The 57,671-nt window shown below is 66.1% G+C and carries 43 protein-coding genes and 8 pseudogenes (1 of these 51 running past the window's edge); 29 read left to right on the forward strand and 22 right to left on the reverse strand.

Going from position 1 to position 57,671, the window contains the following annotated elements; genetic code table 11:
* Positions 1-1,634 precede the first annotated feature (1,634 nt).
* From NS4_RS32695 to NS4_RS21720, 3 genes and pseudogenes are all read right to left on the reverse strand, one after another.
* Positions 1,635-2,179, reverse strand: a pseudogene (locus tag NS4_RS32695) (transposase family protein); the annotation flags it as partial.
* A 725-nt stretch (positions 2,180-2,904) separates the two neighbouring features.
* Complete coding sequence (locus NS4_RS21715) at positions 2,905-3,372, reverse strand: hypothetical protein (RefSeq protein ID WP_245665614.1); 468 nt, start codon at positions 3,370-3,372, stop codon at positions 2,905-2,907.
* A gap of 28 nt (positions 3,373-3,400) precedes the next feature.
* Positions 3,401-3,595 (reverse strand): hypothetical protein, encoded by a 195-nt coding sequence (locus NS4_RS21720; protein ID WP_039827914.1) that lies wholly within the window; start codon positions 3,593-3,595, stop codon positions 3,401-3,403.
* A 50-nt stretch (positions 3,596-3,645) separates the two neighbouring features.
* Between NS4_RS21720 and NS4_RS21725 the strand changes: the two are divergent.
* A pseudogene (locus NS4_RS21725) lies at positions 3,646-4,076 on the forward strand (Tn3 family transposase); the annotation flags it as partial.
* A gap of 235 nt (positions 4,077-4,311) precedes the next feature.
* Here NS4_RS21725 and NS4_RS21730 read toward each other — a convergent pair.
* Positions 4,312-4,779, reverse strand: a complete 468-nt coding sequence (locus NS4_RS21730) for a MarR family winged helix-turn-helix transcriptional regulator (RefSeq protein ID WP_039827931.1) — start codon at positions 4,777-4,779, stop codon at positions 4,312-4,314.
* A gap of 99 nt (positions 4,780-4,878) precedes the next feature.
* Between NS4_RS21730 and NS4_RS31615 the strand changes: the two genes are divergently transcribed.
* The 5 genes from NS4_RS31615 to NS4_RS21755 all read left to right on the forward strand — a co-directional run bounded on the left by NS4_RS31615 (position 4,879) and on the right by NS4_RS21755 (position 8,480).
* Positions 4,879-5,562 carry an SgcJ/EcaC family oxidoreductase gene (locus tag NS4_RS31615; RefSeq protein ID WP_083873138.1) on the forward strand — a complete coding sequence of 228 codons (684 nt, stop codon included), beginning with the start codon at positions 4,879-4,881 and terminating at the stop codon, positions 5,560-5,562.
* Positions 5,559-6,278, forward strand: a complete 720-nt coding sequence (locus NS4_RS21740) for an SDR family NAD(P)-dependent oxidoreductase (RefSeq protein WP_039827911.1) — start codon at positions 5,559-5,561, stop codon at positions 6,276-6,278. Before NS4_RS31615 ends, NS4_RS21740 begins: the two co-directional genes overlap by 4 nt.
* A gap of 14 nt (positions 6,279-6,292) precedes the next feature.
* A complete protein-coding gene (locus tag NS4_RS21745) occupies positions 6,293-6,739 on the forward strand; it encodes an SgcJ/EcaC family oxidoreductase (RefSeq protein WP_039827910.1) in 447 nt (148 codons plus the stop codon).
* A complete protein-coding gene (locus NS4_RS21750) occupies positions 6,736-7,359 on the forward strand; it encodes an NAD(P)-dependent oxidoreductase (protein WP_039827909.1) in 624 nt (207 codons plus the stop codon). The genes NS4_RS21745 and NS4_RS21750 overlap by 4 nt, the downstream gene beginning before the upstream one ends.
* A gap of 182 nt (positions 7,360-7,541) precedes the next feature.
* Positions 7,542-8,480, forward strand: a complete 939-nt coding sequence (locus NS4_RS21755) for a tyrosine-type recombinase/integrase (protein WP_039827907.1) — start codon at positions 7,542-7,544, stop codon at positions 8,478-8,480.
* A 23-nt stretch (positions 8,481-8,503) separates the two neighbouring features.
* Here NS4_RS21755 and NS4_RS21760 read toward each other — a convergent pair whose 3' ends face one another.
* The 5 genes from NS4_RS21760 to NS4_RS31620 form a co-directional block, all read right to left on the reverse strand.
* Positions 8,504-11,560, reverse strand: a complete 3,057-nt coding sequence (locus NS4_RS21760) for a Tn3 family transposase (RefSeq protein ID WP_039827906.1) — start codon at positions 11,558-11,560, stop codon at positions 8,504-8,506.
* A 107-nt stretch (positions 11,561-11,667) separates the two neighbouring features.
* Entirely contained in the window at positions 11,668-12,672 is a 1,005-nt protein-coding gene (locus NS4_RS21765; protein ID WP_245665615.1) for a hypothetical protein, read from the reverse strand.
* A complete protein-coding gene (locus NS4_RS21770) occupies positions 12,665-13,657 on the reverse strand; it encodes a hypothetical protein (RefSeq protein ID WP_063061435.1) in 993 nt (330 codons plus the stop codon). Before NS4_RS21770 ends, NS4_RS21765 begins: the two co-directional genes overlap by 8 nt.
* A gap of 195 nt (positions 13,658-13,852) precedes the next feature.
* Positions 13,853-14,272, reverse strand: a complete 420-nt coding sequence (locus NS4_RS21775) for a TerD family protein (RefSeq protein WP_169811797.1) — start codon at positions 14,270-14,272, stop codon at positions 13,853-13,855.
* Positions 14,182-15,681 (reverse strand): exonuclease domain-containing protein, encoded by a 1,500-nt coding sequence (locus NS4_RS31620; RefSeq protein WP_084487578.1) that lies wholly within the window; start codon positions 15,679-15,681, stop codon positions 14,182-14,184. Before NS4_RS31620 ends, NS4_RS21775 begins: the two co-directional genes overlap by 91 nt.
* A 132-nt stretch (positions 15,682-15,813) precedes the next feature.
* On the opposite strand from NS4_RS31620, the gene NS4_RS21790 reads away from it, so the two are divergent.
* The 9 genes and pseudogenes from NS4_RS21790 to NS4_RS21820 all read left to right on the forward strand — a co-directional run bounded on the left by NS4_RS21790 (position 15,814) and on the right by NS4_RS21820 (position 22,028).
* A complete protein-coding gene (locus NS4_RS21790; RefSeq protein ID WP_157106170.1) occupies positions 15,814-16,632 on the forward strand; it encodes a hypothetical protein in 819 nt (272 codons plus the stop codon).
* A gap of 33 nt (positions 16,633-16,665) precedes the next feature.
* A complete protein-coding gene (locus tag NS4_RS21795; protein WP_157106171.1) occupies positions 16,666-17,193 on the forward strand; it encodes a hypothetical protein in 528 nt (175 codons plus the stop codon).
* A gap of 339 nt (positions 17,194-17,532) precedes the next feature.
* Positions 17,533-17,733, forward strand: a pseudogene (locus NS4_RS21800) (IS481 family transposase); the annotation flags it as partial.
* Positions 17,734-17,798: 65 nt separating this feature from the next.
* Entirely contained in the window at positions 17,799-18,035 is a 237-nt protein-coding gene (locus tag NS4_RS21805; RefSeq protein WP_063061377.1) for a hypothetical protein, read from the forward strand.
* Between the two features lie 92 nt (positions 18,036-18,127).
* Positions 18,128-18,586 carry a Pycsar system effector family protein gene (locus NS4_RS21810; RefSeq protein ID WP_063061378.1) on the forward strand — a complete coding sequence of 153 codons (459 nt, stop codon included), beginning with the start codon at positions 18,128-18,130 and terminating at the stop codon, positions 18,584-18,586.
* A 541-nt stretch (positions 18,587-19,127) separates the two neighbouring features.
* Positions 19,128-19,309, forward strand: a pseudogene (locus NS4_RS33500) (IS5/IS1182 family transposase); the annotation flags it as partial.
* A gap of 773 nt (positions 19,310-20,082) precedes the next feature.
* Positions 20,083-20,811, forward strand: a complete 729-nt coding sequence (locus NS4_RS21815; RefSeq protein ID WP_063061379.1) for a helix-turn-helix domain-containing protein — start codon at positions 20,083-20,085, stop codon at positions 20,809-20,811.
* A 290-nt stretch (positions 20,812-21,101) separates the two neighbouring features.
* The gene (locus NS4_RS31625; RefSeq protein WP_084487589.1) at positions 21,102-21,536 is read left to right on the forward strand and encodes a pentapeptide repeat-containing protein; all 435 of its coding nucleotides are present in this window, start codon (positions 21,102-21,104) and stop codon (positions 21,534-21,536) included.
* Between the two features lie 60 nt (positions 21,537-21,596).
* The gene (locus NS4_RS21820; protein ID WP_063061380.1) at positions 21,597-22,028 is read left to right on the forward strand and encodes a hypothetical protein; all 432 of its coding nucleotides are present in this window, start codon (positions 21,597-21,599) and stop codon (positions 22,026-22,028) included.
* A 42-nt stretch (positions 22,029-22,070) separates the two neighbouring features.
* On the opposite strand, the gene NS4_RS21825 is transcribed toward NS4_RS21820, so the two are convergent.
* Both NS4_RS21825 and NS4_RS21830 read right to left on the reverse strand, forming a co-directional pair.
* Positions 22,071-22,322 carry a hypothetical protein gene (locus NS4_RS21825; RefSeq protein WP_063061381.1) on the reverse strand — a complete coding sequence of 84 codons (252 nt, stop codon included), beginning with the start codon at positions 22,320-22,322 and terminating at the stop codon, positions 22,071-22,073.
* Positions 22,323-22,377: 55 nt separating this feature from the next.
* Positions 22,378-22,748 (reverse strand): annotated as a pseudogene (locus NS4_RS21830) (ATP-binding protein); the annotation flags it as partial.
* Here NS4_RS21830 and NS4_RS21835 point away from each other — a divergent pair.
* Positions 22,743-23,564 (forward strand): NADP-dependent oxidoreductase, encoded by an 822-nt coding sequence (locus tag NS4_RS21835; RefSeq protein WP_439955801.1) that lies wholly within the window; start codon positions 22,743-22,745, stop codon positions 23,562-23,564. The pseudogene NS4_RS21830 and the gene NS4_RS21835 overlap by 6 nt on opposite strands.
* A 222-nt stretch (positions 23,565-23,786) precedes the next feature.
* Here NS4_RS21835 and NS4_RS21840 read toward each other — a convergent pair whose 3' ends face one another.
* Entirely contained in the window at positions 23,787-24,635 is an 849-nt protein-coding gene (locus NS4_RS21840) for a helix-turn-helix transcriptional regulator (protein WP_063061383.1), read from the reverse strand.
* Between the two features lie 138 nt (positions 24,636-24,773).
* Here NS4_RS21840 and NS4_RS21845 point away from each other — a divergent pair.
* A pseudogene (locus NS4_RS21845) lies at positions 24,774-25,552 on the forward strand (NAD(P)H-dependent oxidoreductase).
* Between the two features lie 1,126 nt (positions 25,553-26,678).
* Here NS4_RS21845 and NS4_RS21850 read toward each other — a convergent pair.
* Positions 26,679-27,089 (reverse strand): hypothetical protein, encoded by a 411-nt coding sequence (locus tag NS4_RS21850; protein WP_063061384.1) that lies wholly within the window; start codon positions 27,087-27,089, stop codon positions 26,679-26,681.
* 298 nt (positions 27,090-27,387) lie between these two features.
* Positions 27,388-28,425 (reverse strand): helix-turn-helix transcriptional regulator, encoded by a 1,038-nt coding sequence (locus NS4_RS21855; protein ID WP_063061385.1) that lies wholly within the window; start codon positions 28,423-28,425, stop codon positions 27,388-27,390.
* Between the two features lie 178 nt (positions 28,426-28,603).
* On the opposite strand from NS4_RS21855, the gene NS4_RS21860 reads away from it, so the two are divergent.
* The gene (locus NS4_RS21860) at positions 28,604-29,305 is read left to right on the forward strand and encodes a nuclear transport factor 2 family protein (RefSeq protein WP_245665616.1); all 702 of its coding nucleotides are present in this window, start codon (positions 28,604-28,606) and stop codon (positions 29,303-29,305) included.
* 587 nt (positions 29,306-29,892) lie between these two features.
* On the opposite strand, the pseudogene NS4_RS21865 reads toward NS4_RS21860, so the two are convergent.
* The 7 genes and pseudogenes from NS4_RS21865 to NS4_RS21885 form a co-directional block, all read right to left on the reverse strand.
* A pseudogene (locus tag NS4_RS21865) lies at positions 29,893-30,279 on the reverse strand (CorA family divalent cation transporter); the annotation flags it as partial.
* Between the two features lie 229 nt (positions 30,280-30,508).
* A complete protein-coding gene (locus NS4_RS33695; RefSeq protein ID WP_281219862.1) occupies positions 30,509-30,640 on the reverse strand; it encodes a hypothetical protein in 132 nt (43 codons plus the stop codon).
* 466 nt (positions 30,641-31,106) lie between these two features.
* Positions 31,107-31,268 carry a hypothetical protein gene (locus NS4_RS32350; RefSeq protein WP_157106173.1) on the reverse strand — a complete coding sequence of 54 codons (162 nt, stop codon included), beginning with the start codon at positions 31,266-31,268 and terminating at the stop codon, positions 31,107-31,109.
* 345 nt (positions 31,269-31,613) lie between these two features.
* The gene (locus NS4_RS21870) at positions 31,614-31,814 is read right to left on the reverse strand and encodes a hypothetical protein (RefSeq protein WP_063061386.1); all 201 of its coding nucleotides are present in this window, start codon (positions 31,812-31,814) and stop codon (positions 31,614-31,616) included.
* 100 nt (positions 31,815-31,914) lie between these two features.
* Complete coding sequence (locus tag NS4_RS21875; RefSeq protein WP_084487580.1) at positions 31,915-32,382, reverse strand: Fur family transcriptional regulator; 468 nt, start codon at positions 32,380-32,382, stop codon at positions 31,915-31,917.
* Positions 32,383-32,450: 68 nt separating this feature from the next.
* Positions 32,451-33,065, reverse strand: coding sequence for a class I SAM-dependent methyltransferase (locus NS4_RS21880; protein ID WP_157106174.1), 615 nt, complete (start codon positions 33,063-33,065; stop codon positions 32,451-32,453).
* Positions 33,066-33,098: 33 nt separating this feature from the next.
* Positions 33,099-34,190: an aldo/keto reductase gene (locus NS4_RS21885; RefSeq protein ID WP_063061389.1), complete on the reverse strand. Its 1,092-nt coding sequence runs from the start codon at positions 34,188-34,190 to the stop codon at positions 33,099-33,101.
* Positions 34,191-34,236: 46 nt separating this feature from the next.
* Here NS4_RS21885 and NS4_RS21890 point away from each other — a divergent pair, with 46 nt between their 5' ends.
* The 11 genes and pseudogenes from NS4_RS21890 to NS4_RS33700 all read left to right on the forward strand — a co-directional run bounded on the left by NS4_RS21890 (position 34,237) and on the right by NS4_RS33700 (position 56,124).
* Positions 34,237-38,163: a non-ribosomal peptide synthetase gene (locus tag NS4_RS21890; protein ID WP_084487581.1), complete on the forward strand. Its 3,927-nt coding sequence runs from the start codon at positions 34,237-34,239 to the stop codon at positions 38,161-38,163.
* Entirely contained in the window at positions 38,150-38,644 is a 495-nt protein-coding gene (locus NS4_RS21895) for an OsmC family protein (RefSeq protein ID WP_063061391.1), read from the forward strand. Before NS4_RS21890 ends, NS4_RS21895 begins: the two co-directional genes overlap by 14 nt.
* On the forward strand, positions 38,641-45,891 hold the full coding sequence (locus tag NS4_RS21900) for a type I polyketide synthase (protein ID WP_063061392.1): 7,251 nt from the start codon (positions 38,641-38,643) through the stop codon (positions 45,889-45,891). Before NS4_RS21895 ends, NS4_RS21900 begins: the two co-directional genes overlap by 4 nt.
* Complete coding sequence (locus NS4_RS21905; RefSeq protein WP_063061393.1) at positions 45,888-46,610, forward strand: class I SAM-dependent methyltransferase; 723 nt, start codon at positions 45,888-45,890, stop codon at positions 46,608-46,610. The genes NS4_RS21900 and NS4_RS21905 overlap by 4 nt, the downstream gene beginning before the upstream one ends.
* A 69-nt stretch (positions 46,611-46,679) precedes the next feature.
* On the forward strand, positions 46,680-47,885 hold the full coding sequence (gene hsaA, locus NS4_RS21910) for a 3-hydroxy-9,10-secoandrosta-1,3,5(10)-triene-9,17-dione monooxygenase oxygenase subunit (RefSeq protein WP_063061394.1): 1,206 nt from the start codon (positions 46,680-46,682) through the stop codon (positions 47,883-47,885).
* Positions 47,882-49,228 carry a class I SAM-dependent methyltransferase gene (locus tag NS4_RS21915; protein ID WP_063061395.1) on the forward strand — a complete coding sequence of 449 codons (1,347 nt, stop codon included), beginning with the start codon at positions 47,882-47,884 and terminating at the stop codon, positions 49,226-49,228. Before hsaA ends, NS4_RS21915 begins: the two co-directional genes overlap by 4 nt.
* Positions 49,225-50,613: an FAD-binding oxidoreductase gene (locus NS4_RS21920; RefSeq protein WP_063061396.1), complete on the forward strand. Its 1,389-nt coding sequence runs from the start codon at positions 49,225-49,227 to the stop codon at positions 50,611-50,613. The genes NS4_RS21915 and NS4_RS21920 overlap by 4 nt, the downstream gene beginning before the upstream one ends.
* Positions 50,610-51,731 carry a class I SAM-dependent methyltransferase gene (locus tag NS4_RS21925; protein ID WP_063061397.1) on the forward strand — a complete coding sequence of 374 codons (1,122 nt, stop codon included), beginning with the start codon at positions 50,610-50,612 and terminating at the stop codon, positions 51,729-51,731. Before NS4_RS21920 ends, NS4_RS21925 begins: the two co-directional genes overlap by 4 nt.
* 17 nt (positions 51,732-51,748) lie before the next feature.
* Complete coding sequence (locus NS4_RS21930) at positions 51,749-52,723, forward strand: fused (3R)-hydroxyacyl-ACP dehydratase subunits HadA/HadB (RefSeq protein WP_169811798.1); 975 nt, start codon at positions 51,749-51,751, stop codon at positions 52,721-52,723.
* A 489-nt stretch (positions 52,724-53,212) separates the two neighbouring features.
* Positions 53,213-53,884, forward strand: a pseudogene (locus tag NS4_RS21935) (zinc-binding dehydrogenase); the annotation flags it as partial.
* A gap of 230 nt (positions 53,885-54,114) precedes the next feature.
* Positions 54,115-56,124, forward strand: coding sequence for a polyprenyl synthetase family protein (locus tag NS4_RS33700; protein ID WP_063061437.1), 2,010 nt, complete (start codon positions 54,115-54,117; stop codon positions 56,122-56,124).
* 437 nt (positions 56,125-56,561) lie between these two features.
* On the opposite strand, the gene NS4_RS21950 is transcribed toward NS4_RS33700, so the two are convergent.
* Positions 56,562-57,671, reverse strand: partial view of an acyl-CoA dehydrogenase family protein gene (locus NS4_RS21950; RefSeq protein WP_063061438.1) — the 3' portion only. 60 nt of this gene lie beyond the right edge of the window; the window shows 1,110 of its 1,170 coding nt (coding positions 61-1,170); the start codon falls outside the window, past its right edge; its stop codon occupies positions 56,562-56,564.

Below are 57,671 nucleotides of genomic sequence, written 5' to 3' on the forward strand. Positions count from 1 at the left end.
GCCCCGTGCGCCAAGAAAGAACCGTGTCATGTTGTCATTCGTTTGGGTAGCAAGATGCTAGAGATAGCAGGGCGATCGAGTATCAGTTTCCCACTATCGCCAGCACTAGGTTAATCGCGATGGTGCGAAGCCTGTTCCAGCGCGGAATGGCCTACGCGTACACTTCTTGCTGAGTCGGGCCAGTTTGGGCCATCCTCTAGGTCGCTGTGATGGTGCGCTTCCGCTTGTAGCGGACACGTCGTCGTTGCTCGGTCGGCGGGTACGTTCCGGCACGCCCGGTCGCACGTATATGCTCCAGAACGGTGTTCGTTGCGTGTTCCAGGCGGCCCAGCCGCAGCTTATGGTAGGCATGGATGGCTGCGTGGCACTGTCGGCATACCGGCTCGAGGTCGGTATCGAGTTCGCTTCCTTTGCCGGATCGCTCGTACGTTTTGTGGTGCAACGAGATACTCTGCGCAGTACCGCATCCAGCACACTTGCGTTCATGAGTGGCAAAGTATTCGTTCCTCCGCTGCGCCCAGGTATCTGACGCCATGTAGACGTCGTACTGCTGCGCACGCTTGCTGCGCCGAGGCTCGCCCTTCTGCGGCGCCTGCTTGGGGCGAATTTAACGTTGCGCCGAAGTTTGTAGCGGGTGCGAGCCAGGCTTCCCTGTGCTCCTTACATGTTCAAGGACGATGTCTGTATTCGCGGCAAGACTCCCCGACTTCTTCGCCTTGTGATACACATCGATCGCGGTATGGCACGGCTGGCAGACCGGCACCAAGTCGGCATCCAGCTCTGCTCCCTTTCGTACATAGGTCTTGTGGTGGAGCGCGATCCCTTGTGTCGCGCCACATCCCGCACATTCTCTGCGATGAGTGGCAAAGTACTCTCGTCGCCTGTTCCGCCACCGCGCCGAGGAGATATAGGTGTCGTATTGGTTGCACGGCTTAGCTGCAGGCATCCCTCGCGCGACACGCTCAGCTTTCACCTTCAGTAGGCGTTCACGCCGCCTGGCGCCCTTGCTCATCGTCTCAAGCGGAGGCAGCCCCTCGGCTACGCGCTGCTCGGCGCGGCGCGCACGCCGCTCGGCCAGCATCTCGGCTCTACCCGGTTCCTTGTTGCGTTTGCTCAAATACAACCCCTTACTCGGCTTTCGAATATATCGCGCTACTCGGACACCCCCGAGGCGACGATCCACGCTCCCACCGAAAGAGCAGGTAACCACGAACCCGTCGGCCGCCGGGCCGGGTCGGCACGGCATCGCGACATTGTTACCCGCCATATACGACAGGATTTGTTGTGGCGCGACTGGCGCCGTAAGTACGGCGGTATGGACACCGATTCGCCAAAGAAATCGAGGATCCGCGGGAACAGAACGACCGATTGAAGCAGCTGCTCGCCGACGCCGAACTGGAGAATGACGCCCTGCGGGAGATCAGCAAGAGAAGATCCTGGGCCAGGCGGCCAGGCGATGCACCGTAGACATGCTCCCGGATCGGATGGGCATGCCCGAAGGTTCGCGTGCAAGATTACGGGGCTCGCCCGCTCCGCTTATCCGCGATTGCTGGCCACGCAGACACCAGCTGATCCCGATGCCGGGCGCCGGCTTGGTCATGCGGCCGAACAACCATGTCACGGTTCCACGGGGCTTAGGTGTATGAGGCCGTGACGTTGGTGACGCCGGAGCGCAATCGGCTTACCGGGGGTCGATTGTCGGCTGCAGTATGGGGCCGATGGTAGCTGTAGTGGATGTTCCAGATCTGCAGCGCCCGTTGACGCTGCAGATCCATTCCCGGGGCATAGGGGAAGTCCCCGGCCAGGATCCGGTTGTAACGTGCGACTTTCCCGTTACCCGGGGCATGTATCCGCTGGTTACGGGCCCCCGGGAGGACCTTCGCGAAGTCACGGCCTTGCAGCACGCGCCGTTGTCGGTGACGATCCGGTTCAGGCAAGTGATGCTGTGGGCGACGAAGAACACTCGTGGCCGGTGCACGAACCCGACAGCAGTAGAGGCTTTCTCATCACCGAGTGGCTCGGCGTGTACCAGTCGAGAGAACCCGTCGACTGCCGAATGCAGGAACACGTAGCCGGCTCGGGCAGCGCGGGTCTTGGCGCGGGCAGCGGCCTTGGCCTGCTCCGAGCCCTCACCGTGGACACGCCATCCGCCACCGTCGGGGATCCGACCGACCTTTTTCTGACGACTAGGTCGACCTCTTGGCCAGCGACGTAGGCGGCTCGCAAGCCCACGGATTCGCAGTCAGGCATCGACTCACCCGATCCCGACGATGCCGCGGTTGATTCGTCGACCCTCCCCCACGGGTCACGCTCTACATGCCGGCACTCACCCAGCCTCCCGACGAAATAGCCCACAGCCAGCGAGGACACCCGCACCTCATCAAGCGGGGCGCAAATCCAGGTTTCCGGCAACGGCAGCGCCGCGATGTGGGTTGGCCGGCGCGAAAGGAACACATACATGAGTTGGTTCTCAGGACTGTCTCAGCTGAACCCGACTTGAGCCCCCATGTCGCTGACCTGCGCATATGGCTCGCTTAATTGATACCTACACCACATAACAGCAGGTAGAAAGAGTGGCATATGTGTCCGGAGGGGGAATCAACCACTACGCCCACGCGCTCACCAGGCAACATCTCCTGCATATCGAGTAGTAGACGCCAGATAGGCACGCGACCCCGGAACGGGACTCGCATCCTCCCGTTTACCTCTTCCCGCGGCCGCGTCGGCTTGGCCGACTATGACTCCGCCAAGGGCGACTCCGTGGGACCTTGGGACGCCTACGACCAATAAGCTCGGTGAGTGTTTTACGAGGAGGATCCAGAAGGGGTGGCGAGTTGTCGTAACCGGCCGATCGACCAAGATCCAACTGAATAGGTTGCCGCGCCGGCTGGGGCCTTCCTCTCGCTAATCGAGGAAGTAGGCGTCGACTTTCTCGTCGGAATCCAAGAGTTCGTCCGAAGCCACGCCGAGTTCCGCCGCTAGCTCTACCGATCCGACGAGTGCGACCTGCACATCAGGTGAGAAGGCGCGTTCGAGCAGCCCGAGATAGTCCGACATGCTCTGGTACACCTTTTCCAGTGTGGCCTGGTACTCCGCGGCGAGTTGCTCGTCGAGGTAACGCTCGATCAGCGCCGCCTCTCGCTTTGTCAACGACGATGCGACGGCCTTGTACATCACAGCGCCGACCGTGGTGCCGATGACGGCGCCGAGGACCGGTATGGGGATAGTCGCCTGGCCGACGAACGAGGACAGCGCGCGTACTGCGGCCTCCAAGGCGATGCTCTCGGAGTTCTCGATGAACTCGAGTTCGTCGATCTGGTCCCGGCGCAACTTGTTCGCTTGCTCTGCGATGCTCAAGGATGTGGTAGGCACGGGGGGTCCAGTCGAGCGGAAATTGGCGTTAGCGGTGGCGCGTGGGCCGGTATCCGAGTAGGGCGGTGCTGATGGCGTGGGCGATCCACGCCAGTCCGGCTGTCCCATCGAGGGTCGGCGGCCGGGTATCCAGTACGGGCACGAATTCGTAGGTGTGGCCGGTTCCGGCGGCTGGGTCGTTGCCGTGATCGGCGGTGATGATGATCCGGTCCGCGCTGTCCATCCTGGCCAGGGCTTCGCCGATGGTGGCGTCGATCCGGGGCTCCGGACTGGGGTCGGCGGAACGCGCCGGCGGCAGCGTTGAACGAGTACGGCGCGATGCGCCGCACCATCTACGCCTGCCGGTACCTGACCGATCCGGACTAAAGGGCGAATCCATCCACGCCCTCAAACGCGGCCTCATCTACGCCCACGAGGGCGCCTTCCGCGCACGCCACCTGGAAGCCCAGACCGAACAAGCCTGGTGCCTGACCGTGGCCACTAACGCAGTAATCGCTTGGACCACAGAGTATTACGCGCTCGCGGTGGACCAGATGCGCCGTCAGGGCCGCCGTATCGACGCCAATGTTCTGGCCCACGTCAGCCCGGCGCACAGCGAGAACATCATTTTCTTCGGCGCGGTCGAGGTCGATATCGACGCCGAACTCGCCCAGCTCGGTCCCACCGGCTACCGGCCGCTGCGGGTCCGCGACACCCTGTTCTGATCAGCACTCATCGCAGCGCCGTTCCCTAGTTCTCGGGCGAGCGCCGCGATGGAGCCGGCGGGGAAGCTGAAGGTGATCGGCCGGGCCGAGCAGGGCGGTGTCGAGGTGCTGTTCACAGACGAGCCCGGGATCCGCAGCACTCCAGATCGGCGAGTACTCCTTTGAGTGGCTGTCCGGCGTAGGCGTCGGTGCCACACACGCGTTTTGCAGCCCCCAGCGCAGGAATGCACGTGCCCTAGTCTGCGGCGGGGCGTGCGGCGCTGATTTCTGTCGCCGCCTGCTGGAAGGCGTCGGCGGCCCGTGCGAAGTAGTCGAAGAGGAATTCCCGCTGTTCGGGTGTGTAGCCGCCGATGATGTCGCCGATCTTGCGGCGGGCGGGGGCGAGTACGTCGTCGAGATCGGCGGGCTGGGCGACCGGCTCGACCATCACCTTGCGGCGGTCGATGGGGTCAGCGCCGCGACGCACATACCCGGCCTTTTCCAGGCGGTCGATGAGCCGGGTGGTGGGCCCGGTGGTCAGACCGGTGCGGGCGCCGAGTTCGCCGGGTGTCATGGCCCCGCTCAGTTCCAGGATGTTGAGCGCGTACAGGTCGGTGGCGCCCAGCCCGACGGCTCTGGCGCCCGCTTGGGCATGCAGCACAACAGAACTCAGGTACCGCCGGAAGACCTGACTGGGGTCGTCTTTCTGCCTATCCGTTGACAAGGGGTCCACCTTCCTCATATTCTCTTCCTAAACGAAGAGACATCTCCTAAGAAGAGAAATCTTCTAGGCAGGGAGAATAGCACGAGGAAGGTCCCCGCGATGACCGCGACCACCACCAATACCGAATCCACCACGGCGTCCACCCACTCCGCCGATTCCGTCGGCCTACCGTCCCCCAGGGCCACGAAGTCCCGTCGCCGCACCGTCGTGAAGGTGCTGGGCGCGAGCGCACTCACTCTCGGCATTGCCGCCGCCGGCGGGTATGTGTGGCTGGACCAGACCTCGGACGTGCGCAACCAGGGCATTGCCGAGTGCACGAGCGTCACACCGGACGGCGGCACCGCCGCGGACCTGCAGGGGGTCTGCGCGACGCTGGCCGAGATGACCGCGGCCTGGGGGCAGGGCGACGCCGACGCCTTCGGCGCCACCTTCACCGAGAACGGCACCTACACCACTTTCGTGGGCACCTACTACGACGGCCGTCGCGATCTCACCGAGTCCCACCGCGCGCTGTTCAACGGATTCCTGAAGGGCAGCAAGCTCGCCGACTCCTACCTCGGCATCCGCTTCTTCGGCGCGGACACCGCGATCGTCACCACCCGCGGCGACCGGTACGACGACGAACGCCCGAGCGAGCTGTCCAAGACCCAGACCTACACCCTGGTGCGCGAACAGGACGGAAAGTGGCGCATCGCCGCCTTCCAGAACACCAAGCGCCAGACCGTCATGGAACGCATCTCATTCCTGTTCGATGCGGACACCAAGCCCGAGGCCGAGCGATGAGAGCACTCGTGACCGGCGCCAGTGCGGGTATCGGTCGAGCGTTCGCGGTAGCGCTCGCGACGCAGGGATATTCGGTGACAGGGGTGGCGCGGGGCGCCGAGGGACTGGAAACGCTCATGACCGAGCTCGGGAACGGGCACGACTATCTCGCCGCGGATCTCGCCACCACCGAAGGGCTGGCGGCGACCGCCGCACTACTCCGGCACGGTGGATACACGCTGCTGGTGAACAATGCCGGTACCGCCACCCACGGCGACTTCGCCGAGCTGCCGCTCGAATCCGCGCTCACCACGATCGAGGTGAATTGCCGCGCGGTCGTCGTCCTGGCGCACGCCTTCCTCGGTGCGGCCGCACCCGGCAGCGCGCTGGTGAACGTGTCCTCCACGCTGGGGGAAATCCCGAAGCCGGGAATCGGTGTCTACAGCGCCTCCAAAGCCTTCGTCACCGCCTTCTCCGAAACGCTGTGGCACGAACAGAAGTCGCGCGCAGTGCACGTCCTGGCCCTGTGCCCGGGTGTCACGCGAACCGCCTCACAAACCGCGGACGACGTCCCGCCCTGGCTGGTCCAGTCACCTCGTGAAGTGGTGGATCGCGCCCGAAAAGCGCTGTCCGGCAAGGCCGGTCCCGTCGTCGCGACCAGCCGGACCAATCAACTGTTCACCGCCGCACTGCGGCTCATTCCCCGCAGGGCCGCCCTGGCCCTGCTCGCGCACTGAAGGAGCTCACCACCATGAACGCCACCACCGACACCGCCGCCATTCGCGCCCTCATCGAGCGCAGCGCACAGGCGTGGACCCGGGGCGACGGCACTGCCTACGGCGAATGCTTCACCGCCGACGCCACCGACGTCACCTACATGGGCACCGTCTACCACGGCGGTCCGGAGATCGGCCGCGGGCACCAGGTGCTGTTCGACAGCTTCCTGAAGGGAACCCGCCTCACCGTCGAGATTATTGAAATCCGCACCTACGGAAGCGACACTGCCATCGTGGTGGCGCGCGGCGAGTCCTCGAAGGGGGCGCCGAAGCAGCTGGGCAAGCTCGCGACCTACACGGTGATCCGCGATGCAGACGGCCAGTGGCGGATCGCGGCGGTACAGAAGACCCAGCGCAAGCGGCTCATGGAGGCCCTCACCTTCACATTCCAGCCCGCCTCCCGCCCGGCCGCCCGCTCATGAGCACCATTGCCGTCCTCGGGGCCACCGGCCGCACCGGGCGGATGATTGTGAACGAGGCACTGGCTCGTGGGCACCGTGTCACCGCCGTCGTCCGCCGGGCCGGAAGCCTCGGTCCAGCAGCGGGATTGACGGTGGTCACCGCCGATCCGACCCGACCGGGGGCCTTGAACGGACTTCTCGATGAACACGATGTGGTGATCTCCGCGCTGGGTGCCGCCGGACGCGGTCCCACCACGCTCTACTCCGACAGCGCCGCCACGATCATGACGGCCCTGCGGCCCAGAGGTCGACTGCTCGTCCTTTCCTCCGCAGGGGTGGGCATTCCATCCGATGCGGACCTGGTCAGCAGGCTCTTCGCCCGGCTGCTGCACCGGATCATGCGCGAGGTCTACACCGATATGGAAAGAATGGAACGCCAACTCGCGCACAGCGAGCTGACCTGGACCGCCGTGCGGCCGACACGTCTGACCCATGACCCCGCAGCCAGGCATCCGCGAATCTCCGTAGGCGCGAAAGCGAAGGTCGGCCCGCGAACCTCACGAGCCGACCTTGCCAGATATCTACTCGACGCCATCGACGACCCACGCACCTACCGCACACCCGTCGCCATCTCTTCGTGAATGCAACTCTGCTGACAAGACCACTTCGAACATCGACCACATCTGCGAAATCTGGCGCTAAGCAGTTACCGCAGATAGTGACATACTATGTGCGGTAACTGCCGAGTCGTCCTGGTGCGATACACCCCGAACCCGGGGGCGACTCGGGAAACTATCTGCGGTAGCGACGGGAGGGTGGTGCGATGGGGCAGGTTCGGAGACTCCCGAGCGCGGTCGGCGGGGTCCGGCTCAGTGATGCCGTGGCGATCTATCTGGCGGCGATCACGGTCGAGAACACGAAGGCGACCTACGCTACGGCGCTGAACCGGCTCGTGGCCGACTTCGGCCGCGATACCGATGTGGCGCTGCTGGGGTCGCAGCCGGATCGGGTGGCCGGCTGGTTCACCTTCATGTGGGGCGACAAAGCAGCCAAGACGTTCAACATCCGGTTGACCGCCCTGCAATCGGCGTGCACGTACTGGGCCGAACAGGACTGGCTGGCCGCCGATCCGCTGGTGCGGTTGAAGGCGCGTCCCGCACCGCCGGATACCAGCAAGGCACTCTCGCGTGATCGCGTCGCCGAGATCCTGACATCGGATGCGCCACTGCGCGAGCGGGTGCTGTGGCACCTGCTGTATGAATCCTCCGCCCGCGCCGAGGAAGTGCTGATGCTCGACGTGCCCGATCTGGACACGGTGAACCGGTGCGCGGTGGTGACCCGCAAGGGCGGGGCGCGTGAGCGGATCGCCTGGCAGACCGGCACCGCGCGGCTGCTGCCACGCATGCTCGCCGGTCGGCGCCGGGGCCCATTGTTCCTCACCGACCGCAAGGCCCGCCCCTCGGTGGCCAGCAACGATGTGGATCCGGTGACCGGGCGAGCCCGCTTGTCCTACCGTCGCGCGGCAGAACTATTCGAGACCTACACCGCACACTTCGGCGACGGCCCCTACACATTGCATCAATGGCGGCATTCCCGACTCACCCACGCCGCCGAGGACGGCGCGTCCACGCCAGTGTTGATGAAGCTGAGCGGGCACACCTCGGTCCGCAGCCTCGCCAAATACGCTCGGGTGTCCGACGAGGGGCTGCGCCGGTTCCAGGCCGACACCGACCCAGCCGCCCGCCGTCGGCCGAACCGCTGATCTGTTTTCCTCACCCGAAACCGTCAGTCGTCTTCGTCTCCGGCATCTGGATCGCGCAGCGGCCGGTGGCGTCCGCCCAGGTCGGGCAGGTGGAAGCTGTAATGGCCCTCCATGCGGATGTGGCGACGGATGAACGGTGACAGCCTCGCGGCATCTTCGTCACGGACCGGATAGCCCTGGGTGCGCAGCTCGTCGAGGGCACGGCTCAGGTACACCGAGTTCCACAACACGATGATGTTCAATACGAGCCCGAGCGCGTCGAGCTGGTCTTCCATGCCGTCGAGGTAGGCGCGGTGCAGTTCGCCCTTGCGGCCGTGGAAGACGGTGCGGCCCAGATCGTGGCGGCCTTCCTGGAGGTTGGCCTGGGCCTTGGCTTCCCGCCGGTAGGGTTCGTCATCGGCCAACCGAAGAATATGGAGAGTCTTGAAAATCCGGCCGTAGTGGGCGATGGCCTGCCCGAGGTGGGTGGGGTTGCCGTCGCGGGAGATCATGCGCGTGACCTCGTGCGCGGAGACTTCACCACGGTTCATCGACACCGCCACCCGGCACATGTCTTCCCAGTGGGAGCAGATCTTCTCCACGTCGATGCGTCCGCGTGCGGCCTTGTCCAGGGGGCCGTAGTCGGCGGAGGTATCGATGCGCCACAGCCGCCGGTCGGGCAGGCTTTTCAGCTGCGGGCGATACTTGCGGCCCAGCAGATGCAGCAGCCCGAAAACGATATCCGAATACGACCCGTTGTCGGAAATGATGTCGTCGGGCACCTTGCTGCCCTCCGGCTGCCGCAGGATCACGTCGATGGCGTTCAACGAATCACGGGGCGTGCCCGACACCACCATCGCGTTCAGCCCGGCCGCCTGGTCCGACAGCATATTGAGCCAGGTAGCGCCCCGTTTCGGCCCGAAGTATTTCCGGTTGGGTCGCGCATGAATAGTCCGGACCGGGACGACGAACCGCATCCCGTCCACCGAGGCCACGGCCCCGCCACCCCACAACCCGACCAGCGGCACATCGGCTTGGGCGTTGACCAGCACAGTGTTCGCCGCGGACAGGGTCTCCGCTCGCAGATAGTGCTGATCGACATGGCGCAGCCGGTCGCGGGTCAGCGCGTCGGCGCCGGGCGTCGTCACCGGGACCAGGCCGACGTTCATGGCCTGGCTGCACAGCACCGCGGCCACCGACACCCCCAGGTCGGCGACGCGGGCGCTGGTCCCGGCGACATGGGTGAACGACTCGCCGAACTCCGGGCACCAGTCCATCACTTCCAAGACCATTTCCGGCAGGTCAACCCTCGGCATCATCGCTGCGGTGCGGCGCCGCAGATCGACCAGACTCGGCTCCTCCGGCGTCGCCGACAACGCGGCCACGTGCAGTTTCCCGTCCTCGTCCACCGACGCGGAAGTGTCGTCGCCCAGGTGTTCGGCGAGTTCCCGATAGGCGCCGTCGAGGCTTTGGGCCAGCTCACCCAAGATCTCATGCGGGTTGCCCGGCAGGCCGAGTGCGTTCATGCCCCGGTCGCGGGCCTCTTCCCACGCCATGCCGGACAGCAGATGCGCGCGGGGGTCACGCCACTTCGAGGAGTGCTCAGCGAAAATGTTGCGGTGCTTGAGATGCCGATGGAACTGCTCGAGCAGGCACAGGGTGTAGGCCGCCCGATCGACGGTGTCGGCCGGCCGCTCCGGCGGGTACACCAAGCGCTGCCAGCCGCCGGCGATCAGGTCATGGTTCACCCGGCGGGCATCGAGCCACCGTGCTGGTAGCCCGCTGCGGCCGGTGCGCTGTGGGGAGATCATCTCCGCCAGTGCGACCACCGCCTTGAGTACCGGCGCCGCGTCGGCGGTGGCACCGAAGTCGATGTGGCGCATCATCGCGGGCAAGAACCCGCGCACCGTGGCGAACCGTCCCGCCAGCTCCTCGAGCTTGTGCGAGTCGCACTCCGGATCGGCTGGCGGCACCAGCTCATCGATCGCGTCCAAGGCGGCCCGCAGCTCCGCCTTGGACACTGTGCTCTCGATGAGATCCCACACCAGATCCAGGGACAGCTCCGGTTCGTTCTCACTCATCTCCAGCAGTACCCGCACCGCGGCGGCGAGCTTGCCGGCGTTGCGGCTCACCCGCGGGTAACGCTTGATCTTCTCCTCGCGGGACTGGCGTTCGGCCTTGGCCATCAAGTTGGTGACCATCAGCAGGTCGAACAGTTCCAGAACGTCATCGATGGCCTTGCCGCGCAAAGTGAACACCGTCGCGGCAAGCAGCGCCAGCAGCCGCTTCCGCTGGGATTTCATCCGCCGCAGGTGCGCGGTCTTACCGGTCAACCCGTGCGTGGCCAGCGCGATCACCCGCCGCGCCGGCACCGCCGCGAAATCCACCGACCCCGGAACGACCGCGTTCACATCCCGTACCCGCGCCAACGCGTTCCTCATGCCCGTCGGTGTCGGCGTGAACGCGCCCTTACGCAACCGCTCCAGCTCCACGAACCGGCGGCGGTTCTCCTGCCGAGTGTCCAGTAATCCGAGCAGCACCCCGGCCTCCCCGCTGGTCAGCTGGGCGGCCAGCTGCGCCCAGAGTCGCCGGTCGGCGTCGGCCTTGCCGTCGGCTACGAGGCGTTCCAGGGTGGTGATGCCCGGCAGCAGGGCATTGCGTTCCCGCAGCCAGCCCACCGCACCGGCGATCAGGGCCTTCGGTCCGTCTCCGGTCATCCACGCCTGATCGGTGACCCACGCAATCAGCTCGGCCTCGACCTGCGCGAACGAGATCAGACCCTCGATGCGTTGGATATCCCACGCGTGCTCGAACCGGGTCTTCTCCCGGTCGGTGTAGGACTTCACGCACGACGGATCGGCGATGTCGAGCTGTTCGGCCAGGTACTCCACCAGTTCGACCGGTACATCGAGCGGATCGGTGAGGAACATCCCCAGATAGCGGACCGTGACCAGCTGCAACGCGAAACCGAGCCGGTTCGAGTCCCGGCGCCGGGCCGCGATCAGCTCCCGATCGGTGTCATCGAGATGGAAGAACCGCTCCAGCTCGACCCGCGACAGCGCACCGAACTGGCCATACCCGGCCCCGACCTCATCACCCACAACCCGACATGCAACCACCACATGCCCGCCCGCCGCCGCCGATCCAGCGAATTGACCTCCAGGGCACAGGACCTCGGAAGTCAGCGCCCTCTAGCGCCAGTTTCCGCTCAACTGGACCCCACATGCCTGGTAACGATCGAGCCGGCGACGGCTGCCGAGGTCGCGGTGAAATTCGTAAGCGCGTAGATGCTCAGTCCTCGGACGCCGCCCGTGCCGAAACCTGAGCCGGTCTCGCCTGCGAGGTCGATCCAGTCGCGCCCGCTGAACTCATTGAGCCGCTTTCCTTCCCGGCGTTTGGCGACCACGGCCAGTACGAACGCCGTCCCGCCCGCGGTCGCGGCGGCGGTGAGTGCGGCCGTGCCTCCTCCTCGCAGCGTCGGCCGACTGCGCTGGTAGGCATCGTCGCGCAGAGACCGGTCCGTGGCGCGAAGCAGGTCCTTTTCGGCCGCCATGGTCGAGGTGTAGGCGTCGCGCTGCACTTCGTTGTATTCGAGCGTCGAGGGTTCGAGCGATTCGAAGCCGACCGATCTGTCTTGGAAGAACGCCTGGACCCGCTGCCAGTCTCTGAGGGAAGGTCCGTCGCCGCTGCGTGACAGTAGCTTGCTCGCTTCCTCGGGCGACAGGGCATGTAGCCGTTGGATCATCTCGAAGTGATCACGGGGGATCTGGTATTTACCGCCGTTGCGCACGTATTCGGGATACTTCTGGAGGTGCCCGGTGATCGCGCTCAGTGAGAAGCGGCCACCCGCTGCGGCGAACTTCTGCTGGATCTCGACACTTCCGCGCATCAGGTCGACGGGTCCGTTGTCGTTGACCCACTGGTAGTCGGCCTCGTGGCCGAGGATCTGCTTGCGGGCGTTGCCGATCCCGACCTCGGCGATCTCGGCGATGAAGCCGTGCATGCCACGCTGTCCGCCGCGGTTGGCGGCGACCACCTCGAGGTCGATCTTCCTGACGGCTTCATCGACACTAGTGAGCGCGTCCCGAAGGTGTTCGTCCTGCTGGCTGAGCGCGCTCAGAAGGTTGTCTATGCGGAGCTGGTTGAGATAGCTCACCCAGGAAGCAACTGCCTGCTCCTGGGCGCTCGTGACGAGCTCGGCAGCGTCACTCACCAGCGACATCCTGTTCGACGCGCATGCCCAGCATGGTCGCGCACGACTTCGTGTTGTTCACCAACGTAGCGAGTGCCGACCGCTCGGCAGGGGCGAGCGCGTGGAAATCGGCGCGGAAGTACACCAAGGCTTCGCCGTAACTCTTCACCAGCCCTTCGCGGAGCAAGGTCGTCCGCTGGAGAAGGTCGTCGATCTGAGCATCCATGCCTTCGACGAGGGCGGTGTTGTGCTTTATCGCAGTCAGCGTTTCGTGCTTCGCCTCTCGATTCTCGAACTTCTTCTTCGCGAACAGGGCGATCGACGCGAGTAGGGTTGCGCCCGCGATTGTCCAGCCGATCGGGCCGGCAAGCGCAAGCAGTGTGGTGCCTGCCGCAGTGCCGCCGCCACCGGCAGCCAGCGCACCGCCACCGAGCCACGCCAGTGCTGCCTGGCTGGCTGCCGCCCCGGAAAGAGTCGAGATCGCGCTGCCGGTCGACGCTGTCCCGAAGGTGGTGGCGACCCACATCGCCGCCGACGGTGCCAGGCCCGTTACCGCGGTACCCGCCGCGAACCCGGCACCGGCGCCGGCAGCCGACAACCGTGCTGCTTCCAGCTCTTTCCGAGCGAAATTCTCCGCATTCAAAAACCGTTTCCGATGTGCCTCGATCTCGTCGAAGTCGGTATCGAATGATTTCGGGGTCTTCGCGATGCTGTTCACCAACTGCTCGACCAGCTCGATCAGGTCCGTCGAACGTTCGCGCTGACGCAACAGAGACTGGCCCCTGTCGGCCATCGCCGTGAAGACGCTGTTGTATTCCGCTACGGCCACTTCGTAGGGGTCCGGCCCTTTCACAGTCAGCTTCTCGACCCTGCCTCTCGCAGCGTCCTTGACGTTGCCGACCCGCCCGGCGAACTGCGATGAAGCGGCTCGCGCCGCCTTGCCGATACCGTCGACGGTCCTGCCGATGCCCTCCTCGGCATTGTCTACGTCGAGCTGTTCTACCATCCCACCCTCCAACACCATTGCGCCTCAACTACATAACGGAGGACATCGACGACATGTATGGCGCCGCAGTGTCCAAACAGACGATTTTCACTATCAACAACAAGATGATCGACGAAATGGCCGAGTGGCAGAACGACCGCTGGACTCGGTGTATCCGGTGATCTCCTGGATGCCATCCACGCGGGCCGTCGACGATTACTCCCCACACACATCGACTCCATACAACCGGGCGAGCTCGGCGAGTCCGGACGGGTAACCTTGGCCGAGCACCCGCAGTCGCCAGGCTTCGCCGCGCCGATACACCTCCACGAGTATCAGAGCGCGTTCCTCAGTCGCGGCGTCCAGCGTGGCACGTGCGAAAACGCCTGATTCGCTGCCCGCGGTGACCTCGATCTCGATCGCACCCACCGTCCCGAAAGTGATACTGTCGCCGTCGATCGCTGCAGCGACTACGACCCGTGCGCACTGTTGCGGAAGCTGTTCGACAGAGAGTTCGACGGTTTGTTCGCTGGGTCCGTCGGCGGTCAGCCAGGCGCCGTCACCTGTCGGCTGGTTGTAGAAGACAAAATCGGGGTCGTGGCGTACTTTTTCGCCGCTGTCGAGAAGAAACCCCACGACGTCGACTTCATACGATTCATCCTGCGTCCACGACACATGATGTGTGGTTCCACGATCTCCCGGGCATCCGCTCCACGCGGGGAGGCTCGGCCGGCACTGTCCAACAGTTCAGTTCCGTGGACCGGAAGGCCCCGGGCTACCGCTCGGCCCAGTCGCGGGTCGTTCTGCGCACCCGCCAGAGCGAGAACATTGGACACACTCGCCGACATATTGACCGCCACGGAGCCATCGAGACCGGTGATCCTGTTCCGTGCGCCGACAGCCGCATCATGCGGACCGCCGAGTACCAGAACCCGTCGCCCGGCCAACAGCTCGGCAGTCTCCGTGCGTGTACGTGACCTGCTTCCCATCTCTCCGGCCGGCGAGGACACATTCTTGGGAGTCCCCGGCCGGATTCGTTCGAGAAGCATCAGAAATGATTGTTCGGTCATGATCGGTGTCTCGTGAGCACGCGCGGCGCGAGCTTTACCGGTGAGCGATTCTTGCGAGTTGGTCACCAGGGCGCTCGTGCGTCCGCTGACGGCCCGGGTCACATCCAGCCCCGCCGCTACGGCTCGGGGTATCAGCTGCGCACGATCGACGCGCGTGTCGCCGGTGAAGGCAACCTTCATACCCTGAACCAGCACACCACCGTCGGTGAAGCGACCGGGGTACTCGAACTCGCAGATGGTCTTCGGCGGGGTGCTCGGCCACGCCGAGCGCCTCCTTGCACCAGGACGGTCGGGCGGGCAGGCCAGCATCGGTAGCGCGATACCGAGATGAGCAGCATCCGTGACCAAGGACCGTAGTACCGCCGCGAGAACCCGCGCGTCGTCGATTGCGTCATGCGCGCGCTGCTGCCGGATGCCGTAGTAGGTCGCGAGCGTGGCCAATCGACAATCCGGTACCGGAGGCGCGACGCGACGTGCGAGCGCCAGGGTGCACAACCGGTTACGGACGGGCAGGCTCGCTCCGATCCTGCCGAACTCGCCCGCGAGGAAGCCATAGTCGAAACCCGCATTGTGCGCGACCATGACCCGACCCGCCCACAACTGGGTCAGGTCGGCCTCGATGTTCTCGAACCGTGGGGCCCCACTCAGAAGTTCACGAGTCAGACCGTGGATGCGGACCGGACCGGGATCACACCCCGGATCGACAAGCGTATGAAACTCCCTGACAACGACGCCGTCACCGTCCAAGGCAAGCGCAGGCACGAACCTGGCTGACGCGCTGACGAACTTTGGGTATGTGCTGTACGCGATCGGATACAAACACGGGATCGCGAACAAGAGCAACCCGCCTCGTCCGCCGACAGCGGAAGTGATGATCCATTCTGTGCAGCTTCCGACCTCTGTCGCTGATAACGGCGTCACAACGGTGGGGTTCAAGAGTTCTTCGACGACCTGTCGAGCAAGAGTGTCGCGCAATTCGGCAAGCTGCCCAACGGTGACGTCGACAAGCTCGCAACTGCCGAGACGGTCTGGTCAACATTCGCCAGTCACAACGCCGTCACCGGAGCAGCATCACGTATCACCGGGATCGCCGACATGCTGGCCGGTATGGATGAGCCGCGTACCGCGCAACTCATTACGAACCATTTCGGCACTATGAAATCGGCGGCGGACCAACTCGCCGGTGCGACACAGTCGATGGCTGCACCGGTGGCGAACTACCGCACCGCCACCATTGATATCAGCAACGAGATCACCAGCGAAATCAACACCCTGCTGGTCGAGATCGGTGTGATCGCCGCCGCCGCAATCGCAGCATCCTGGCTCAGTTTCGGCGGCAGCCTCGCCGCTGGCGCCACAGGTATCGCCGGTACGGCCACCGCAACCGTCAGCACCATCCGCGGTATCTATCAGGCCAGCCGCCTCTACCGACTCTTGGGCGTCACCGCCGTCGCCGCAACCGCCGTGGGTATCGTCAAAGAATTCGATGCCCTCCCCGACCTCAACCCCATCTCCGCCGCCCTCACTGGGATTATCGCGCTGCGTGTCAACCTCGACGACGCAAGCCCTGACGACGGTTCGAGCACGGAATCGACCTCGGTGGCCAAAACCACCGAAGAGAAGTCCAAGGCGGTCAAGGATGTCGTCACCGACGAATCCGGAAAGTTGATCGGTACCGAGGATGCGACCGGCGTGCAGATGGTCTCCCAGAAAGAAGTCGACGCGGCACGCACTGAACTGACCGAAAAGCTCGGCCCACCGCAAGTGAAGTCCACTCCCAAGGGCAACATCGAGGTCTGGGAAGTATCGGGCGACCCCAAGTCCACGGTGACATATCGTCCGTTCAGCAAGTCTGGCGGACCGACACTGGACTTCAACGACGTACCTGGTATGACGATCAAACGATGGCACATACCGGGGCAGTGACCTGTAACCACACCATCAGACAAGGACGAGCGCGTGCAGCCATCGGCGAACTTGGAATACGAGGGTTCTACCTTCATCAATTTCCGGGACTTGGACTTCCCCGAGGGCGGTAACCCCTCGAGACAATGGATCGATGTCAAGAAGTTCACGATCGCCAGTCCCCCGCCAGCCGATCACGACCTGCTCACCGCGCTGATCAGTAACGAATACTTCCGCGACGACTACATCGGCGGCGGGGTGGACCCGACAGGCACTCGCCACGGACCGTACTGGATCGACCGACTCTCCCCGAACTCGTACACGCCTGCATCAGCCGATTCCATAGTCACACTCGTGACGCACTGGGTCGATCAGTGTGGTGTAGTTCCAGATTCGCTTCGCGAGGTGATCGACCGGGAAGTCTTCGGACCGGCTCGCGCCGCCACGAGCATCGTCACACTTCCGCGGCTGGAGTCCTCGGCGGTCAACGATTACGGGTTCATACACACCGAGTTCCATGAAATCGTCACGATCGACCCGACCAGGCGAAGGCTCCACCTCATAGTCGCCGCAGACGATTAGACCCGAGCGAGTGCAAGTTGCCCGCTGCGCGATCGACCACGCTGACAGTCCGGAGCTGGACACCCGAGCAGGATCCTCAGGCGGCGGAACCTTAGGAGGCAGTCAAGAGGAACGGGAAGACCCGTCGACCAACGGGTACCCCATCCAAATATCGAACTCCTCAAACGTGTACCGCGCCACAGTTCCCAACGGATTCCCATACGCCGAGACCGTGACTGCGCATACAACATTGAGGGGCACGTGACCAATACGCACTATCCATCGCAGCCTGCGCAGCCCTCCAGCGCTTGCCCGCCACCTCAGCCGCCGAAGAAGAAAACTGTGTGGCCGTGGCTGCTCATCCCCGCCGTTGAGCGGATCGTCACCGACAACGGCGCCTGCTACACGGCCCGCGACTTCGCGAAGGTACTTCTCGGGGCCCGCCACCAGCGGATCACTCTCTACACGCCCCGGCACAACGGGAAAGTGGAACGCTACAACCGGATCTTGGCCGAGGAGTTTCTCTACGCCCGTGAATGGGCCTCGGATCTGCAGCGCCGCCAAAAGGGGGCTGCTGCACGATCAGGTGACAGTGGTTATGCAGCCTGACCGCTGCTGCTGGGGTCATGATCGCTTCGTACAGCATGCAAGTGCTTGGACAGCGTCTGAATGTACTCACCAAGCTGATTGAGAACGGCCAATTCGACAGTATCGAAGTCGATTCGGAGAAGATGGACCTTCTCTTCACGCACTTCGTCGAGGAAGTTGCGGCGCTTGCTTCAGTGCCGGTCACCGAACTGCCCCCGGTCGGCGCGTTCGATCACCCAAATCAGGTGCTCGAAGACACTGGTGACAACACATGAATGTACCGTGGCGCCCCAGAAATAGCGGATGTCCGGAAGTGCTCCCACCTGACCGTGAGGCGGATCCCTCCGGAGTCGAAGACGTGTGGCGGATGCTGGACCATGTGCTGGGCCTGGTTCGCCACGCCGAGCTCAAGGCAGTCACGATACTGGCGACGTCCGGGGTGCTCGGGCAGATCCTCATGGTGGTGTTACAGGAGCCGCACTCGGCGGTCGTCACCGTGTGCGGTGGCCTCGCCGGCGGCTTGGCCGTGGCTGCTGCACTGTGTTCGGTGGGGGTTCTATGGCCGCGGACGAGCGCTGGTGGTGAGCGGCCAAATCTCTTGCATTTCGCCACCGTGGCACGGATTCGGGGTTCCGTGCTGGCGATCTATCAGCAGCAACTGGCTGAACTCGTTCGTGATCGCGACGAGCTGCTGGCGCAAGTAGCGGAGCAGATCTGGGCGAATTCGATCATTGCTCGCCGTAACTTCCGACTCGCCAACCTCGCCATGATCAGCATAATTGCCGCGGCTGTCGCCCTGGGGTCCGTATTCGTGATGAAGATCTGACAAGCGTTAGCCTCCACCACGTCGATGCGGATGCCTCGGGTGTAGGGGCACCCGTGTGGGGTCCTCATAGTTTCCCGCTTCCCTGGAGGGCTCTGAGCATATTCCGCCAGGTCCAGGATCGAGCACGGTGCGGCAGCACCGAAGAAGTACCCGGAGTTGAAGGCCCGAGCGCTGCTCCTTGGCCATCCGGACCAGTTCCGCTGCTGCCTGCTGTTCGGCCGACTCTTCGGCCTTCTTCTTCGCTACGGCGTCAAGTGTCGTCATAACGGCACCTTCCCGCTGACCATCCGGTCAGCGAATCAGGCCGGAAACTCCGTTAAATCCACAGTCCCCGATCCTGTGCCCGTGCGGCGGCTCGAAGGAGCTCGTCGCGAAAGGCACCGCGTCTGACAACTCAATTTCCATGATTGACCCATCGCTGCGATGGCCTACATCGCTACAGGGTGGCAATGGGCAACGCAACCGGTGGCCAAGGTGGTCAAACGGTCAGTCGCAGAGGCTGGCTACAAGGCGCCCTCCACGTCCGTGTCGACACGATCAGGTACTGGTCGAACTGCGCTCGGCGGGGAAGCTGGACCTGTCCACCGCGTTGGTCGAGGCCTCGCATCTGCGGGCTCTGAAAGGAGGGACCATGTCGGTCCCAGCCCGGTCGACAGGGCGAAACCCGGCTCCAAGCACCACCTGATCACCGACGCCACCGGAACACCCCTCGCGGTGAGGCTGAATGTTGATGCAGGTCGAGTGGGAGGTTTCGTGTCGGGTTGGCGGGTGCTTTGGGTGCCGCGGGACGTGGTGTGGTGCGGGGTTCGTCGGACTCGCCGGGGCGATTCACCTCGATCGTGCCCGGGATCTTAAGGACGTCGGCCGATGCGGCCATTCCCTCGCTCGGGCGATCGGCGTTGCCCCTCCAGTCTTGCGTGTCGAGGATGGTCGGCTCAGGTTCGCGGGAATGCCAGCCGGCCCATCCCGCTGCTGCGGCCCGCTCCGCGACGAACTTACTCCACTGCCACACGATGCATCTTCCCCCTGCGCTCGGTTGTCGAGACGCACGGTCCCGACCGCTAATAATGTTTCGTAACAGAAGTTTTCCGACCGGCAGACGGCCGAGAGGCTCTTTCATCACACGCGTGTGCGGATGCGGGTGGGTTCAGGAACCACCCCGCTGCTGATGACTTCGGCACGTATCGAGTTCCGTCCGTGCCGTCCCCTCCAGATCCGTTTCCCGCCGAACACATGACGTTCGAACAGAATGTTCCGTATCCGTTCATCCGGCAGCGGGGCCCGCCCGGGCGCGCCGAGCGACCGACGCTGTCTCGCCGAAACGCACCCGCGACCCCTCCTCGATCGGCGCGTCGTCGGTGGCGGCAACATCGACTCTCCGGTGGTCGTGCCTCGTCGAACGACCGAATCCGAGTCTTGCGGAACGGATCGCGCATGGTCAAACATGTGCGATGTCCCATTTTGTCCCACTTCGACCGTGAGGAAGGAGCGTTCGCGTGACCGACGCCCATCGCACGATCGCACGCTATCTCCGAGAACGCCGCGAGGCCGCAGGGATGACGCGTGCCGCGCTTGCGAAAGCGGCCGCCCTGTCCCCCGGATTGATCCAGAAGATCGAACAAGGGTCTCGCACACCCACTCTCGACGCACTCTCCGCTCTCTTCGAGGCCCTGTCCGTGCCACCGACCCTGTGCGATCACATCATCAGCCTCACACTTCCAACCCGCCTCAATGCCTCGCTCAGCGGTGAGTCCCAGACCGTGCTCTGCTCGGATCTCGCTGTCCTGAAGAGCATTCCGCACCCTGCCTGCTTCCAATCGCAACCGACATTTGACGTCCTCGCCGCCAACGACGCATGGGCCCAATGGTTCCCGGGCTGCGATCCGGGCACCAACATCCTCGAATGGATGATGCTGCACCCGGCGGCACGAGCCCTGCTTCCCCAATGGCGTCGTCAGACCCACCTGATGGTCTACGCGTTTCGCATCATGGGTCCCGGCCTGGTCCCACCCGAACGAATAGCCGAGATCGTGCGCACGTGCGCGCAGGCGCCGGAATGGCATGAGCTGTGGGCCACCGAAGTGGCACCCGAAGACATTCCCCGGCCCACCGTTCTGGTGAACGATCCCGACACCGGGGAAACTCGCGAGATGTACGCGGGAAATCTCAAGTTCGACTTCCCACGCCGACACTGGTGGATGTATTCGCTGATACCCGTCACCTGAGACAAATCAGCGCGGTAATTGCTGACCCTTGCCGCTGAGACGTGTCGTCGGAGGTTCTGCTGTGTCCGTTCCGAGTACAACTATCATCGACCCCATTCGGCCGCCGGGAACCGGCCACCAGCCAGCTGCCTCCCCGCCGGCGTCACCAACCTCACGGCCTCATACACCTGCTTGGCCAGGGCCTTGTAGGCGCGATCGAAGTCCGGCTTCAGCTCCTCGAGGGGCACCTCGACTCAGCCTGTTCGGTGCGGGTCCTCAAAGGCGTAACCCTCAACGGCAAGAACCTGCGCATGGCCAACCTCTCCGGCGCGGACCTCTCGGGAGCGAGCCTGTTCGGCGCCGATCTGTCCCGCGCCGACCTCACCGGAGCGACACTTCTCGACCTGCGCGACCTCGAGGAGGTGACCTGCTCAGAAGCCAAGCCACCATCTGGGGCCGATACCGCGAAGACGTCATCAAACTTTCGATCCTGCTCGGTCGCGGCTGCCACCGCCTCAACCCCTCCGAGGGAACATCACCCCGGCCCACCATCCCGATCCCCGCATACCAGCCTGACCTGCCCGGCCACCGCCCCCTACCGACGCGATGGTTCAGGGGTAGTGGTGTATCCCAGCCGGATCCGGCGCGCTGGTCATCGCGGCCACCCACAGGTGCAGGGTGGAAGGCCGCGGCGAGGGACGCCCGGAATGCGCCGGCACCGCCGCGCACCGTTCACGCCGGTGTGATCGAATCCTTCGATACCATCGGCGATCGTAGTGTTGTGGCCGGGAAACGGGAGTGCTCGCATGGCGGTGATGCGCGGGGAAGAGCCGGCGAGCGCGGAGGGCCTCGAAGCCAGTAGGTGGCCAGTTGTGCTCGTGGGGGTATATACCGCGGCCTCGATCGTCCTCGGGCCGGCCATCTTCCTGGGCGGCTATGCACTCTTCACCCGAGGGGGCGGGGACTACTGCGACGCGTCTTATGGGGGCGTCTTTGACGACGCACCTAGTGCCGGTAAAGCCGTACGCGATGCGGAGTTCAGGACTGCTCAGATCTTTCAGGTGGCAGGCGCCGGAATCATGCTGGCTGTCGGACTTGTTCTGCTGATGTACCTGTGGGCGTATCGCCATCGGATCGGCCGGCCCTGGCGAATCGTGAGCAGCGTAGGGATCATCCCGATGATGATCGGGTATGGCCTGGTCATTGCCTTATCAGGTGGTGGAGGGCAGGTCTGCTAGACGGGTGGCTGAGTTCCTCGCCGCAACCCACCGAAACTCGAGTTAGACATACAGGATGTGTTGCCTGGTGAGCGCGTGGGCGTAGTGGTTGATTCCCCCTCCGGACACAACCAGTACGCCCACGGGTGGTTGTGGGATGGCTTCGGCCGCGACCGTTCGTGTGGTGTGGTCGAAGGTGAGTATCAGGCCGAGTTGCCGATGCACCTTTAATTTGTCCGCAGGGTCCGCCTTGCGGCGTATGGCCATCATGCCGTCCAGCGATCTGGTGAGTTGCTCGATTCCGGTTCGGGTCATTTTCGTATGTGCGCGTCGTTGAGCTTCTGATGCTGCGATCTGCGCGGTGATGCATTCACGTTCGGTTTGGATTTCTTTGGTCCATTCCGCGACCGGCGCGGGGTCGATTCTCGCCCTCGACGACGAGTTCGTAGGCCGCCGATTGCAGCCGGTCCATCGCGGATTGGGCCAGGAGCGGGTCGGCCATCATGGTCAGGATCTCGGGGGTTCCCGCTTGCTGGTGATGATCGTCGAGGCTTTGCGGTGGCGTTCGACGATCAGCTCGCAGAAATCGTTGATCTCGACCGCTTCGAGCCGGTGCAGAGCCAGCTCATCGAGGATCAGCAGGTCGACGCGGTGCAGTTTGCGCATCGCGTCTTCGTAGCTGCCGTCCAACCGCGCGCCGCGCAACCGTTTGAACAGTTTGTCGGCGCGCTCGGTGTGAACGCGGTCCGTACCATCGCCACCAGCATCAACCCGGTTGACGACAAGACACGCGAAGGGGGCATCGGCGAAGGAACGCCGCCGTTTCCTACGACGCTCGGGTGGGACATCGCGGGTATCGTGATCGAGCCCGGCGCGAGTGGGTTGCACCCCGGTGAGCGAGTGTTCGGGATGTCACAACAGCTGGATACCGGCCGGGGAACGTGGGCCGATGTGGTGGTCATGCCGGCCGATTCGGTGGCGCCTGCCCCTGCCTCAGTCAGCCTTGTCGAGGCTGCCGCCGTACCGTTGATCGGTTTGACAGCCCTACAAACATTGGATTGGCTGGCGGTATCGGCCGGCGAGCGCCTGCTGATCGCAGGAGCGGCGGGTGCAGTTGGGAATGTAGCCCTTCAGGTGGCTAGTGCGCGGGGTATCCACGTCGACGCGCTGGTCTCGCGCGATGCGGATGTTGACCTCGCTGTCGCGTATGGCGCGAAGTTCGCGACCACCGACCCGGCCGCACTGCCGCACCACAGCTACGACGCTGTGTTCGACACTTTTGGTGCCTTTGTCATCGACTCTGTGGCCGACGCCGGTCGATACGCCTCGATCGCGACGCAGGCCGGTCCGGTGCCGGATCTGTCGGAGCGCTCGGTGCGGACCACGGTCAATCAGGTGCGTGAGGACGGCGCTCGACTGCGCGAATTGGCTGGATACATCGATCAGGGAGCCCTCCGCGTCCAGGCGGATTCCACCTTCGGGATTCACGAGATCCGACAGGCCCATGAGCGTTTCGCCGCGCGGGGTCGACGCGGCAAGGTCGTCGTCACCTTCTGAACACGGGGAGCGCCGCCGGAACGACGAGTAAACGGCGGCCTGGCAGTTGAAGGTCGATCCTGCTGACTTCGCTGCGACGGAACATCTTCGACATGGGCTGATGCGCGTGGGGGCGGGTGTTCCGGTAGGCGATCGGCTTGCGGAACACCTGACGGGCCTTCGCCGCGGGCCGGGAAACCGTCAGTGTTGAGGCGCTCCCGTCGGTGGGGTGGCGTCGGTGAGTTATTCGCGGACCTGAGCCTTGATTGTGGGATGCGCGTAGCCATTGTCCGCGCCGAGGCGCGCGAGCAGGCGTAGCCCGTCTTCGGCGGGGCTGCCGGGGGTCGCGGACAGCACGATCAGCTCCATACCTGTTCCGTCCGGGAGTGCGAAGTTCTCTTGGTGCAGTTCCAGCAGTCCGACCAGGGGGTGCCGGTACGCCTTGCGTCCATGTGTGCGGGCGCGCACGTCCGCGCGGGCCCAGAGGCGGCGGAAGCGCTCGCTGCCCATCGCCAACTCGCCGATGAGCGAGGCCAGGCGGGGGTCCTCGGGGTATTTGCCGGCAGCCAGGCGCAGATGCCCGACCACGTCGAGTGTGCATTTCTCCCAGTCCGCGTATAGGCCGCGCTCGGCCTCTTCGAGGAAGATGTGCCGGGCAATGTTCAGGCCCGGCATCGACCGGCCATAGAGGAGTCCGGCGAGGTGGTTCCCGGCGAGCGCGTCCAGGCGGTGGTCCATGATCAGTGCAGGTGCGTCGGCGACTAGATCGAGGACGCGCAGCAGCTCCGGCCGGACCCGCCCGCCCGGTGCCTTCGCGCGCCGACGGCGCTGCCGGGCGAGCCGGTAGAGGTGCTCGCGTTCGGTCTCGTCGAGGCCGAGGACGCGGGCGAGTGCGTCGAGGACCTGCTCGGAGGGCTGGGTCGCGCGGCCCTGTTCCAGGCGTACGTAGTAGTCGACGCTGACTCCGGAAAGGTGCGCGATCTCTTCGCGGCGCAGACCTTCGACCCGGCGGTGCCTGTCGGTGGGTATGCCGAGGGCCGCCGGGTCGACCCGGGAACGCCGGGTCCGAAGAAAGCCCGCGAGGTCATCCATGCCCTCAGTATGGCCGCGGTGGTGCCCGTGAAGGTGGTCCTGCCGTTACCAGGAAGTCCAGTCCGATGGAAAAGGCGTCCCTGAACGCCGGGGGCTGCGCCGCCCAGGATCGAAAGCACCTGATTCGAAGGAGTTCTGATGAAGACGCTGATCGTTTATGCCCACCCGGAGCCGAAGTCGCTGAACAGCTCGCTGAAGGACCTCGCTGTGTCCACGCTGGAGGCCGCCGGGCATGAGGTACGGGTGAGTGATCTGTACGCGATGAACTGGAAGGCGGTCGTGGACGCCGCGGACTACGGCCCCGACGCTTCGAGTCCGCTGAAGGTCGCCCTGGACTCGGGCCGGGCCTTCGACGCCGGGACGCTCACCCCGGACGTCCGCGCCGAGCAACAGAAGCTGCTGTGGGCCGACACGATCATCTTCCAGTTCCCACTGTGGTGGTATGCGATGCCCGCGATCCTCAAAGGCTGGGTAGACCGGGTGTTCACCCACCACTTCGCGTACGGGGTCGGCGAGCACAGCGACACCAAGTATGGCGAGCGCTTCGGCGAAGGCACCCTCGCGGGCAGGAAGGCGCTGCTGTCGGTGACGTCGGTGGCCCGGAATCGCATTACGCGGCCCGCGGTATCAACGGCCCCATCGATGATCTGCTGTTCCCGATCCAGCACGGCATCCTCTACTACCCGGGTATCGAGGTGCTGCCGCCGTTCGTGCTGTACGGCACCGATCGGATGACCGACGATGCCTACCCGGATGTCGCCAAGGCATGGGAGCAGCGTCTGCTCACCCTGGAATCGACCGAACCGATCGCGTTCCGGCAGCAGAATTTCGGTGACTACGAGATCCCCTCGCTGCACCTGAAGGAAGGACTGGAGCCCGCGGGTCGTACGGGTTTCGGACTGCACGTGCGCGGCTGACCGCAGGAAGCCGGTTCACAGACCTCCGAGGTCGAGCCGGGTGTTCATGTTGAGTTCGACCTGGGCTGATCGACCAGTGGACGCTGCTGGGCAAGGAACCGGACCTGGTCGCCACGAAGCGGGCCGCCGGCCAAGCTCGGATTCGGGCTGATGCTGCGCTTTCTATACCCGGACTGGGATGGTGTACTCACCGCTGAGGACGAGCGCGGCCTGACCCCGCTGTTCTGGTCGCACGTGCTCCATACGGCGATCCGGTAGCACTCGATCGGCCTTCCAGGCGGCCGAGAGTCGCGCCGACCCCGGGCGCTATCGCACATAGTTTCGTGAGTCGACCGTGGCACCGGGGCAGTTACGGCAGCTCGGAGACCGAGTTACCGCACATAGTGCGCGGCTATCTGCGGTAACTCGCTAAGCGTGCCTTTTGTCGTCCATGTTCCCGGACCCCATGGCTAAGCCCTGACCAGGCCATATGCCGAACATCGTGAGATTTTCGGCGATTACTACCGGAACCCTTGTCTGGGGTACACCGCAGATAGACAGCCCTCTCCCCGGCGCGGTCTCGCCTGCTGGTCGCCGATAAGTGACCCAGATCGGCGGTGTTGAGCGTCCGGCCAAGACGGTTGCTGCTCGCGGACGGTGTCCAATGTGTGGCCGTTGAACATTGGACTGACGGCACGACCACCCCCTCCGAGGGAGGGCGTGCGGGGCAGACGCCGCCTCGCGGCGAAGACGGCGGCGGCGACTACGGCGGCGGAGGCGACGCCGAGGGCGATGAAGGTGTGTATGAGTAGGCCGAGTCGTTGAGCAGTCCACGCGCAATGTCGTGCCTCGGCCGAGTGCGGCGATGATGCGAGGAGCGGCGGCGACACCGAGCTGTTCCCGCGGCAAAACCTCGCTGCCACGGGCGTTGACGGCACCGGGCGGCTATGGCGGTACTGTCTCGCCGCACGGTCACGCTCACCGCAGGACTGTCCAACACCGCCCTCGAATACGCAGTGGCGCTCGGCAGACCGGGTGTCTCGCCGTCCTTCTGCGGCTCTGCGAGATCTGAGGACCGATCTGCTTCACAGCAGGCCGCTGCCAGAATGTGTCGTGTGAGCCGGTTCCGATCTTTGAGCTGAGCCGGTCAGTCCTGCTCGAACAAGTGGTCGTAGCCGATTGCGAAGGCGTAGTCGGAGGGATCGACTACCACCTGGAGCCGGTCACCGACCCGCGGAAGCGGGCGAACGGCCGGCACCTCGCAGTCCGCCTCGAACGCATCGAAACCCGGCCCACTGATACGGACCCGAAGTTCGGCAACATCCGGATTCTCGCCCCCTTTATGTATCCGGACCGCGATGATCTCCGCCGTCGAAATAACCCCGACGGCCCGGAACCGCTTCGCGTCCCATCTCTGCCCGTAGGTGGTCACCGCGATGGCGAGGCCGATCGGGAAAGTGATGATCGCCGGGCACAACCAATCCCACAACGAATCGCCTGCCAACGCCAGAGCAGGCCCGAACAGCATCAGACCGGCCGCGATCGAATACGTGAACACTTGAGCAACAGGGCCGATGAGTTCGACTTGCCTTGGCCCTCTGTCGCTTCCGGACACTTCGACATCATAGTGGCGAAACCGCGCCCGAACGCAGGGCTTCTACCCCGCACGGTCATGCCGCCCGAGCCAGCGCCTCCGGCCGGCTGTCGCCGTGGTAGCCGCCTGGTGTTTATCGATCGATGCATTTCTGGACACTAATCAAAGAATCATCGCTGTTCGGCGACGGTTGTGGTTGTTCGATTATTCAGTATGCACCCATTAATGAACACGCTGTGGGTTTGGCGCATCGGGGTGGGTATCATGCGTGGAACTGTCCTGCGGCGGGCCATCGTTCAGAGTCGGCAACGGCCGCGTACTGTCGGTTCGACCGTTGGTAGATGCGGGTCATGGCGTCGAGTGTTCCGGTGAGGTGGGCGCGGAGTGCTGGTGGGTCGAGGATCTCGGCGTCGGCGCCCAGTTTGAGCAGTTCTGGCAGTGCCTGTTCGGCGGACTCGATCGGGACCGTCACCCTGGTCCAGCCATCTGCATCGGGCGCTGCACTCCGGTGCGCGGCTTCGATGGTGGCCGGTTCCCACAGATAGGGCAGTCGGTGGAAGGCGTTCGGGGACAGGCGCAGCGTCGCCTCGTCTCGGTGACGGCGCGCGTCGAAGTTCTTCAGATAGTCCTGCCAATAGTCGGCCAGGTCGAACTCGTCGGGGAGGTCGATTCGCTCGTCGAGGACATCGAGGTCGATGATCCGCGAGATGCGGTAGGTACGGAGTTCCTCGGCGGTGGCGGCCACGAGATACCAGTGACCGGCCTTGAGCACCAGCCCGTAGGGGTGCACGGTCCGGGTGATCTCGTGAGGTTCGGTCCAGCGCAGGTAACGCATCCGCACGGTGCGGCTGTCCCACACCGCGTCTGCGACCGCCCCGAGATGTGGAGTGCGGTCGGCTTCGTGGTACCACCGCGGGGCGTCGAGGTGGAACCGCTGGGCGATCCGGCCGGCGCGGTCGCGGAGCTCGGCCGGGAGCGAGGCCATCAGCTTGAGTTGCACGGCGGTGGCGACCGCGCCCATACCCAGGTCGGCAGCCGCCGTCGGTATCCCGGTCAGGAACAGTGAGTCGGCCTCATCGACGGTCAATCCCGTCAGCCGGGTCCGGAATCCTCCGAGGATCCGGTATCCGCCGTCATGACCGGGTTCGCCGTACAGCGGGACGCCCGCCGCGCTCAGAGACTCCATGTCACGGTAGACAGTGCGCACGGACACCTCCAGCACGTCGGCCAGTTCCTGTGCCGTCATCCGTTCCCGGTTCTGTAGCAGCAGCAGGATGGACACGAGTCGGCTCGCACGCATGCAATCGAGTCTGCCGTGCTTCACTGACACAAGATGTCAGTGAAGCAGCAATAACGTCCGATGCATGGACTTCGACATCGATATCGAGCAGTTCGTCGACCGCTACGTCGCGGTGTGGAACGAACCGGACCCGGTGGCGCGCCGTCGCCTCATCACCGACCTGTGGGATGTGGACGGTGTGGAGACCACCGAGTCCGCGCGGTATCACGGTCACGATGCGCTCGAAGCGCGGATCACCGAGGCGCACAACACGCTGGTGCGCGATGCGGGCAACATCTTCTGGACCGCGGGCGACGCGACCGGTCACCACGACATGGTTACCTTCACCACTCACATGGGCCCCGAAGCAGGAGGGGGCATTGCCTGGACCGGCCGCACCTTCGTCACTCTCGTAGAGAGCGGGCTCATCCGCTCAGACCACCAGTTCACCGTGAACACCCCAGCCGAGACGAACACGGGCACTCGCGCCACCGTGCAGGAGTTTCTCCACCGACTGGGGGAGGGCGACCCGGACCGAATCGCCGAGCTGTTCGCCGAACACGTCGAATGGGTATTGAACTGGCCGGTCGACGGCCACCCGGCGGTGCCGTGGATCCGGCCTCGCTCCACTCGCGCCGACGTCGCAGACCACTTCCGGGCACTCGCCGCCTTTCACATCCCTGAGAAAGCGGCCGGAAAAACATCACAAGTCCTGGTCGACGGCCGAAACGCGGTCGTGCTCGGCGATATCGGCCAGACGGTCAAAACCACAGGCCGGCCGTACACGGCTCTGTGCGCGCTCCACCTCACAGTCACAAACGGACTGATCACCCGATACGCCGTGTACGAGGACAGCCTCACCGTTACCGAAGCCCTTGCCGACCAACCGATACACCGCTGAACAACCGACTGACGCGAGGGTATCGACAATCCGGGCCGGGGTCCGATCGTCGAGCCTGCGGCTTCCTCGGCCGCGCTCGATGATCGAACTCCAGCTTCCGATAGCCGGGGGTGTCCATGAATTGATGCATTGTTGGACATACTCGACCATCATTATCACTGGTCAGCGATGATTGACAAGGACTCACTGTTCGGAAATGGCCGATTCGTGAACAACGGTAAGGCTTCGTGGCGACCTATATCCTCGGGCGGTCAGATTCGCATCGAGCACTGGCCGAGGCCTGGGATATGCGATGGCACGTGAGCCGCGCGGTGAGCAGAATACGGCCATGCCAGGGAATTCGGTGCTGACAAGAGCCCAAGCTCTCTGGGAAGGACTGGCCGCGGCGCCGGTTTCATCTTCCTCGTCTGACGCCGTGGAGGTGGCGGTCTCGCCCCGCGCGAGGATGAGGATCTGCCCGCAGGGCTGGACCGGCTTCATTGTGCTGCAGGGGCGGGCGATCGTTACAGCGCCCAGCGCGTCCGCGCCGTTCCGCGCGGCCGACGGTAATCGATCTTCGTGCCGCGCCGGCGCCAGGCGCAGGATTACTACAGCCAGCCGTTACGGCGAAACATTACGACCAATCCGCTGCAGGTCAGTACCATGACCGCCAGCACGGTGGGGTAGCCCCGGACCTGTTCGAGTTCGGGCATGTGCTCGAAGTTCATGCCGTAGATTCCGGCGATCATGGTGGGGACAGCGGCGAGGGCGACCAGTGCGGAGATTTTTCGCATGTCGGTGTTCTGCCGCACTGCGATCCGGGCCAGGGTTGCGCTGATCAGCGCGGAGAGTGCGTCGTCGAAGTCGTGGACGCGTTCGGCGGCGGTGGTGTGATGGTCGGTGACATCCCGCAGGTAGCGGCGAACTTCTTTGTTCAGGCCGGATTCGGGCCGGGTGAGCGTCTGCAAGGGCAGGGCCAGCGGTATCACCGAGCGATCGGCCCGCCAGCCGTTGCCCGTCACAGTAGATCCCACAGTCCACGACCGCCCGGGCCGCCGGCACGGGCGACCGCTTCAGCGATACCTTCGGCCGGCTACTGCCACGATTCGGGTCAACCAACACTCTGTGAGCCTAGAAGCAGCCCGTGGGCGGCGCACCGTCGGCGGTTATGCGGCCGGATACGCCGCCGGGTCGCCCCGGCTGCCGGGCGCGGGTGTCGGAGAGTCAGGGGTGTAGCCATAGGTCCCCGCCCAGACGCACCACGGCTGCGGCGAATACACCCAGGGCAAGTGGTGCCGCGATCACCCAGCCACCACGGTCTTCTCCGGCACCGGCGAGGAAGGCGGCCACCGCCACGCGAGGGCCAGTAGTGGCCCGGTGTAGCGGTACCTGGGGCCTGGCTCGGGTACCACTCGGGAACGAGCCGTACCCGGCAGTAGAAGGCGAGCATGGTGGTGGCCGTGACCGCGACCGGCCACACCGCCGCTTCCCACCCCGAGGCGCCAGCCGGCCGGGCCCACCGCATCCCGAAGGTCGCGCACGCGGCATACAGACTCACGCCGGTGAGGGCGAGCACGGTCGTCACCGGCAGACGGGCGAGGAACTGGCGGCGATACTGGCGGCGGGCCTCGTCTGCGCGCTGCCGGAGATCCTCGACGGCTGGTCTATCGGTCATATCGAATCCTCCTGGATGCGAAGCGTTCGCGGCCTCAGTTACTGCGGACCAACTTCACCCAGCCGCCGGCTACGTCGCCGTCGCTGATGGCGTCTGCGAAGTCCTGGATGAGGTCGTAGAGGTCCTGATCCGGATAGCAGGCGGTCGTCACCGCAGGGTTACTCCACCCAGTTGCTGGATCCTGGCGGCGACTTCGGGGTCGCAGTCGGAGGACCACGCGACCCGGTGATCGCCGAGGACCACGCTGATGTTGCCGTGACCGTCGAGAACAGCGGTCGCGTCCGGCACCGAGCCGCTGACCTGCATCATCCGGCGCTTTCCGAGGGCGGGGCAGACGACCGCTCGTCATCCCAGGGGGCCGGTCGGCAATCGGGATGATGCAGGCCGGCTGTCGCGATGGCAGGGTTTCCCGCCTGGATATAGACCGTCGGACGGATGCCCGCGAAGTGCTGCCCGCAGGTCTGGCACTCATGGGGCCACAGGTTCGCGGCGAGGTCTGCCGGCCCCACCGGGCCCAGAATCTTTCGGGTGGTCTCGTGATGCCGAACGGATAGGGCCTTGGCTGCCCATCCTCTCCGGTTCCGGACATGCTGTTCCTCCCCACTGCTCAGCGCACGCAGATCGTGCACAGTCCAGCATGCCTTGGGGCCGCACTCACCTTTGTACGAAATAGACTGTGGCAGAGTCTATTTGACTATCGCGGCGGTTATGGCGGAAATTGAAGCCTTCGTATACCTGACCGAAGAAGCAGCCCGGCATCTCCCCGAGGAGTTTCCGTTCGGTGCCCGCCACGGCCGCAACATCCGCCGAATCGGCGACCGTGGTGCGGTCGCCGCATTCGAGTGCATCGACCAATGCGTAGGCCTGTTCCGCGGTCCAGGCGATGCCGCCGGAGCGGTGTCAGAGCCAAACCCATCGGAGTGGTGGCCGGGTTGGGTTGCCGCTCATAGCGCGATCATTCACCGCCCGGCTGCCCGGCGGCCGGGGGAGTACTTCTACATTCTGGGCACAGCCCGTACAGCGCGACTCGGTGATGTACCTGGGTGTAGCCGCTCTGGCGGGCGAGACCTACGAGGTCCTCCTCGAGTTGTGTATCGATAAATGATCGTGATCGCCGACACCGTCGGCACAGTAGGTAACATCGGGGCATTTCGCTGTCGGCAAGCCGGTACAGGACGGTGTCGTCCTCGTCGTACAGGCTTGCTACAAGGCGGTCGGCGGCCAATCGGTGCAACACTCGGTAGACGGTGGACAGCCCGATATCCACGGTGCCGGTGTGGCGGATCAGGAGGTACACCTGCTGCGCGCTCAGGCATCGGTAGCCGTCTCGCAGAGCGGCCAGCACGGCTTGTTGTTGGGGCGACCGACGTCGCGGCCGGAGGGTCCGGCCGGGGTATGGTGCCGGCTCTGCCGGATTCTGCATCCGTGTTTTCCGTCGTCCATGGGGTTTGGCCGGGCCGGGCACACAATGGGTGTGCCCGGCCCTTCGGCTCAGTCGTGTCGGGTGGCCGTAACAACCTGGAAGGTGTTGTCCACGCGGCGGACCCGCGACATGCCCAATCCGGCGGCTTCCAGCATTGTGCGGAGTTCGGAGTCGGAGTGGAACTGCGCGCGCCGGGCGACAGGCGGCGGCATGAGTGATCGCGGAGGATCGGGTGCGACCGTGTGCAGGACGACGCGGCTGTTCGGCCGGAGAACGCGGTGCAGTTCGGACAGCGTCTTCGGGGTATCGACGAAGAAGAGGATATTCATCGCGGTCACACAGCTGAAGTGCCGGTCCGGCAATGGTAGCGCCTCGGCTGCGCCCTCGAGTACTTCGAGCCGACCCTCTCGGACGGCGGCCTCGTTGCGCGATCCGGTGAGCGCGACCATATCGGCGCTGTGGTCCACCGCGGTCATCCGGCAGCCGCTTTCGAGTGCGCGCGCGGCGAAGGTGCCCCCGCCGCAACCGACCTCGAGGAGGTGGTCGTCGGCGCAGAGGCGCAACTCCGCGAGCGTATCGCGGAAGATTTCGTGATGGGACTTCATATCGCGCCACATCAGCCGGGCCAGCGGGCCCCGGGGTCTGCGCAGCAGGCGGTCGGTGAACAAATCGAACAATGCCAACGTGGTTTCCTGTCGTGATCGGGGTCGGACGGTTCAGCCGAGGGCGCCTGGTCGAACCGGCATATCGCCGAAGACGCTGCGGCGTGCCATCGGGCGGGCGAGTACGTTGTGCGGATATCCCGGCGCGGTGACGGACGCACCTTCGAGGCGGGCGAGATGATGGTCTTCGAAAACCAGGTTCAATGCGCCGATGCTGTCGTCGAGGTGCGCGCGCGTCCGGGCGCCGAGGACAGGCGCCGTGACCCCGGGCCGATGCAACAGCCAGGCGAGGGCCACCTGCGCCGGTGACCGGCCGAGTTGCCGGGCGACCTGGACTACGGTCGCCGCGATGGACAGTGTCCGTTCGGTGAGACCGCCGTTGGCGTCGATCAGGTCTCGGCGGGTATGTCCCAGTATCGGTCGACGGGAATCCGTGGGTAGATCGGTCTCGGTGTACTTACCGGTGAGCACACCTCCGGCCAGTGGCGACCAGGCGACCACGCCGAGACCCAGCTCGCGCGCCATCGGGAGCATGTCGTGTTCGGTGGTGCGTTCGGTCAGGTTGTATTCCAGTTGCACGGCGATGAGGGGTGTCCACCCCCGCAGATCGGCGATGGTCTGCATCCGTGCGATCTGCCAGGCGGGCGTGTTCGAGATGCCCATGTACAGCACCTTGCCCGCGCGCACCAGATCGTCCATGGCCCGCAGGATCTCCTCTGCCGGGGTGAGGTCGTCCCACATGTGGAGGTAGAGCAAGTCGAGGTAATCGGTGCGGAGCCGGCGCAGCGAGGCCTCGACCGAGGCGATCATGTTCTTACGGTGGTTACCACCGGAGTTCGGGTCGGCCGGGCGCCGCAGCAGGCTGTACTTGGTGGCCAGGACGAGCGCCTCGCGATCGGCGGCGGCGAATTCGCCCAGCCATTCCTCGGCGGTGCCGTTGGTGTAGTTGCCTGCCGTGTCCAGGAAATTGCCGCCCTGGGTGAGGTAGGCGTCGAAAATGCGCCGTGCCTCGAGCTTGTCGGCTCCCCAGCCCCAGTCGGTGCCGAAGGCCATCGTGCCGAGCGCCAGCGGCGAGACACGTAACCCCGATCTACCCAGGGTTCGGTAGCAGTCGAGCGCATTCCCATTGTTGAAAATCGTTGTCATTGTCGTTTAGCGTAAGCGCGTTGAGTTCGCCGAGCAAGGGCTGGAGATGCCGACAACAGAAGATGAAGTGCGGCGATGCGCCGCAACAGTTCTGGGGATGGATGCGGACGGCATCACCGGCCACCTTCCGTTGCAGGAATACGGGTTGGACTCTTTCCTCGCGGCGCGTCTGCACATGCGTCTGGCCGAGCGGACGGGAATCCGGGTACCGCTGGAGTCGTTCGTGGGAGCCACCGTCGGGTCGCTGGCCGTGGAGGTCGACAAGCGCCGCGACGGCGCTGGGACCGCGCAGCCCGAGATCGGCCCAGCGGTGTCACCTCCGGCGACCACGTCGGTGACGGAGGAGGAGCTGACCGCCATCCAGGCCTCGTACTGGGTGGGGCGGGAAGTGGGTATGCCGCTCGGCGGGGTGGCCACCTTCTACTACTTCGAATTCGACCGTGATCCGGACCGTTTCGTGACCGCGGACCCGCACGCCGAGATCGCCGCGCTGGAAACGGCATGGAACCACGTGGTGGTACGACACGATATGTTGCGCGCTGTCATCACCGACGACGGTCGCCAGCGGGTACTGCCACCGGGACAGCGTTACCGGTTCGGGATAGGCGATCTACGCGGCTCCGCCGACGATGCCGCCGCGGCGCTGGCCCGGTTACGGGATGAGAAGTCCCATCAGGTCCGCGATTGCGCGACATGGCCCCTCTACGACATCCACGCGACGATCCTGCCGTCCGGGGCGCTGCGGTTGTTCATCGGATTCGACATCATCGTGCTCGATATGGCGAGTTGGAACCAGCTCATGTGGGAGTGGGGTGAGCTGGTGACCGACCCCGCTATCGTCCTCCCGCGGCCTTCGACGTCGTTTCTGCGAATTCTGCGTGATCGTCGCATCATCGACGAATCGCGTCGCCGCCGCGATCGCCGGTACTGGCAGGAACGTCTGCCGGCGTTGCCGCCGGGGCCACGGCTGCCCTATGCCGTGGCCCCGGAGACCATCCACCGCCCTCGCTTCCGCCGGCACGAGGCGCGATTGGCGCCGGAGCACTGGTCAGCACTCGGCACGGCCGCGAAGAAGCGCGGTCTCAGCCCCACGGCGGTGTTGCTCTCGGCCTTCGGGGTCACATTGGCGCGGTGGGGAGCCGACGAAGCGTTCTGCCTGAACACCACGCTCTTCGATCGCCCCGACAGTGCGGAGGCCGAAGGAGTCGTCGGAGATTTCAGCACCACCGCGCTGGTCGAGATCCCCGAGGTGAACCCAGGAGAGTGGCAGGGCTTCGCCGAGTTCGCCCGGCGGGTCAATACGCGCTTCTGGGCGGACCTCGAGCATCGCTCGTACAGTGGGGTCGAGGTGCAGCGCGAGCAGGCCGCCGATCTCACCCCGCGCTACCCCGTTGTCTTCACCAGCGGTGTCGGGCTCGGTAGACCCGATGGCCCGGCCGCGGGCTGGTTGGGTGACGAGACGTTCGGAGTATCGCAGACACCGCAGGTCACCCTCGATCACATCGTCTGGGACGAGGCGGGCGGGCTGCGACTGGCCTGGGATGCCGCCACCGAGGCATTCCCACCGGATTTCGTCACGCGCATGCTCTCCGCCCACGAACGCCTGCTACGACGCCTGGCCGAGGACGAGGATGCCTGGGACGCGGTCGAACTCGGCTGGAATCCCCATTTCGAAGGCGTGCGAACACTGCCGGACGGTCTGGGGACAGGGCTGCTCGCACAACCACAGCACCACCGGTCCGCGATGCGGCCGAATGCCACCGCGGTGGTGACCACCACGGGATCGCTCACTCACGGTGAGCTGGCTACCCGGGCGCGCGCGGTAGCGGGAAGGCTCCTCGCCGCCGGTATTCGTCCGCACGATCGAGTGGCCGTCGTCGCGGCGAAATCCGCAGAGCAGATCGCTGCTGTGTACGGGACATTGTGGGCGGGAGCGGTGTTCGTGCCGGTCGAACCGGACTGGCCCGCCACGCGGATCGCGTCGGTCTGTCGCCGGGCCGGAATTGCGCACGCCCTGGTCTGCGGTGTCGTGGAGCTCCCCGAGGGCGTCAGGGTCCATCCGATCGATGACATGCCCGCGGCGGTCACCGTCGCCGAACCCATAGCCGTCGCGGACAGTGAGCTGGCCTATGTCATCTTCACCTCCGGATCCACGGGGGAACCGAAGGGTGTCGCGATCGAGCATCGTGCGGCACGAACCACGATCGACGATATCAACGATCGCTTCGGCATCGGCCCGGACGACCGGGTCCTGGCACTGTCGGCGCTCAGCTTCGATCTATCGGTGTACGACCTGTTCGGTGTGCTCGGGGCCGGAGGGGCACTGGTGCTTCCGGATGCCGACCGGCTGCGCGACCCCGGTCACTGGTGCGAGCTGGTGGGCGCCCATCACGTGACGGTGTGGAATACCGCACCGGCTCTCGCCGAGATGCTCGTCGAGTACGCCGAGGCCGATCCTGCGGCGGCGGCGCGGCTGAGCTCACTGCGGGTGCTCCTGCTGTCCGGTGACTGGATACCGCTGTCGTTGCCCGAGCGGCTCCGAGCGGTGATCGGCGATCACGTGCGAGTGATCAGTCTCGGGGGTGCGACCGAGGCCGCCATCTGGTCCATTTGTCACCCGGTGCGGGAGGTGCGGTCCGAATGGACGAGTGTGCCGTACGGGAGGGCCTTGCGTGAGCAGTTCTTCCTGATCCTCGACGAACAGGGGAACCCCTGCCCCATAGGTGTCCCCGGCGAATTACACATCGGCGGCCGGGGGCTGGCCCGCGGATACGTCGGTGACGACGAGCAGACCGCCCAGCGGTTCATTCACCACCCGCGGCTGGGCCGACGACTATATCGCACCGGTGACCTCGGCAAGTGGCGGCCGGACGGAACCATCGAGTTCCTCGGCCGCGTCGACCGGCAGGTGAAAGTGCGCGGTCACCGCATCGAACTCGGCGAAATCGAGGCCGCGCTCGCCCGTCATCCGGCAGTGCGCCGATCGGTGGCCGCCGCGGTGCCGGGGGCGGACGATCGACCGCAATTGGTCGCTTACCTGGTCGCCGGGGAAACTCCTTTCGATACAACGGAACTCGCCGAGCACGCCGCACGCCTGCTACCGCGATATATGGTGCCGTCCCGCTGGGTGACGGTCGAGGCACTGCCATTGACCTCCAACGGAAAAGTCGATCATTCCCGGCTACCGAATCCGTTCCGGCGGTCCGGCGTAGCACAAGAGTCCGAATCACCGGACCGGTCCCGTCCGGGGACGCGGGAGACGACCCTCGACGGTGGGCCGATGCTCCCGCGCGTCGCACCGGGAGCGCAGGGTTCGGTGCCCTCGAGAGCTCCCGTCGACACCGCGATCACCCGGAACGCCGACGCCAGAGGTTTCGCGGACACTCCCGGCATCGCCGCCGACTCGACGAGCCCGCCCGGCGACCACTGGCTTTTGTCTGCGGCGCGCGAAGCGGAAGCCCTGGGGATGACGGTCACCCTGCGTCTGGAGGCTGTCGACGGCGCTACCGCGGCCGACGCCGATGACTGGGTACGCCGGCTGCACACGGCAGCCACAGCGCACGGGGTTATCGCCGAGGCACAGGTGGGGGACACCGCCGAGCTCGTTCTGCGCCCTCCGGCGAAGCCGGTCTCGGCCGACCGTGCCCGGATCGAATCGATGGTCACCCAGGTCTTCACCGAGTTGCTCGGGTTCGAGCCGGCGACGACCACGCCGTTCCACGATCTCGGCGCCACCTCTCTCACGTTGGTCCGTGCTCACCGCAAGTTGCGGACACTCACCCCGTTGCTGACGGTGCCGGACATCTTCCGGCTCGGCACGATCCGGCGATTGGTGGGCTGGATCATCGGACACACCGCGCCGGATATCCCAGCGCGCCAGACCGTGACCATCGATCTCACCGGCGCCGCGGCCCGCGGTCGCCGCCGGCGCGCACACCGATCGAATGCGAGGCTCGCCGATGTCGTTCACTGATACCGTGCACCGGCTGCGCGCCGCCACCGCACGCGCGGCCGACCGCAGACAACGGTTCAGCGCCCGGACCGAACACCGGCCGGGCACCCCCACCGAAATGCGGGTACGCGTCGGCCGGCACACGTTCGTGGTCGACGAACCCGTCCCGGCCGGAGGTACCGACGCCGGCCCCGACCCGATCGGGTTGGCGTTGGCCGCGCTCGGTGCCTGCCAGGCCGTGACCTACCGGTTCCATGCCGCGCGCCTGGGCATCGAGATCACCGCGCTCGCGGTGGATGTCGACGCCGAGGTGGACCTCGGCGGCGTTTTCGGGCTCACCGACCCGGCACTGCCCGAACGTATCCGGGTCCGCGCCAGGCTGGCCGGGCCCGACCCTACCCGCTATCACGAGCTGCATCGGCTCGTCGAAGCGTCCTGCCCCGTACTGGCCATGACACGGGGCCGGTTGATCGTGGACTCGGAACTGGAGATCGAATCGTGAACGACGACAATGCCATCGCCGTGGTCGGGATGGCGTGCCGATTCCCGGGTGCACCGGACCTCGCCGCCTTCTGGGACCTGATCGCTTCGGGACGGGAGGGCTTGACCAGGTTCGACGATGCCGAGCTCGCGGCCCGGGGAGTGCCCGAGGATGTGCGCGGGCACCGACACTACGTCCCGGTCGGGGCGGTCATCGACGGCCAGGACCGCTTCGATCCGGAGCATTTCGGCATCGTCGGCCACGATGCCGCGCTGATGGATCCGCAATTGCGTTTGCTGCTGGAATGCGCATGGGACGCGCTGGGCGACGCGGGGTACCGCGGTGGTGCGGGTGGGGGCGCTGTCGGTGTCTTCGCGGGGGCTTCGCGCAGCGACTATCTCGACCACAACCTCGTCGCGTATCGGATGGGTGCCGAACGGGACCCGCTGGGGCGCCTTCAGGCGGAGACGGGCACCCTCACCGACTACTTTCCGCAGCAGATCGCCTACCGTCTCGGTCTGACCGGCCCGGCAGTAGCCGTCCAGGCCACCTGCGCGACCTCGTTGGTGGCGGTGCACGTGGCCGCGCAGGCGCTGCTGGGGGAAGAATGCGATACCGCGCTGGCCGGGGGCGCATCGCTGATCGTTCCGCAGGGGCGTGGTTATCTGCACGTGCCCGAGGCGATCTTCTCCGCGGATGGGCACACCCGGGCGTTCGGGGCGGACGGCACCGGGATGGTGCACAGTCAGGGTGTCGGCATGGTGGTGCTGCGACGCCTCGCGGATGCGCTCGCCGACGGCGACCCCGTCTATGCGGTGATCCGGGGCAGCGCGGTAAACCATGACGGCGGCGGTAAGGCGGGTTTCACCGCTCCCTCGGCGGCGGGTCAGGCGCGAGCCGTCGTCGAGGCGCTGGCGGTCGCCGATATCGGAATCGATGCCGTCGATCTCATCGAGGCGCACGGTACGGCGACCGCGCTGGGCGATCAAATCGAATTGTCCGCGCTGGCCGCGGTATTCGGTGATCGGACAGCGGCGGAGCCGATCGCCTTGGGTTCGGTGAAGAGCAATATCGGTCACACCAACAGTGCGGCCGGTATCGCATCCCTCATCAAAACGGCGTTGGCGCTGTGGCACCGACAACTCCCGGCGACTTTGCACGCGCGTCCCACTCATCCGGAGCTGGAACGCCTCCGTGGACTTCTCGAACCTATCGAGCAAACCCGGGGCTGGCCGGAACGTAACGGCACCCGTATCGCCGGAGTCAGTTCGTTCGGCATCGGTGGTGTCAACTGCCATATCGTGCTCGAGCAGGGTCCCGAACAGGATGGACAGAGCCAGGACGACCCGCGCGCCCAGCTACTGCTCGCCTCGGCCGCCGGAGAAGACGCTTGTCGCGCCCAGCTCGACCACGCTGTCACCGTCGCGGCCGCGGAGCGAGCCGATTACGCCTACACGGCCTCGCGCGGCCGACACCCGGATTCCGGCTGGCGGGGGACTGCCGTACTGACCGACACACCTGCGGGCCTCCACCCGGTTGCCGTCGGCCAGGTTCCGGACGACCGGCCCGATATCGTCTTCGCTTTCCCCGGCGCGGGCGCGCAGTACCCGGGAATGGGCGCCGGTCTCTACCGTGACGAGCCGGTCTTCACCGAATGGATCGATCGGTGCGCCGAAGCCGTGCGGCCGGTGCTGGACTACGACATCCGCGAGATCATCACCGGCCGTGCCGACCGGCGCGATGCCGACGACATCCGTTACGGTCAGCCCGCTTTGTTCGCGGTGTCTCTGGCGACCGCGGCGACCATGCGTGGTCACGGGATCGAACCGGACGGTGTGATCGGTCACAGCCTGGGTGAATACGCCGCCGCGGTGGTCGCCGGTGTTCTCGATCCGGCCGACGCCGCTCACCTGGTGGCGGTGCGGTCGCTGGCGTTGGCCGCGGCGGCACCCGGTGCGATGCTGGCCGTCGCGCTCGCCGAGGAGGATCTGCGTACCGCGCTGACCCGCTATCCGGAACTCGCACTGGCCGCGGTCAACGGGCCGACCGCGTGCGTGGTCTCCGGTCCCGTCGCGATGATCGACGCGTTCGCCGCGGCGCTTGGGCGCGCCGCGATCCAGTGCAGCAGGTTGCGCGTCGACGCGGCGCTGCACTCACCGGCGGTGGCCGCCGCGGTCGAACCGCTGCGAGCGGCCGCCGCATCCGTCGCGTTCGCACCGGCTACGCTCCCGTTCTACAGCACGGTGACCGGTCGTCGGGCCCATACGGTCGACAGCGAACACTTCACCCGGCACCTGCGGGAACCGGTCCTGTTCGCCTCCGCCCTGCGGGCCGCCACGACCGCCGGTCCTACCAGCGTTGTCCAGATAGGACCCGGCAGCGCGCTCGCCGCGCTCACGCGGCGCAATGAACTCCCCCGGACAGCCAGGACGCTCACCACGCTGCCGGATGCCGAGGAGGAAACCGGTACGGACCGCGCGGTCCTGCTCACGGCGATCGGGCAGTTGTGGTGTGACGGTGCGGATGTCGATGTGGCGGCACTGCACCGCCGGCGTCGGCGCGTTCGCCTGCCGGCCTATCCGTTCCAGCGGCGCCGTATCTGGACCGACCCACCCGCTGCCGCCGCGGGGGCACCTGCCGGAAGCGGCGACCTCGCCGGCACCACTCCCACGCCGCCGACAGAGATCGTGGTCGCCGCCGAAAAGGACATCCGCCCCGACCTCGCGACGGGCGGCGCCCGAGCGTCGGACACCGCCCGGCACGCGCGCACCCCACGGCCGACCAACCCCCCGCCGCCGATGCCGAACGGCGCCACGACGACCGCGGATCACGGCGATGTGACAGAGCTCGTCGTCCACCCGCATTTCGCGATGCCGGAGGAGAATGCTGTCGCCGCGCTGTGGGCGGAGACGCTCGGTGAGACGGTGGCCGGCCCCGAGGCGGATTTCTTCGCGCTCGGCGGCACCTCCATGCTCGCCACCCGCATGCTGGACATTCTCAACGAGCGCGAACACACCGATATCCGTATGCGGGAATTGCTCTCGCATTCGACCGTGGCGGATTTCGCCACACTGTTACGGGGCCGTCGACCCGCCACGGCAGCCGCGACCGGATCGCCGGTGCCCGCGGCGACAGACGCCGATATTCCGGCGCCCGAGGTCGCGGCTGTCTCGTCTCCCGAAGACCCGACGTTCCCGCTCACCCGGGTGCAGCACGCGTACTGGGTGGGGCGGTCGGGCGCATTCGGCCTGAGCGACGTGTCATGCCATATCTATCTCGAATACGACTGCACGGATTTCGACCTGGGCCGCTACGAACAGGCGTGGAACCAGGTCATCCAGCGACACGAGATGTTGCGCGCCGTAATCACCGAGGACGGCAGAAATCGGATTCTGCCCGAAGTCCCCGATTTCCGGATCCGCCGTCACGACCTCACCACCTCGGCTCGGGAGGCGCGGGAGGACACGCTCGCCGAATTGCGGCGTCGGCTGTCGCACCGGGTGCACCGGCCCGACCGCTGGCCCCTGTTCGATGTGCGGGCCGCGGTATTGGACTCCACCACCATTCGGTTGTTCATCGGCATCGATGCGCTGATCTGCGATGCGGGCAGCTTCCTCGTCCTCGATCGCGACCTACGGATGTACTACACAGACCCGGCCTCGGTGCTGCCGCCGCTGCCGACCCGGTTCGCCGACTACGTGGCACATACCGAGGCTCGTGCCGATTCGGCCGACCGCCACCGGGCGGCCGCGTACTGGCAGGAACGGATGGCCGAGTTGCCCGGCCCGCCGAACCTGCCGACGCATACGCGCACCCAGACCCAGCCCTGGTTCGGCCGGCGGGAGGCCCGGCTCGCGCCGGCCGAATGGCAGCGGCTGCGCAGCCTGGCCGCCGAACACGGTGTGACCCCGTCCGCGGTGCTGCTCACCGCCTACGCGGATGTGCTCGCCGCCTGGGCGGGGCACGACCGGTTCACCTTGGCGCTGACCCTGATAGACCGGCCGGTGGCCCTGCCCGGTATCGACTCCACGGTTGGCGACTTCACCACCCTGCTGGCCCACGAGGTGGACCGCGCCGGTGCGGGGTCGTTCACCGAACGCGCTGCGCGCACCCAGCGGCGACTGTTCGACGATATCGATCACCGCGAATACTCGGCCCTGGATGTGCTGGCCGAACTGTCCACCCGCACCGGGCAGCGACAGCTGCTGCCGGCCGTGTTCACCAGCGCCCTCGACGTGGTCGAACTGGTCGGCGGCGCGCCTGATCTGGAGTGGGCCGGCCGGATCGTGCACGGAGTGAGCCAAACTCCGCAGGTGTGGCTCGACCACCAGGCGTTCGTGCACGCCGACGGCCTGCAATTGCAGTGGGATGTACTCGAAACCGTGCTCGATCCCGTGGCGGCCGATACCGCGTTCGCCTCCTACGTGGAGTGGTTGCGCCGGCTCGTCGCGGATCCGCAGGCGTGGACCGCCGCCGATGCCGGCGCCGCCCGAACGGGCCAGGACGAAGAGGTCACCGAGGTCGTCGGTGACATCTGGAATCAGGCGCTCGGTCTGGACTCCGCAGTGGTGCGCCCCGACTCCACTTTCGTGAGCCTGGGAGGTGATTCGGTGCTGGCGGTCCGGATGGCCACCATGGTCCGCACCAGGCTCGGTGTCGCGGTCCCTGTGGCCGATCTCGTGGGCGATCTGTCCTTCGCCGAACTCGTGGTACTGATCGACGAGCGCCGCGCCGGTATCTCGGCCGCCGCCGTCGAACTGGTCCGTCAAGACGATCCGACCGCGCCCTTCCCGCTGACGCCCTTGCAGCAGGCGTATTGGGTGGGCCAGCAGCACGGATACGCCCTGAGCTACGACTCGGCACACAACTATGTCGACTTCCGGCTCGCGGGTATCGATCCCACCCTCTTGGACACGGCGGTGCGCCGGCAGGTGGAGCGCCAGCCCATGCTCCGGGCGATCCTGCTTCCCGACGGTACCCAGCAGATACTGCCGGACGATGATCCGCGACTGTCCGCGCTGCCCATCACGCATCTCGATATGCGTGATGCGAACATCAGCGAGATCGATCGGCAACTGGCCCGGATTCGCGCCGCGCTGCAGCGTAGCGGTCCGCGGATGGACCCGTGGCCGTTCGCCGTGACCGCCGTACGGCTACCCGGCGACGAACTGAGCCTGCATATCGTGTGCAGTCTGCTCGTGGCCGACGGGTGGTCGGTGCAGTTGATGTTCACCGAGCTGTTCACCTATCTCGACGACCCGAACACGGTCCTGCCCCCACTGACCGCCCACTTCGGCGACTACGTCGAGACCATCACGCGCCAGCGCGACGAGCCAGAGTGGCAGTCACAGCGCGACTGGTGGTGGGAGCGGATCGATGATCTGCCCCCGGCGCCTGCCCTGCCCTTCGCGGTGCCGTTCGACCAGGTCCGGCCGGAGGCGCTGGAACGCCGGGAATTCCGGGTGACCGGTGCGCAGATGGCGGTACTGCGCAAATACTGCGCCGAATACAGCATCACACCGACAGCCGCCTTCGCCACCTGCTGGTCTCTGGCCCTGGCCCGGCTCGCCGGGCACCGCCGGTTCCTGCTGAATGTGCTGTACCTCAATCGGCTGCACCTGCCCCGCGATCTCGATCACGCCATCGGTCCCTACGCGGGTACCGTGCTGCTCGATATCGCCCTGCCCGAGCGGCCGACGTTCCTCGACGCCGCCCGGCATGTGCAAGAAGCCACCGCCACGATGCTCGACCACGGCCAAGTCGCCGGCGTGGAGGTACTGCGGGAACTCGCCCGGCGCCGTCGCGACACCGCGCCGCAGGCACCGGTCGTCTTCCACAGCACCCTCGGGCTCCACCCACCGGGCGGTACCCCGGACACGGTGGAGGTGCGCCAATTCTATCAACGCGTACGCACACCGCAGGTGGCGCTGGATATGCAGGTATTCCAATGGGATTGGGACGATTCGGTGGCGGTGAATCTGGATGCTGTCGCGGAGCTGTTCCCATCGGGCGTGCTCGACACACTGTTCGCGGACGTGTGCGACAACGTGACCGCGCTTGTCGAACGGCCGGACACCTGGCTGGCGACAGTGAGCGTGCCCCAGATGGCACAACCGGCTCGGCGTAGCGACGCACCTGCTGTGGCGCCGGTCGGTGGTGCGCCCGCGACCGGCACCGAACGGGCCATCGCCGAAATCTGGCAGCGGATTGTCGATGTCTCCGGCGAAATCGACCGCGGCACCGACTTCTTCACAGTCGGAGGAGACTCCGTCAACGCCATCCGCATGCTCAACCGGATACGTGACGAACTGGGCCTGGTGGTGACACCCCGCGAGTTCCTCGCCGATCCGACCTTGGCCGCCGTAGCCTCCGTGGCACGCCCCGAGTCACCGCGACCGCCGGTTCCGCGTGACTGTCTGGTGCCGCTGCGCGATGGCACCGGCCGGCCGTTGTTCCTGATCCACCCCACCGGCGGCGATGTCCTCTGCTATCTCGACCTGGTGCGGACGCTCGATACCCGCGGACCGGTGATAGGGGTCCAGGACCCGGAGCTCGCCGGAGCGCCGGGACCGGAAACCATCGCTGAGATGGCGCAGGTGTACGAAGCGGTGATACGTGCCGAGCAGCCGGTCGGCCCCTACCGCGTCGGCGGTTGGTCGATGGGCGGAATCCTCGCCCATGAAGTGGCTCGGCGCTTGCGGGCCGCGGGCGCGACCGTCGAGGCGCTCGTCCTGATCGACTCGAACATCGCCGACCGGATCCACCATGTCGACGGCTCCCGGTTCTGGACGCGCTACCTCGGGTCGATGGCCGCGTTCCTCGATCTGGAGATCGGCATGGATATTGTCGAGGCCGAGTTCGATCGCAGCCCCGACGAACAGCAACGCGCCGAAATCCGGAGAAGGCTCGCGGCCGCCGGGCTCGTCGATCGCGCGAATCCGGCCGACCAGCGGCTCAAGGAAGACATCTTCCGCCGGCATCTGCGGGCACTCGGCAGTCACCACACCGGGGACCTGGACGGTGACGGACTCGAACTGTTGCTCGTACGGGCCGATATTCCGGCCCCGCACAACTCCGGCGTCGGGATGGGCGTCGACGACTGCGGTGACCTGTCGGACCTCGGGTGGGCCGCGTACACCGGCGTCCCCATCGACAACAGGCCGGTCGCGGCGCATCACTACGCGCTGCTGCGGCCGCCGGCCGTCGCGACGGTCGCCCACTTGATCTCGGAAATGCTGTCCGGACTGAACGATTCGGAGAAATCGTGACCGACGATTATGCCGCGGCTGCGGAGTTCTATGACCTCATGGCCACCCCCTACGTGGTCGCGGTAGAACCGGTGCTGACCCGGTTGCTGTCCGAAGTGGACACGATTGCCGGCCCCGTGACCGATATCGGGGCGGGCACCGGACTGTCCACCGTGCTCGTCGCCGAGGCCCTGCCCGACGCCCGGATCGTGGCGGTCGAACCCGCGGCCGCGATGCGGGCCGTGCTGCTGTCGCGACTGGCTGCTCGCAGAGACCTGCGCGAACGGATCACAGTGCTACCCAGCGGGTTCCTCGAGACCCCGCTGCCGCAGCAGTGCGCGGCGGTGGTGGCGCTCGGAGTGATCGGGCATTTCGATACCGCCACCCGTCCGCGGGTATGGGCCGCGATCGCCGCCGCGCTCGCCGCCGGCGGTGACGCGGTGGTCGAGGTGCAGCGCCCCGGCGGGGTCGATTCCTCACCGGAACGGCGCTACACCACCGCCCGGGCCGGTGACCTGCGTTACGAAGGTTGGAGCCGAGCCGATCCGGTGGACGCGGAGTCACTGATCTGGCGGATGACCTACCGCACCTACCGAGGTGAAGACCTGATGCAGGAGGTCCACACCGAACACCACGTCTGGCCGGCGGACGCCGATCGGCTGACCGCCGAGGCGCGCACAGCCGGACTACGTCAGGTCGACCTCGACGAGGCGACCGGTCTGTTGCGGTTCACCCGCTGATATTCACCCGGATCCCCGGACCCGGAGCCGCAGCCGCTCCGCACCAATCGAGCCACAGAGGACATTGCAATGACCGATGACGCCACCACAGCGGTACTCGCCGCGGTCGGTGACCTGCTGCCGACCTTGAGCAAGCGTGCCCGCGACACCGAAGAGGCCCGGCGGATCCCGGCGGAATCCCTCACGGAGTTGACCGCCACCGGATTCTTCGGTCTGCTCCGGCCCGAAAGGCAAGGCGGGCACCAAGCGCACCCGGCCCACTTCTACACCGCAGTGACCGACCTGGCCTCGGCCTGCGGTTCCACTGGATGGGTGGCCGCGGTGCTCGGTGTATCGCAGTGGAATCTGGCGCTGTTCGACCTCCGGGCCCAGGACGACGTCTGGAGTGCCGGTCCCGATACGGCGATCTGCTCCTCATACGCAATGACCGGCACCGCCGTTCCCGTCGAGGGCGGCTACCGGCTCCGTGGTAGTTGGGGTTTCGCGTCCGGATGTGACCACGCCCGGTGGGCACTGCTGGGTGCGCGGGTGATCGTCGACGGGGAACCGGTGGATTCGGGTACCTTCCTCGTGCCCGCCGACGACTACACCATCACCGATGTGTGGCAGGCCGTCGGACTGCGTGGCACCGGAAGCAACGATATCGTCGTCGACGATATCTTCGTGCCCGCCCACCGGATGCTCGGCTCCGACGCAGTTACCGCGTGCCGCACACCCGGACAGCAGTTCAACGGCGGCCCGCTGTACCGGATCCCGTTCGGCTGCCTGCACACCAGCGCTATCACCGCAGCCGTCGTGGGCATGGCTCGCGGCGGTTACCGGGCCCATCTCGAACAGCAACACGACCGCGTCCGCGCGGCGCTGCCCGGTGATGCGCGTAAGGACACCGGGTACACCGGTGACGCCTTCCGGGACGATCCCGCCACGTTGGAACGGATCGCTTTCGCCGCCACCGAGATCGACGCGGCCTGGCGGCAACTGACACAGAATATCGACGATCTACACCGCCTGGCGGCGGCGGAGCGACCGATCGGACCACGTGAGCGGCTACGGCTACGCCGCGATCAGGTCCGCGGCACCGAACGCGCCGTGGCCGCGATCGACCGGCTCTTCGAGAACTCCGGTGGTCGCGCGTTGCGACCCGACAGCACAGTCCAGCGCTTCTGGCGCGATGTGCACGCCGCACGCGCGCACGCCGCCAACGACCCCGAACGCGTCTATCGGATGTTCGCCGCGTCCGAGCTGGCAGCGCTGTCCGAGGCGCGGACCTCATGACCGAACAGCTGATCTCCGTGCTCGCTCGACACCCCTGGGTGGGTTCGGCGCAGTGGGACCGGAAACACGGCGCTCTGATGGTCCGCCCGACCGCGGGCGCAGTGGCCGTGCGACCGGCTCCCGGGGCCCTGGTCACCGAGTACCTCGAGCACTGGCGACATGTCTATGAATTCGTGTACTCGTCCGACGAGCTCCGGCACGGCGACGACCTCGATCTCTCGGGCTGGCGGGCCTCCGACACCGGTGCGCCGTTCCCCAGCGCACACATGCTCGAATGGATCGAGCACGCCGTCGGGCTCGTGCGTCGCGGGAACCCGCGATTCGTTCTCGAAATCGGCTGCGGCAGCGGACTGCTGGCACACCGCCTGCGCACGTTCACCCGAAGCTATGTGGGACTCGACCCGGCCGGACCGGTCGTGCAGCGGTTACGCGCGCGGCGGCTACCGAACGTATCGGTAGTGCAGGCCGCCGCGCACCACCTCACCGACGTCCGAGTGACAGCCGCGATAGAGCAGCTGGCTCCGCACGGCCGACCGGACTGCATACTCCTCAACAGCGTCACCCAATGCTTCCCCGACGAGCGCTATCTCACCGCGGTGCTCGACGACGCGCTCGACCTGGTGGCACCCGGAGGCGCCGTCGTCATCGGCGATATCCGCAACCTTGCCACCGCCTACGATTTCGCCCGATGGCTGGAGCAGGCCCTCGGTCCCGGTCGCAGCGCCGAGGAGATCGACCGGTGCGCCGCAGCGCGCGTGGACGCAGACGAGGAACTGCTCTGTGATCCCCGGATCTTCGCCGGCCTCGCTCGCCGACATCCGCGATCGGTGCGCGCCACCTATTACGCCAAGCCCATGCGAGCCGATACCGAACTCACCCGATACCGGTACGACGTGGTGTTGACCGTCGACGCCCCCTCATCGGCGCCGGCCCGGAAGACCCTGTGGCGGGATCTGCCCGCCCGCGACACCGCCGGGCGGCTCCGCGCGCTCGCCGATTCGGTACGACGGGAAGCGACCCTGGTCACCGGTATTCCGAACGCGCTGCTCGACCACGAATCCGCGGAAGCTGTCGAACCGGCCAGGGTCGCGGCGGTGCTCCCGGCCGGCTACGCGGTACTCCTGGACTCCGCCGACGGCCGACTGCTCGCGGTCGGCCGCCCCGAACACCAGCCGGACCCGACCGCCTGGCCCGACGATCCACCGCACGCGCGCTGCAACAACCCGTTCACGCGATATCTGCGACGCAGGATGCCGGAAGTGCTCACCGACTACCTCGAATTGCTCACCACCGCGCCGTCGCTCCCGCCCATTGCTGTCGTCCAGGAGTCCGCTGCCGCATGACCACCATCACACCTTCGAGCTATCTCACCGAACTCCGCTCCGCCTGCCGAGGTGCCGTCCTGACACCGGGCGAACCAGGCTATGACCGGGCCAGGCAGCGATGGAACTCGGTGATCGACCAACGACCGGCAGCGGTTGTCCGATGTACCCGGGTCCTGGACGTCCGGGCAGCGGTCACCACTGCCCAGCACCACGGGTTACCCGTCTCGGTACGTGGCGGCGGACACGAAGTCGCGCAGCATCCCGCTGCCGACGGCTCCCTGCTGCTGGACCTTTCGGGCCTGAAAACCGTCACCATCGACCCGTCCACCCGGAGAGCCGTCGTCGGGGCGGGTGTCACGTGGGCCGAATTCGACCGTGTCTGCCATCGGCACGGGCTGGCCGTGACCGGAGCGGACGTGTCCACGGTCGGCGTGGTCGGCTCCACGCTCTGCGGTGGCAGCGGCTGGCTCCAGCGCATCGCCGGATTCACCTGCGACAGCGTTCGCTCCGCGCAGGTTGTGCTGGCCGACGGACGCCTCGTGCACACGAACGGCGACCACCATCCGGACCTGCTGTGGGCGCTTCGTGGTGGCGGGGGCAACTTCGGTGTCGTGGTCGCGCTCGAGCTCGAGCTCTACCCGATCCGACAGGTGCACGCGGGCACACTACTGTTCCGGCTCGACCGAGGGCCGGGTGTCTTCCGAACTTTCCAGGAGCTGTGCGCCGAGGCGTCCGACGAAATGGCGTTGCGCGCCACTCTGCTGCACTGGCCACCCACCGCGCCGGAAGGACCGCCCATGGCCGCGGTCACCGTCGCCCACTTCGGCGCCGACGACCGAGCGCGAACGGAACTGACAGCGTTGCGCCGATTGGGCGAGCCGGAACTCGATCTCATCCGCCCGGTGACCTATCCAGAGCTGCAACGCAACACCGAACAGGCGTTCCACGAAGGACACGGCACCGCGACCGGCACCGAGTGGCTCCGCGCATTCGACGATGATGCCGTCGACGCGCTCGTCGATCTCGCGGCGCGGATGCCGACTCCGTACTCACTGGTCTCGGTCCATCGACTCGGCGGCGTCCTGCAGCGTATGCCGCCGGATGCGACCGCGTTCGGCTACCACGACGCCGCCTACCACGCGGTCATGTTCTCCGGTGGCCCCGCCGGGACCGACCTCACCGCTTCCCGCGCCTGGATCGCCGAGGTGGTGGAGGCACTGCAAGGATGCTCTGCAGGCGGTCCCTATATCGGAATCCTCGACGACACCGCCACACCCGAGCGTGTGCGCCGTGCCTACCATCCCGCGTCCTATGCCCAATTGCAGCGGGTGAAGGCTCGTTACGATCCCGGAAACACATTCCGGTGCAATCACAACATCCCACCGCTGAACGAGGCACCGTGACCGGCGACGAGACACTCGCCATCGCGCGGCGGGCCGCCGAATCGGTCGCGTATTTCGATGCCCGCCAGTGCCTCGCCGCCCGCGCGGACCTCGATCTGTTCGGTGTGCGGGCAATGGCAGCAGTACTGCGCCCCGCGCTGGCGGGGCCCGAGCCACGCACCGAGGAAGACCTCGCCGCCATACTGAAGGTTGCGTCGCGGCACCGTTGGGTGCTGCGGCGCTGGCTCGCCCTGCTCAGCGAGCACGGATGGCTGGAACACCGGGAGAACCGGGGATTCGCCTCGTTGCGGGCGATACCTACTCCCGCGCGACCGCAGCTCGAGCGGGTCTGCGCCGATATCGGCTTTCCCGCACAGCTCTCACGGTTCTTCGCCGACGCCAACCGGCATGCCCTCGAGCTGCTGCAGGACCGGGTGCTGGCGCAGGAACTGTTGTTCCCCGGCGGCGACCTCCGCACGGCCGATGCGGCGTACCGGGACAATCCGGTGAATCAGTACCTCAACGCCGCAGCCGCCGGGGTGATCACACGAGCGGTGGACGAGCTCTCCGGCGATCGTCACCCGGTGCGGATCCTCGAACTCGGCGCCGGGGTCGGCGGCACCACCGCGGATCTCCTTCCGCAACTCGACGGCCGCCCGGTGGAATACCATTTCACCGATGTGTCGTCGTTCTTCCTCGACGCCGCCCGCACCCGTTTCGCGCATTACCCAGCGCTGCGGTTCGCCTTGTTGGACCTCAATGCCGAACTCCCACGGCCCCGATCCTTCGATATCGTGCTGGCCGCCAATGTGCTGCACAATGCCCACCACTGCCGAGCTGCCCTGCGCCGACTACGCGACTTGCTCCGGCCAGGCGGACATCTACTGGTGATCGAGTCCTGCCGGGAACACCCCCAACTGCTCACCTCGATGCACTTCCTGATGTCACCGCGTACCGGGGGAGTACGCCCCGGCGTCGACGATGTGCGCGCGGGCTCCGACCGCATCTTCTTGACCGAATCCCAATGGCGGGCCGAACTCGTCGCTGCCGATCTCGCGCCCTGGCTTATTCTGCCCGGGCCGGAGCAGCCGCTGGCCGTGCACGGCCAGCGGATCTTCGCCGCCCGGACACCGCACTGACCCGAGGATTGCTCGCCATGCGCTCTCACCCCACCGTCGGTCGCCGATACACGGCCACAGATCACTATGAAGTGGGTCGTGAGAAGATCCGCGACTTCGCCCGCGCCGTCCAGGATTTCCATCCGGCCCATTGGGAGGACGCCGTGGCCCGCGCCCTCGGCCATCCCGGACTGCTCGCGCCGATCACCTTCGCCTCCGCGGTCACTTTCCCGGCACATCGGAAGCTCATGCGCGCGGCGCTCGACGGCTACGACCCCGCGCACCTTCTCCACGTCGAGCAGGAGATTCACAGTAGCCGCCCGGTGACGGCAGGCGACCGGTTGACGCACGACGTCACGGTGGACTCCCGCCGGTCCACACCGGCAGGTGGTGAACTCATCGCTCTCACCACCACCATCCACGATGACACCGGAGCTCTCGTGCAAACCGTACACACCACCCTCGCCGGCCGCGACCACGGCAGTTCACCGAGCGCGGAAGCGCTCGCCATGCTGGAGCTGCCCGGACCCGAGACCATCCGGATTCCGCAGGCTCCGGAAGCCATCGACGTCCGGCCGCGAGGGAGTGTCCGGCGCACCGCCGTGCTCGACCTCCGCCAGGGGCAGGAGTTCGCGCCGAGAACAGTGCGACTCACGCGCGGTGAACTCGTCCACTATGCGGGCGTCTCCGGCGATATCAATCCCATCCACTGGCACGATGCCGCCGCTCGGCACGCGGGCCTGGAAGCCGTCGCCGCGCACGGAATGCTGACCATGGGACTCGGTGCGGCCTGTTTGACCGAGTGGCTGGGTACGGCGGACCGTGTTTTCGCCTACTACGTCCAATTCGCCAGACCGGTCGTACTCGCGGCGCATCGGCCTGCGGACGTCACTTTTCGAGCCGTGGTCCGGTCCATCGATCCGGTCGCGATGCGTGCCACCATCTCGCTGACTGCTCACTACTCCGATACACCCGCCTTCGGCGCTGCATCGGCGACCGTCGGGCTGGCGTGACCACCACCGTCTGCGGTGCGACCTGTACGCTTCCCGGCCGACCAGGTGACCGACTTCCCGTTGGTCGCGATCGTTCATGCAACGACCGCGGCCATCGCCACGGTGCGAGATTCCTTTGCCCGCGAGATGCCGCAGGCGAGATTGTGGGACCTGCTCGACGACCGTCTCGCCAACGCATTTCACGTGCGGAACACCAATCGACGAGATCGGCGCCCGGATCATCGCCGCAGACTGACCCGTACCGGTGCATCACTGTCCAGCGGAGAAACTGAAACCGTGGTCTTCGACGGTGCCGAAGCAGAGCCGACCCGGTTCTCATGTGCCGTCGCCGGATTACGAACCCCACAGGCAAACCCGCGCAGACGAATAGTTCGGCCCCGCCGAGTTCAGCCGCCGTTCGGAGGAGTTCCCGCGGGCGGTGCACCGTTGCCGGGTCCGCCTGCACCGCCCGGTGCGCCGCCGCACATACTGTGATGTCGCTTGCTGACTCGAGTGGGCTGCACCTCAACTCAAATGACAGAACTGCCCGTCGCACCGGATTCCGCACTGATGCCGTCACTGCTGACCCTCGCCGATGTGTTCGGCACCGGGTACCACGCCGCCACAATGGCCAAGGTTGCCCCGGGGCAGCGGGTGACCGTGATCGGTGACGGCGCCGTGGGTTTGATGGCAGTGCTCTCGGCCAAGCGCCTCGGCGCCGAACAGATCATCCTCATGGGCCGCCACACCGACCGCACCGATCTCGGCCGCGAATTCGGAGCGACCGATATCGTCGCTGAACGCGGCCAAGAAGGCATCGCCAAGGTTCGTGACCTCACCGGCGGCCACGGCTCCCACGCGGTACTCGAGGCCGTCGGCCACAAACCGGCCTACGACCAGGCCCTCGGCATCGTCCGACCCGGCGGCGTCATCAGCCGAGTCGGCGTTCCGCAGTACGAGGACGCTCCCATCGGGATGGGCAGCCTGTTCCGCAACAACATCCGACTCGCCGGCGGCCCCGCACCGGTCCGCGCCTACATCGAGGAACTGATGCCCGACATCCTCGACGGCACCATCGAGCCCGGCAAGGTCTTCGATGCCATCACCGACCTGGACGGTGTCCCCGCTGGTTACCAGGACATGGACAACCGCAAGAGCCTGAAAGTCCTCATCAACCCGTAGACCCATCACTCACGACGCCGGACAGGCCATGCCCACCCGTTCGTGGGCGCGGGCCCTCATCCGCCAACCGCGAAGGTGAAGTGAATCATCCTGAGCGCCCGTGTGGATCCATCGATCGGGTGTTTGATGTCAAACACCGGTTCCACCAATAAGTTTCGTGTGCAAGTGGTGGAATGTTCCTGTTCGGCAGTGGTTGTGGACCAGTGGTGTATCCAGTCAGGAGTGTGCGCGTGCCCGGTGTAATCGATTCCGCTGTTTTTCCCCATTTGGAGGCGGACCTGGACCGTGTCCGAGATGTTCTCGGGCCCGTACAGTTTCCGGGCCGGCCGGAGTTGACCGCGCTCACCGACGAGGGCTCGAACACGTCGCGGCGTCTGGTGCGTCCGACGTTGACATTGCTGTCGTATTACCTGCTCACTGGTCCTTCGGTGCCGGCCGATGAGCGGGCGGTGCGCGCGGCGGCAGCGGTGGAGCTGCTGCATCTGGGGTCGCTGTATCACGACGATGTGATCGATCACGCCTACGAGCGTCGAGGACGTCCCAGCGCGAACGCGGTGTGGGGTTCACATATGGCGGTGCTGGGCGGGGACTGCGTGACGGCCTCGGCCACGCGCATGTTGATCGAGCTCGGTCGTCGTGAGGCGTTGGCGGCGGCGATCGCGAGTGAGCAGATGTGCGCGGGCATGGTGATCGAGGCCGCCGACCAGTATGAGGCCTCCCGCAGTGAGCAGGCCTACTTGGACTCGATCGGCGGCAAGACCGCCGCGCTGCTGTCGCTGGCGTGCCGGGTCGGCGCCATGCAGGCCGGACGAGGCGAGGAGCACGAGGAGGTATCGGCGCGGTTCGGCCGGGACTTCGGGCTGGCCTACCAGCTCTACGACGACATCCTCGATCTGACCTCCACCGCCGAGGAAATGGGCAAGCCGGTCAACGCCGACCTGGTCGAGGGCATCTACACCCTGCCCGTGATCCGCGCCGCCGCCCGCGACCACGACCTCGCCCGCCTGCTGCGCCGGGCGATGACGGTCGAGGAAGCCGCCCGCGCCCGGGAGCTGGTCCTCGCCTCCGGCGCCGTGGACGAGGCGCACAAGGTGGCCGAGGAGTTCATGGACCGGGCCGTCGACCGGCTCGCCGGGTTGGCCGTCGATCCGCGCGCGGGCGATGCGATGGCCGCTTACGCCCGATCCATCCTCGACCGGCGTACCGCCCGCCCCGTGGCCTCTCCGCAGCCGGCGCAGCCCCAGGTCGGCAGCGAGGTCTTCTCGCCCCAGACCATGTCCTGGCTGCGGAACTGGATGGCCGAGGTCGGCCTGATCACCGCGGCGACCGAGTTCGATCACCAGCACCGATGGTCCGGAGCGTTCCGGTTCCCGATACCGTTCGCTGCCGCGGTGGACCCGGCCCGGGAACATGCCCTCGCCGGGATGGCCGCGCTGTTCTTGGTGTGGGATGACCTGTTCGAGGATCCACGGCTGCGGGATCCCGAAGCCGTCACCGCGCTGCGCCGCGGACTGGTGGCCGTGCTGCGCCAGGATCCGCAGGCACCGCCGCGGTCCGGCGCGGTTGCGGCGGCGTGGGCGAGTCTGTGGCCATGCCTGCGGGAGGGCCGCAGCACCGGGTGGCAGGAGCGGTTCCTCGACCACGTCGAGGAATGGTTCCACGCCTGCGAACGCGAAGCCCACCACCGCATCGACGGCTACATCCCCACCACCGTCGACTACCTGCCACTGCGGGCATCGACCAATGGGACCGAGATCTTCCTTGCCTGCCTGGAGGCACACCAGGACCTCGAACTGCCGTCGACGCTGCGAAGCCACCCGGTGATCCGCCGTCTCGAGGACCTGCTGTCCTGGGTGGGCTTCGTGGAGAACGACCTGGTGTCACTGGACCGGGACGAGGCCGACCACGTCCCCTACAACCTGGTACGGGTGATCTGCCACGAGACCGGATGCCGCCGCGCCGAAGCCATCGAACAGGTGCAGCACCAAGTGAGCGAGAAACGCGCCCAGATCGACACGGTGACCCGCTACCTCCCCGTGCTACTCCGCATGATTCCCGGTCTGTCCGGCCGGCGCAAAGAGTACCTGGCGATTCTCGAGAACAGCAGGGATCTGGCGTTCGAACTGCACCGGACCGACCGATACACCCCGACGACCCCCACGTCCACGGCGCCGGACCTGGAACGGCTGCGCCGTGACCTCTACTACCCGCCCGCCGACCCGGCGCGTACCGGGGCGTAGGCCCCACATCGCCAACGAAGCGGATTGCCCCGCGCGAGTCGGTGACCGGAGCGGCCGATATACCGGCCCACCGACATGCCGATAGACGCGAAACACACGGCATGACACGGTATTTCGACGCATCACCGTTCCGTGCCGAACCGGAGGCCGGGTCCTCGCCGGTACTCGAGCGGACATGGTCTGGTGGCGATTTGTCGGTGCTACTGCAGATAGATGTCCACCACCGGCCGTTACTTCGGGTCCCGGGTCTGGATCTCGATGGTGACTCGGTGTGGTGGCAGACGTCGAGCCCGGATGCCCGGCCGTCGACCTGTGGGACCGGTTGCACCGCCTGTACCCCCATCCGGCGCCGCCGGGCCCGGGTGCCACTGGCCGGCACGGGTGAGCGGTGTCGAGCGCAGTGTATCCAGGCCGCCGGCGAGCGCAGGCGGTCGTGACTATTCCTGTCTGGGATGGGCTTGCCCGAACAGTGCCTCGTATTCGTTGAAATCCGGCTTCATCCCCGCGGCGACGAGTTCCCATAGCACTTCGTCGGTGCCGCTGCCGATCCGGGACAACCGCATGTCCTGCCACCATCCGGCGAGCGGAGTCTCCGCCGTCAGATATCCGGCGCCCCCGAAGATGTGCAGGCATTCCCCGACAACTTCTTGACCCAGCCGCGCAGCGGTGACCTTCAGGCCCGCCGCCGTTCGTACGTCGATCTGCTCTGTCGCCGCCACCCCCTGCAACGCTAGTCGTAGCATATCGACCCTGGCGTGCAGCTCGGCCACCCGAAGGCGCAATGCCTGGTGGCCGAACAAGGGTTTGCCGAACTGCTCACGTCGCATCATCCGCGCAACAGTGAGGCCGAGAACTCGGCCACATGCGCCCGAGACCTGAGCCGCGATCGAGAGGCGCTCATGCGTCAATCCCCAGGTTATCGCGGCCAAGCCGGTGCCGGGACGGCCCAGCAGTGCCTCTTCGGGCAACCAGGTGTCGAACTCGATCGGGGCCGTGTCCAATGAGTTCGCGCCCAGCTTGTCATACGGTTTGCCCACCGACGCCGATGTCAGGGGCAGTGCGAACACACCGAGGTTCCCCGGCCGAGGGTCGTCTCCTTTCTCTACGCATCGCGCGAGCACCAACGCGAAGTCGGCTACGTTGGACAGCGATACGAACGCTTTCGCCCCCGTCAACACATACCCGTTACCGTCACGGACGGCAGTCGTCCGTACAGCCTGCAGGTCCGAGCCGCCTGTCTCCTCCGACGCGCCGATACAGAGCACCGCGGTGCCTGCCGTCGCGTCGGCACGGAGCGAGCGGAGATGATCGGAACCGGCGAATCGGTAGAGTACGGCAAGTGCCGAGTCGTGCAGACTCACCCCTACACCGACGCCACCCGAGCATGCCGCGCCGAGTGCGGTATGCAACCCGACGAGTTCGGCGAGTTGGAACCGATACCCTCCCGCCCATTTGTCGGCGAAGACCCCGGCAGCGCCGAGTCGGGCAAGAACTTCTCGTGGAAAAACGCCCTGCCGCTCCGCCTCCGCCACCGTCTCTCGAAATCT

The sequence above is a fragment of the Nocardia sienata NBRC 100364 genome (genome assembly GCF_001613205.1).
GTDB lineage: Bacteria > Actinomycetota > Actinomycetes > Mycobacteriales > Mycobacteriaceae > Nocardia > Nocardia sienata.

Bases quoted from the DNA above. Each gene is read 5' to 3' on its own strand.
- NS4_RS21855 (WP_063061385.1), bottom strand. From the start codon at position 28,425: ATGCGTGCGAGCCGACTCGTGTCCATCCTGCTGCTGCTACAGAACCGG.
- NS4_RS21930 (WP_169811798.1), top strand. From the start codon at position 51,749: ATGCGCTCTCACCCCACCGTCGGTCGCCGATACACGGCCACAGATCAC.
- NS4_RS21885 (WP_063061389.1), bottom strand. From the start codon at position 34,190: ATGACAACGATTTTCAACAATGGGAATGCGCTCGACTGCTACCGAACC.
- NS4_RS21805 (WP_063061377.1), top strand. From the start codon at position 17,799: ATGATCGCTTCGTACAGCATGCAAGTGCTTGGACAGCGTCTGAATGTA.
- NS4_RS21745 (WP_039827910.1), top strand. From the start codon at position 6,293: ATGAACGCCACCACCGACACCGCCGCCATTCGCGCCCTCATCGAGCGC.
- hsaA (WP_063061394.1), top strand. From the start codon at position 46,680: ATGACCGATGACGCCACCACAGCGGTACTCGCCGCGGTCGGTGACCTG.
- NS4_RS21825 (WP_063061381.1), bottom strand. From the start codon at position 22,322: ATGACCCGAACCGGAATCGAGCAACTCACCAGATCGCTGGACGGCATG.
- NS4_RS21915 (WP_063061395.1), top strand. From the start codon at position 47,882: ATGACCGAACAGCTGATCTCCGTGCTCGCTCGACACCCCTGGGTGGGT.
- NS4_RS21790 (WP_157106170.1), top strand. From the start codon at position 15,814: ATGGATGAGCCGCGTACCGCGCAACTCATTACGAACCATTTCGGCACT.
- NS4_RS21920 (WP_063061396.1), top strand. From the start codon at position 49,225: ATGACCACCATCACACCTTCGAGCTATCTCACCGAACTCCGCTCCGCC.
- NS4_RS21755 (WP_039827907.1), top strand. From the start codon at position 7,542: ATGGGGCAGGTTCGGAGACTCCCGAGCGCGGTCGGCGGGGTCCGGCTC.
- NS4_RS21810 (WP_063061378.1), top strand. From the start codon at position 18,128: ATGCTGGACCATGTGCTGGGCCTGGTTCGCCACGCCGAGCTCAAGGCA.
- NS4_RS21770 (WP_063061435.1), bottom strand. From the start codon at position 13,657: ATGGTAGAACAGCTCGACGTAGACAATGCCGAGGAGGGCATCGGCAGG.
- NS4_RS21840 (WP_063061383.1), bottom strand. From the start codon at position 24,635: ATGGATGACCTCGCGGGCTTTCTTCGGACCCGGCGTTCCCGGGTCGAC.
- NS4_RS21740 (WP_039827911.1), top strand. From the start codon at position 5,559: ATGAGAGCACTCGTGACCGGCGCCAGTGCGGGTATCGGTCGAGCGTTC.
- NS4_RS32350 (WP_157106173.1), bottom strand. From the start codon at position 31,268: ATGATGCAGGTCAGCGGCTCGGTGCCGGACGCGACCGCTGTTCTCGAC.
- NS4_RS21895 (WP_063061391.1), top strand. From the start codon at position 38,150: ATGTCGTTCACTGATACCGTGCACCGGCTGCGCGCCGCCACCGCACGC.
- NS4_RS21720 (WP_039827914.1), bottom strand. From the start codon at position 3,595: ATGGACAGCGCGGACCGGATCATCATCACCGCCGATCACGGCAACGAC.
- NS4_RS31625 (WP_084487589.1), top strand. From the start codon at position 21,102: ATGGCCAACCTCTCCGGCGCGGACCTCTCGGGAGCGAGCCTGTTCGGC.
- NS4_RS31615 (WP_083873138.1), top strand. From the start codon at position 4,879: ATGACCGCGACCACCACCAATACCGAATCCACCACGGCGTCCACCCAC.
- NS4_RS21820 (WP_063061380.1), top strand. From the start codon at position 21,597: ATGGCGGTGATGCGCGGGGAAGAGCCGGCGAGCGCGGAGGGCCTCGAA.
- NS4_RS21750 (WP_039827909.1), top strand. From the start codon at position 6,736: ATGAGCACCATTGCCGTCCTCGGGGCCACCGGCCGCACCGGGCGGATG.
- NS4_RS21875 (WP_084487580.1), bottom strand. From the start codon at position 32,382: ATGCAGAATCCGGCAGAGCCGGCACCATACCCCGGCCGGACCCTCCGG.
- NS4_RS21890 (WP_084487581.1), top strand. From the start codon at position 34,237: ATGCCGACAACAGAAGATGAAGTGCGGCGATGCGCCGCAACAGTTCTG.